This is a genomic window from Lysinibacillus sp. RC79 (assembly GCF_041262405.1).
GTDB lineage: Bacteria > Bacillota > Bacilli > Bacillales_A > Planococcaceae > Lysinibacillus.
On sequence record NZ_JBGCCD010000015.1, the window covers coordinates 1 to 57,671 of the forward strand.

At 38.1% G+C, this 57,671-nt stretch carries 54 protein-coding genes, 1 rRNA gene and 1 other annotated feature (1 of these 56 running past the window's edge); of the genes, 33 read left to right on the plus strand and 22 right to left on the minus strand.

The genetic code is table 11. The features are described from left to right. A 5S ribosomal RNA gene (gene rrf / locus ABH968_RS15085) occupies window positions 1–105 on the plus strand; the annotation flags it as partial. A gap of 407 nt (window positions 106–512) precedes the next feature. On the opposite strand, the gene ABH968_RS15090 is transcribed toward rrf, so the two are convergent. The 4 genes from ABH968_RS15090 to ABH968_RS15105 form a co-directional block, all read right to left on the minus strand. After that, on the minus strand, window positions 513–1,061 hold the full coding sequence (locus tag ABH968_RS15090; RefSeq protein ID WP_370045166.1) for a GNAT family N-acetyltransferase: 549 nt from the start codon (window positions 1,059–1,061) through the stop codon (window positions 513–515). 326 nt (window positions 1,062–1,387) lie between these two features. Then, window positions 1,388–2,140 carry an SDR family NAD(P)-dependent oxidoreductase gene (locus ABH968_RS15095; protein WP_370045168.1) on the minus strand — a complete coding sequence of 251 codons (753 nt, stop codon included), beginning with the start codon at window positions 2,138–2,140 and terminating at the stop codon, window positions 1,388–1,390. Between the two features lie 311 nt (window positions 2,141–2,451). Continuing rightward, complete coding sequence (locus ABH968_RS15100) at window positions 2,452–2,901, minus strand: hypothetical protein (RefSeq protein ID WP_370045170.1); 450 nt, start codon at window positions 2,899–2,901, stop codon at window positions 2,452–2,454. Further along, on the minus strand, window positions 2,891–3,160 hold the full coding sequence (locus tag ABH968_RS15105; RefSeq protein WP_370045172.1) for a hypothetical protein: 270 nt from the start codon (window positions 3,158–3,160) through the stop codon (window positions 2,891–2,893). Before ABH968_RS15105 ends, ABH968_RS15100 begins: the two co-directional genes overlap by 11 nt. A gap of 542 nt (window positions 3,161–3,702) precedes the next feature. On the opposite strand from ABH968_RS15105, the gene ABH968_RS15110 reads away from it, so the two are divergent. Next, window positions 3,703–4,884 carry a PDZ domain-containing protein gene (locus tag ABH968_RS15110; protein WP_370045174.1) on the plus strand — a complete coding sequence of 394 codons (1,182 nt, stop codon included), beginning with the start codon at window positions 3,703–3,705 and terminating at the stop codon, window positions 4,882–4,884. After that, the gene (locus ABH968_RS15115; protein WP_370045343.1) at window positions 4,884–5,123 is read left to right on the plus strand and encodes a DUF2198 family protein; all 240 of its coding nucleotides are present in this window, start codon (window positions 4,884–4,886) and stop codon (window positions 5,121–5,123) included. Before ABH968_RS15110 ends, ABH968_RS15115 begins: the two co-directional genes overlap by 1 nt. A gap of 52 nt (window positions 5,124–5,175) precedes the next feature. On the opposite strand, the gene ABH968_RS15120 is transcribed toward ABH968_RS15115, so the two are convergent. Both ABH968_RS15120 and ABH968_RS15125 read right to left on the minus strand, forming a co-directional pair. Further along, the gene (locus ABH968_RS15120; RefSeq protein ID WP_053483613.1) at window positions 5,176–5,502 is read right to left on the minus strand and encodes an AzlD domain-containing protein; all 327 of its coding nucleotides are present in this window, start codon (window positions 5,500–5,502) and stop codon (window positions 5,176–5,178) included. Beyond that, on the minus strand, window positions 5,499–6,230 hold the full coding sequence (locus ABH968_RS15125) for an AzlC family ABC transporter permease (protein ID WP_370045176.1): 732 nt from the start codon (window positions 6,228–6,230) through the stop codon (window positions 5,499–5,501). Before ABH968_RS15125 ends, ABH968_RS15120 begins: the two co-directional genes overlap by 4 nt. Before the next feature lie 124 nt (window positions 6,231–6,354). Between ABH968_RS15125 and ABH968_RS15130 the strand changes: the two genes are divergently transcribed. From ABH968_RS15130 to ABH968_RS15165, 8 genes are all read left to right on the plus strand, one after another. After that, window positions 6,355–6,906 (plus strand): helix-turn-helix domain-containing protein, encoded by a 552-nt coding sequence (locus ABH968_RS15130; protein ID WP_370045178.1) that lies wholly within the window; start codon window positions 6,355–6,357, stop codon window positions 6,904–6,906. Between the two features lie 11 nt (window positions 6,907–6,917). Beyond that, entirely contained in the window at window positions 6,918–7,547 is a 630-nt protein-coding gene (locus ABH968_RS15135) for a TVP38/TMEM64 family protein (protein WP_370045180.1), read from the plus strand. A 340-nt stretch (window positions 7,548–7,887) separates the two neighbouring features. Next, complete coding sequence (gene addB / locus ABH968_RS15140) at window positions 7,888–11,397, plus strand: helicase-exonuclease AddAB subunit AddB (RefSeq protein WP_370045182.1); 3,510 nt, start codon at window positions 7,888–7,890, stop codon at window positions 11,395–11,397. Window position 11,398: 1 nt separating this feature from the next. Continuing rightward, window positions 11,399–15,115, plus strand: coding sequence for a helicase-exonuclease AddAB subunit AddA (gene addA / locus ABH968_RS15145; RefSeq protein WP_370045184.1), 3,717 nt, complete (start codon window positions 11,399–11,401; stop codon window positions 15,113–15,115). A 99-nt stretch (window positions 15,116–15,214) separates the two neighbouring features. Then, a complete protein-coding gene (locus tag ABH968_RS15150; RefSeq protein WP_370045186.1) occupies window positions 15,215–16,381 on the plus strand; it encodes a DUF418 domain-containing protein in 1,167 nt (388 codons plus the stop codon). A gap of 364 nt (window positions 16,382–16,745) precedes the next feature. Continuing rightward, window positions 16,746–17,648 (plus strand): fumarylacetoacetate hydrolase family protein, encoded by a 903-nt coding sequence (locus ABH968_RS15155; protein ID WP_370045188.1) that lies wholly within the window; start codon window positions 16,746–16,748, stop codon window positions 17,646–17,648. A 366-nt stretch (window positions 17,649–18,014) separates the two neighbouring features. Then, entirely contained in the window at window positions 18,015–18,383 is a 369-nt protein-coding gene (locus tag ABH968_RS15160; protein WP_370045189.1) for a YisL family protein, read from the plus strand. A 248-nt stretch (window positions 18,384–18,631) separates the two neighbouring features. Beyond that, complete coding sequence (locus ABH968_RS15165) at window positions 18,632–20,101, plus strand: alpha-amylase family glycosyl hydrolase (RefSeq protein WP_370045190.1); 1,470 nt, start codon at window positions 18,632–18,634, stop codon at window positions 20,099–20,101. Window positions 20,102–20,194: 93 nt separating this feature from the next. Here the strand turns inward: ABH968_RS15165 and ABH968_RS15170 are convergent, their stop codons facing one another. Beyond that, on the minus strand, window positions 20,195–21,052 hold the full coding sequence (locus ABH968_RS15170; protein WP_370045192.1) for a DegV family protein: 858 nt from the start codon (window positions 21,050–21,052) through the stop codon (window positions 20,195–20,197). A 284-nt stretch (window positions 21,053–21,336) separates the two neighbouring features. Continuing rightward, window positions 21,337–22,146, minus strand: coding sequence for a Cof-type HAD-IIB family hydrolase (locus tag ABH968_RS15175; RefSeq protein ID WP_370045194.1), 810 nt, complete (start codon window positions 22,144–22,146; stop codon window positions 21,337–21,339). A gap of 121 nt (window positions 22,147–22,267) precedes the next feature. Here ABH968_RS15175 and ABH968_RS15180 point away from each other — a divergent pair, with 121 nt between their 5' ends. Next, the gene (locus tag ABH968_RS15180; protein ID WP_370045196.1) at window positions 22,268–23,032 is read left to right on the plus strand and encodes a prolyl oligopeptidase family serine peptidase; all 765 of its coding nucleotides are present in this window, start codon (window positions 22,268–22,270) and stop codon (window positions 23,030–23,032) included. Window positions 23,033–23,085: 53 nt separating this feature from the next. Further along, window positions 23,086–23,394, plus strand: a complete 309-nt coding sequence (locus ABH968_RS15185; RefSeq protein WP_053596309.1) for a metal-sulfur cluster assembly factor — start codon at window positions 23,086–23,088, stop codon at window positions 23,392–23,394. 865 nt (window positions 23,395–24,259) lie between these two features. On the opposite strand, the gene ABH968_RS15190 is transcribed toward ABH968_RS15185, so the two are convergent. Next, window positions 24,260–24,946: a Crp/Fnr family transcriptional regulator gene (locus ABH968_RS15190; RefSeq protein ID WP_370045198.1), complete on the minus strand. Its 687-nt coding sequence runs from the start codon at window positions 24,944–24,946 to the stop codon at window positions 24,260–24,262. 270 nt (window positions 24,947–25,216) lie between these two features. Here ABH968_RS15190 and ABH968_RS15195 point away from each other — a divergent pair, with 270 nt between their 5' ends. Continuing rightward, window positions 25,217–27,343 carry an ATP-dependent Clp protease ATP-binding subunit gene (locus tag ABH968_RS15195; RefSeq protein ID WP_370045200.1) on the plus strand — a complete coding sequence of 709 codons (2,127 nt, stop codon included), beginning with the start codon at window positions 25,217–25,219 and terminating at the stop codon, window positions 27,341–27,343. A 49-nt stretch (window positions 27,344–27,392) separates the two neighbouring features. Here ABH968_RS15195 and ABH968_RS15200 read toward each other — a convergent pair whose 3' ends face one another. Beyond that, window positions 27,393–27,587, minus strand: coding sequence for a YjzD family protein (locus ABH968_RS15200; protein WP_370045201.1), 195 nt, complete (start codon window positions 27,585–27,587; stop codon window positions 27,393–27,395). 1,412 nt (window positions 27,588–28,999) lie between these two features. Here ABH968_RS15200 and ABH968_RS15205 point away from each other — a divergent pair. Together ABH968_RS15205 and fabF are read left to right on the plus strand one after the other, a co-directional pair. Then, complete coding sequence (locus tag ABH968_RS15205; protein WP_370045202.1) at window positions 29,000–29,938, plus strand: beta-ketoacyl-ACP synthase III; 939 nt, start codon at window positions 29,000–29,002, stop codon at window positions 29,936–29,938. Between the two features lie 31 nt (window positions 29,939–29,969). After that, complete coding sequence (fabF, locus tag ABH968_RS15210; RefSeq protein ID WP_370045204.1) at window positions 29,970–31,211, plus strand: beta-ketoacyl-ACP synthase II; 1,242 nt, start codon at window positions 29,970–29,972, stop codon at window positions 31,209–31,211. Window positions 31,212–31,915: 704 nt separating this feature from the next. On the opposite strand, the gene trpS is transcribed toward fabF, so the two are convergent. Continuing rightward, window positions 31,916–32,905, minus strand: coding sequence for a tryptophan--tRNA ligase (gene trpS, locus ABH968_RS15215; protein WP_370045206.1), 990 nt, complete (start codon window positions 32,903–32,905; stop codon window positions 31,916–31,918). A 94-nt stretch (window positions 32,906–32,999) separates the two neighbouring features. After that, window positions 33,000–33,233 (minus strand) — a binding site (T-box leader). 1,038 nt (window positions 33,234–34,271) lie between these two features. Between trpS and spxA the strand changes: the two genes are divergently transcribed. From spxA to pepF, 4 genes are all read left to right on the plus strand, one after another. Beyond that, window positions 34,272–34,667 (plus strand): transcriptional regulator SpxA, encoded by a 396-nt coding sequence (gene spxA, locus ABH968_RS15220; protein ID WP_024362527.1) that lies wholly within the window; start codon window positions 34,272–34,274, stop codon window positions 34,665–34,667. 434 nt (window positions 34,668–35,101) lie between these two features. After that, complete coding sequence (mecA, locus tag ABH968_RS15225; RefSeq protein WP_370045207.1) at window positions 35,102–35,770, plus strand: adaptor protein MecA; 669 nt, start codon at window positions 35,102–35,104, stop codon at window positions 35,768–35,770. Between the two features lie 206 nt (window positions 35,771–35,976). Next, window positions 35,977–37,095, plus strand: a complete 1,119-nt coding sequence (locus tag ABH968_RS15230; protein ID WP_370045209.1) for a competence protein CoiA — start codon at window positions 35,977–35,979, stop codon at window positions 37,093–37,095. A gap of 48 nt (window positions 37,096–37,143) precedes the next feature. Further along, window positions 37,144–38,955, plus strand: a complete 1,812-nt coding sequence (pepF, locus tag ABH968_RS15235; RefSeq protein WP_370045211.1) for an oligoendopeptidase F — start codon at window positions 37,144–37,146, stop codon at window positions 38,953–38,955. A 530-nt stretch (window positions 38,956–39,485) separates the two neighbouring features. Here the strand turns inward: pepF and ABH968_RS15240 are convergent. The 5 genes from ABH968_RS15240 to ABH968_RS15260 all read right to left on the minus strand — a co-directional run bounded on the left by ABH968_RS15240 (window position 39,486) and on the right by ABH968_RS15260 (window position 42,598). Then, window positions 39,486–39,653 carry a hypothetical protein gene (locus ABH968_RS15240; RefSeq protein WP_370045213.1) on the minus strand — a complete coding sequence of 56 codons (168 nt, stop codon included), beginning with the start codon at window positions 39,651–39,653 and terminating at the stop codon, window positions 39,486–39,488. Window positions 39,654–39,756: 103 nt separating this feature from the next. Beyond that, complete coding sequence (locus tag ABH968_RS15245; protein WP_370045215.1) at window positions 39,757–40,566, minus strand: DsbA family protein; 810 nt, start codon at window positions 40,564–40,566, stop codon at window positions 39,757–39,759. Further along, the gene (locus tag ABH968_RS15250) at window positions 40,559–40,966 is read right to left on the minus strand and encodes a globin domain-containing protein (protein WP_370045216.1); all 408 of its coding nucleotides are present in this window, start codon (window positions 40,964–40,966) and stop codon (window positions 40,559–40,561) included. The genes ABH968_RS15245 and ABH968_RS15250 overlap by 8 nt, the downstream gene beginning before the upstream one ends. Before the next feature lie 218 nt (window positions 40,967–41,184). Next, entirely contained in the window at window positions 41,185–41,973 is a 789-nt protein-coding gene (locus ABH968_RS15255; RefSeq protein ID WP_370045218.1) for a lytic transglycosylase domain-containing protein, read from the minus strand. A gap of 34 nt (window positions 41,974–42,007) precedes the next feature. Then, the gene (locus tag ABH968_RS15260; RefSeq protein WP_370045219.1) at window positions 42,008–42,598 is read right to left on the minus strand and encodes a CYTH domain-containing protein; all 591 of its coding nucleotides are present in this window, start codon (window positions 42,596–42,598) and stop codon (window positions 42,008–42,010) included. An 800-nt stretch (window positions 42,599–43,398) separates the two neighbouring features. Here ABH968_RS15260 and ABH968_RS15265 point away from each other — a divergent pair. The 6 genes from ABH968_RS15265 (at window position 43,399) to ABH968_RS15290 (ending at window position 48,634) form a co-directional block, all read left to right on the plus strand. Next, window positions 43,399–43,782 (plus strand): UPF0738 family protein, encoded by a 384-nt coding sequence (locus ABH968_RS15265; protein ID WP_370045221.1) that lies wholly within the window; start codon window positions 43,399–43,401, stop codon window positions 43,780–43,782. A gap of 62 nt (window positions 43,783–43,844) precedes the next feature. Further along, window positions 43,845–44,516, plus strand: coding sequence for a GTP diphosphokinase (gene yjbM, locus ABH968_RS15270; protein WP_370045223.1), 672 nt, complete (start codon window positions 43,845–43,847; stop codon window positions 44,514–44,516). Next, window positions 44,513–45,307, plus strand: coding sequence for an NAD kinase (locus ABH968_RS15275; RefSeq protein ID WP_370045225.1), 795 nt, complete (start codon window positions 44,513–44,515; stop codon window positions 45,305–45,307). Before yjbM ends, ABH968_RS15275 begins: the two co-directional genes overlap by 4 nt. Before the next feature lies 1 nt (window position 45,308). Beyond that, window positions 45,309–46,217, plus strand: coding sequence for an RluA family pseudouridine synthase (locus ABH968_RS15280; RefSeq protein ID WP_370045345.1), 909 nt, complete (start codon window positions 45,309–45,311; stop codon window positions 46,215–46,217). A 586-nt stretch (window positions 46,218–46,803) separates the two neighbouring features. Continuing rightward, window positions 46,804–48,180 carry a magnesium transporter gene (mgtE, locus tag ABH968_RS15285; RefSeq protein WP_370045227.1) on the plus strand — a complete coding sequence of 459 codons (1,377 nt, stop codon included), beginning with the start codon at window positions 46,804–46,806 and terminating at the stop codon, window positions 48,178–48,180. Between the two features lie 43 nt (window positions 48,181–48,223). Further along, window positions 48,224–48,634: a hypothetical protein gene (locus tag ABH968_RS15290; protein WP_370045228.1), complete on the plus strand. Its 411-nt coding sequence runs from the start codon at window positions 48,224–48,226 to the stop codon at window positions 48,632–48,634. 64 nt (window positions 48,635–48,698) lie between these two features. Here ABH968_RS15290 and ABH968_RS15295 read toward each other — a convergent pair whose 3' ends face one another. Continuing rightward, the gene (locus ABH968_RS15295) at window positions 48,699–49,223 is read right to left on the minus strand and encodes a CotY/CotZ family spore coat protein (RefSeq protein ID WP_079559573.1); all 525 of its coding nucleotides are present in this window, start codon (window positions 49,221–49,223) and stop codon (window positions 48,699–48,701) included. Between the two features lie 133 nt (window positions 49,224–49,356). Between ABH968_RS15295 and ABH968_RS15300 the strand changes: the two genes are divergently transcribed. The 6 genes from ABH968_RS15300 to ABH968_RS15325 all read left to right on the plus strand — a co-directional run bounded on the left by ABH968_RS15300 (window position 49,357) and on the right by ABH968_RS15325 (window position 52,273). Further along, window positions 49,357–49,761 (plus strand): YhcN/YlaJ family sporulation lipoprotein, encoded by a 405-nt coding sequence (locus ABH968_RS15300; protein ID WP_370045230.1) that lies wholly within the window; start codon window positions 49,357–49,359, stop codon window positions 49,759–49,761. After that, on the plus strand, window positions 49,761–50,216 hold the full coding sequence (gene spoVAC, locus ABH968_RS15305) for a stage V sporulation protein AC (protein WP_370045232.1): 456 nt from the start codon (window positions 49,761–49,763) through the stop codon (window positions 50,214–50,216). The genes ABH968_RS15300 and spoVAC overlap by 1 nt, the downstream gene beginning before the upstream one ends. Beyond that, window positions 50,210–51,205, plus strand: coding sequence for a stage V sporulation protein AD (locus tag ABH968_RS15310; RefSeq protein ID WP_370045234.1), 996 nt, complete (start codon window positions 50,210–50,212; stop codon window positions 51,203–51,205). Before spoVAC ends, ABH968_RS15310 begins: the two co-directional genes overlap by 7 nt. A 16-nt stretch (window positions 51,206–51,221) precedes the next feature. Further along, window positions 51,222–51,581: a stage V sporulation protein AE gene (gene spoVAE / locus ABH968_RS15315; protein WP_370045346.1), complete on the plus strand. Its 360-nt coding sequence runs from the start codon at window positions 51,222–51,224 to the stop codon at window positions 51,579–51,581. 65 nt (window positions 51,582–51,646) lie between these two features. Next, window positions 51,647–51,874: a YjcZ family sporulation protein gene (locus ABH968_RS15320; protein WP_370045235.1), complete on the plus strand. Its 228-nt coding sequence runs from the start codon at window positions 51,647–51,649 to the stop codon at window positions 51,872–51,874. A gap of 150 nt (window positions 51,875–52,024) precedes the next feature. Then, window positions 52,025–52,273 (plus strand): stage VI sporulation protein F, encoded by a 249-nt coding sequence (locus ABH968_RS15325; protein ID WP_370045237.1) that lies wholly within the window; start codon window positions 52,025–52,027, stop codon window positions 52,271–52,273. A 333-nt stretch (window positions 52,274–52,606) separates the two neighbouring features. Here the strand turns inward: ABH968_RS15325 and ABH968_RS15330 are convergent, their stop codons facing one another. The 3 genes from ABH968_RS15330 to ABH968_RS15340 all read right to left on the minus strand — a co-directional run bounded on the left by ABH968_RS15330 (window position 52,607) and on the right by ABH968_RS15340 (window position 54,355). Continuing rightward, window positions 52,607–53,035, minus strand: coding sequence for a GNAT family N-acetyltransferase (locus tag ABH968_RS15330; RefSeq protein WP_370045238.1), 429 nt, complete (start codon window positions 53,033–53,035; stop codon window positions 52,607–52,609). Window positions 53,036–53,038: 3 nt separating this feature from the next. After that, a complete protein-coding gene (locus tag ABH968_RS15335) occupies window positions 53,039–53,554 on the minus strand; it encodes a YjcG family protein (RefSeq protein ID WP_370045240.1) in 516 nt (171 codons plus the stop codon). Between the two features lie 81 nt (window positions 53,555–53,635). Beyond that, window positions 53,636–54,355, minus strand: a complete 720-nt coding sequence (locus ABH968_RS15340; RefSeq protein WP_370045242.1) for an alpha/beta hydrolase — start codon at window positions 54,353–54,355, stop codon at window positions 53,636–53,638. Window positions 54,356–54,467: 112 nt separating this feature from the next. On the opposite strand from ABH968_RS15340, the gene ABH968_RS15345 reads away from it, so the two are divergent. After that, window positions 54,468–55,049: a phosphatidylglycerophosphatase A family protein gene (locus ABH968_RS15345; protein ID WP_370045244.1), complete on the plus strand. Its 582-nt coding sequence runs from the start codon at window positions 54,468–54,470 to the stop codon at window positions 55,047–55,049. Window positions 55,050–55,605: 556 nt separating this feature from the next. Here the strand turns inward: ABH968_RS15345 and ABH968_RS15350 are convergent. Together ABH968_RS15350 and ABH968_RS15355 are read right to left on the minus strand one after the other, a co-directional pair. Then, complete coding sequence (locus ABH968_RS15350) at window positions 55,606–57,399, minus strand: ABC transporter substrate-binding protein (RefSeq protein ID WP_370045246.1); 1,794 nt, start codon at window positions 57,397–57,399, stop codon at window positions 55,606–55,608. Window positions 57,400–57,415: 16 nt separating this feature from the next. After that, a protein-coding gene (locus tag ABH968_RS15355) for an ABC transporter permease (protein ID WP_370045248.1) crosses the window boundary here: on the minus strand, window positions 57,416–57,671 show its final stretch. It continues 1,241 nt past the right edge of the window; 256 of the gene's 1,497 nt are visible here — the last part of the coding sequence; its start codon lies beyond the right edge, outside the window — the gene reads right to left on this strand; it ends in the stop codon at window positions 57,416–57,418.

Here is a 57,671-nt window from a genome sequence, read left to right on the forward strand (position 1 = left end):
TGGCAAAGAGGTCACACCCGTTCCCATACCGAACACGGAAGTTAAGCTCTTTAGCGCCGATGGTAGTTGGGGGCTTCCCCCTGTGAGAGTAGGACGTCGCTAGGCAAAATAATTTAGGTCGAGGATTTATTTCTCGGCTTTTTTATTTGCGATTTTTTAGTAAGTTAACCCAAATAATACTATAAAAATGGTTATGGTTCCTGCCAACTATCCAGCAGAGGTTGAGAAATGAGGAATCTTATCGTAAAAGCCATAGACGAAGGAGCAAAATATCGAGCGCCAGTTGATGAAGATGCAGGACCCGAAAAATTGTTCGTTTAGAATAAAGTTTGATTAAAAGTAATTCTTAAAGTCATTTTTATAATAAATGAAAAGAACGCACATGAACAAAGATAGATTTTAAATTTCCTAACCATTCGTTGCAATAACTTTTTTATATCAGAAAAATGACTTTTTCTTCTTAAGAGAGTGTGTACCAGAAACATCATCATTCTTGTCTACTTAATAAGAGCTTACTTTGCGTTTATAAAGTATACTAGTTGATCAGTCCATTTGTCGTCCTCGTATATGAATCCTTTCCTCGTGGATTCATAAACCATTCCAACACCTTCTGCTAACTTTATAGATGCTATATTATCAAGGTTTATGTGAGCTTCTATTCGATGATAATTTGATTTTTCAAACGCTAGATCAATGGCTGCTTTTACAGCCTCTTTACCATAACCTTGTCTCCAAAAGTGGTTATGAATTGTATATCCGAACCTGGCCCATTGAAATTCTTCCCTCATAATTGTCGAAAAGTCTATAAAGCCAATATGAGTATTATCTACTTCTCTAAACACTCCAAATACATATACCTTGTCATCCTCAGCCATCTGATGATGTTTAGTAACTAAATCACGAAACCATTCTTTCGTACAGATGCTCATATCTAATTTACCTTCATCGTATTTATGTTGAGAAGGTAAACGATTTTCATATTGGGTAAGCCAAGAAGAATAATCTCCCTCTTCTATTAATCGAATAACTAATCTTTCTGTTTCAGTTCTTATCCTATTCAATCGAACACCTCATCTCGAAATATTTCCTATTCTTATATAGAATATTCGATATAAGGAAATTATCTCCTTCTTATTAAACTAAACTGCAACGTTAGTTCAATAAGAAAAAAAGAGCTACACATGCAACTCATTGTTCTTCAAGTAAATTACCTCGTTAGCCATCCATGAAGCGCAAAAATCAGCTCTTCACCACAGAAAATGAAAGATGATTAAGTTCTTTCATGGGAGTTCAATAAAATGTATTGTACGAAAAACGTAAAGGATAGAAGATGTAATAGACATCTACTTACGAACTAAAAATTGCTAATAAAATTCCTGCTTTTTAATTATCTCCCACCACTAACATTCATAATTTCTCCAAGGATATAATTTGAAGCATCGGAAGAAAGGAAGGCAATTACCTCTGCTATTTCCATAGGGGTTGCAGCCCGTTTAATAGGTACAGATGCAGCCATACGCTCAAGTCGATTATCGCCAGGAGCAAATTTATCGTGAAAAGGTGTTTCTACCATTCCAGGTGCTACCCCATTCACGATAATTCCATATTCAATTAGCTCTCTGGACATTCCAATCGTCATAGTATTTATCGCCCCTTTAGCAGATGCGTAATGAATACTTTCTCCTGCCCCTCCAATACGTGCAGCCGCTGAAGATACATTAATAATTTTTCCGCCTTTTTTCGGAATCATATGTCTTAATACAGCTTGGGAGCATAAGAGAACACTATTTACATTTAATTTAAACGTTTCTTCCCATAGCTCTTCACTCATATCCATAAATGTACTTTGGCGGATGCCACCACCAGCGTTATTAACTAAAACGTCAATTGTGCCAAATGAAGAAATAGCTTGTTCAACCATTGAGTTTACTTCTTCTTTATTAATAACATCAGCTTGAATTGCAATGGCGTCTCCATCTTTTTCTTGAATACGTTGGACGGCTTCCATGGCACCCTTTACATTTGAATTATAATTAATAATTACTTTAGCCCCTTTAGATGCCATCAACTCGGCCGTGGCAAGCCCAATACCTGAGCTTGCGCCTGTGATGAGAATAACCTTCCCTGATAAGTTAGGCATAGCTTCCCTCCAAACAAAATGTTTTTAATAGTAATTCTACATTTTACATCGTTAAACCTTTTGAAGAAGATTTTATATATGAGAAAATGAGGCTTTTGTTAGATTACTAGTTAGCGTAATTCAGTGTTTCTTGTTGAAATAATCTGCCCCGTTAGCCATCCATGAAGCGCAAAAATCAGCTCTTCACCACAGAAAATGAAAGATGATTAAGTTCTTTCATGGGAGTTGAATAAGAAAAGATGGGATCTCTGTGGAATCCCGTCTTGAAGTAAAGCACCCGCTAGTTGAACAACGTAAATAGTTTTATAAAATTAACGGCTTATAAGTGATGAAAAATCATAAAAAACATTTAATACATCATCACCTAATGGATGGGCAATGCCTTGAGTTTTTAAAGGTAATATTCCTTCCTTTTCAAGTTGTTGCAGATATTTTAGAAATTCTGTATAAATAGCTTCGATATACTCTTTCAGCTTAAATTGATATTTAAATATACCATCTGGACAATGGCTTATATGTTCAATAAAAAGGTTTGTACCACCACTGGAAAATATATAGTAATCATAGTTTCCGTGACAATCCAATTTTGCCTCACTGATTTCTCCCTTATATAGAGAGGAAAGAGTTGAGAAAAAGTGTGGGATTGCTACAAAACCTATACCTGATTTAAAACTAAATAACTGTGTGTCACTCGAAACGTCAAATCGAATATCTCCACCACTGAAACAAATATCAATAAAACATTTATAATTAGAATTCATAAAATCTATCTCCATTAACATTTTTTGATACTTTTTTGTGAGTTAAAGGTTTTTCTGGTCGGTTAGGGCAATATTTGCAATTAGGGTCACTACATTTTGATTCAGTCCAACTATTACATTTAGGGCAAAAATAAGTATCAAAATCATCGTAATATACTAAATTAAACTTGCATTTAGAACAATATTTTTCTTGTTCAATTTGACCATAAAATTCAAAGTCGTCGATTATCACTTTTTCATACTTTTCTACTATTTTCATAAATATACTCCTGTAAATTATTCAATCCATATTTATGTAATTAATAACTATATTAACATATATTATTCATTCATTTGTTTTAAATATTTACAATTTCCTAACCTGCATCTTCAGTTAAATAAAAAACTTTAATCTCCAACACGTAAAACGCTGGAGGTTTTCGTATTACAAAATGTTTTTCGATAGACTTAAGAACTTCTTCATTTTCAGGTAATGAAACTGTTTCTATAGCTTCATCAAATGATAAGCATTGATAATCGCTATGTTCAAAACCCGCCCTTATCCTTTGTTTTATGTAATATACTCTATTCTAAAAAATCCTCCTTTTTTACAATGCTACACCCGTAGCGGAAATTAGCGTCTTCTAAGTGTATAAAAATGGTAAATAACACGCCTGCAACGTTAAATTTAATCTGTGACATCCGCTGAATACGATAAAAAAATAAGAATAGAAAGCTTTCTACTAGATTGTACTACGCAAGAGTGTAGACGTTTGATACAATAAAATCATAGTATTCAAGATAGAAACGGCGGGTGTTCGTATGGTTAGTGATATATTAATAGAAATTGTAACAGCGATTGGCCGCTTTTTAATCAACCCATTAATGTATATCGCAATTTTATTTGCGATTTTATTAGGTTATAGTCGTGTAAAGCAGGAGCGTAAATTTTTTAATAGACGTATTATTTGGGGTTGGACAGAGCTAATTGGTCAATGGAAATATGGTTGGCTAAATGCCCTTCTCATTTCACTAATAAGTGTTGGTTTAGGTTTAACAGTGCCTAAAGCTTTTTTAATGATTTTAATCGCTATTTCTGCGTTGGCACTAGTATTGTTCTTCATTAATGCACTTTCACCTATTTATACGATGGGGATTGCGACGTTAGCAATAGGGTTGATGTATCAATACAATTGGACATTTTCTTGGTGGAAAGTCTCTTTAGAAGGTGTAAATTTATTAGATGGTTCCATTATAACGATTACGATTTTAGCAGGTCTATGTGTAATTGCTGAGGGCATGTTAATTCGTCGAACAGCAATGAAGGTAACGACACCGCGAGTTGAAAAGACGAAGCGGGGTATGCAGGCAATTGTCTATCGTTCAAGAAATGTATGGGTATTGCCAATTTTCTTTGTAATACCTGGTAATGTTATTCCGGTTGATTTTCCATATTGGCCACAATTTACATTAGGAGAGAGTTCCTTTGCACTTGTACTATCTCCACTTGTTATAGGCTTTTCAAAGCTTACTAGAAAAGAATTACCGGCATTGAGATTGGCTAAAATCGGCCGATCCGTGCTAATACTAGGACAGTTCATTTTAATTGGTGGACTCGCAGCTGCCTTGGAGCCATTCATCGGCTTTATCACGTTGGCAATTGGTGTAGTGATTCGTATCATTATTTCAATCTACTATGCACTGCAAGATAAAACGGACATTTATGCGGTTGCACCAAGTTCAAAGGGCGCTATTATTGCGGCAGTCTTACCTGATTCACCAGCTGAAAAAATGGGCTTACTGGCAGGGGAATGTATTCGGAAAGTAAACGGTCAAGCCATTTTTACTGAAAATGATTTATACGAGGCTTTGCAATTAAATGCTGCTCATTGTCGTCTAGAAGTAGTAGATCGTAACAATGAAATACGCTTAACACAGCATGTTATATATATCAATGATCATTATCGTATTGGATTATTACTAGCTGAGCCGAGGGATATATGATGGATGTTTTCGGGAAAATGATGTTAGCGTTATTTTTACCAGCATTACTCGTATTATTGTTTACTAGAATTACGTATAATCGGTATGTTGCATTAATATTGGCAATTGCGCTTATTGCGGCCTCTGTCTATGCAGGTCATACTTCGCCACCTACTCTATTCGTAATCGATGCATTTTCGTTAACAGTAGGCTTTTGGCTAGCAAGTAAAATGAAAAAAAACAAAGGTGATTTTAATTAATATAAAAGGTCAGTCCAAAGTGATAGCTTTCTCACTTTTAAGACTGACCTTTTTACATGAAAAATCTTACGGCTGCCATAATGATAACCCCTGCTACAACTGTAATGGATAAGCTTTTGGTAACAAGTGCAATCATAAGCGTTGGCACAAATGTAATAAATACAGGCCAATTGAGTGTAACAATTTTTCCGTTGTCAGTATCCAATAAGTTTTCGATGACAAGAGCACTCAAAATACAAACTGGGATAAAGCTTAGCCATTTTAATACAACCTCTGGTAGCTGCACATTTCGGACGAATATAAAAGGAATAACACGTGGTAGCCAGGTTACAAGTGCACAGCCAATGATGAGCCATACCATAGTAGCAGTTGTCGTCATTTATCTGTCACCACCCCTATAGTTGCTACAATAACTGTTGAAAGAAGAACAGCTACATGCGAAGGTACAATATAAGAAAGACCATACATAATGACAACCATATAGCCGATTAACATAAGATAATGTATGATTTTACCTTTGCCTATACTGCTAAGCTGGAGAACAAGAAGTGCCACAAACATAGCAATCAATGCGAAATCTAAACCCCATTTTTCGGGGTTTGCTACCCATTGACCTAAATATGCGCCAGCTACACAAGAAAGAATCCAAAATGAGTAAGCCGTTATATTCAGCCCATCCATCCATTTGCCATGTAGCTTACCGGTTTGCATTTGCTTTGTAACAGCTACACCAAATGTTTCGTCCGTCAATAGTGTGCCGAAACCAACATTTCTTAGCATGGAATAATGTGTGAAATGAGGAGCTACTGTTAAACTCATTAATAAATGGCGTAGATTTACAACAAAAATGGTTATAATAATAGCAGAAGCAGGGCTATTCGTTAAAAGAAGTGCACAAAAGATAAATTGTGCGGAGCCTGCATAGATGAGTATAGTTAAAAGCGCAATTTCGAGTACAGATAGTCCTGAAGCGGAACCTACAACACCGAAAGCGAGTCCTATACTAATATAACCAAGTAAAGTGGGAACACAATCTTTAACGCCTTGTAAAAAGCTATCGTCTGGCGTGTTTGCTGTTTCATTTTGAAAATCGGTTGTACTTGTCATAAATAAATCGTCCTTTCTTAAAAATTTCCATGTATACTAATGATGGAATAGTCTGATTGTTCTTGGTGTTTATTAAAGTATACATATGTCTGATAAAATAAACAATAGAAATTGGTGAATAAAAATGGAGCAAATGAGTCGAAATTTAGCATTTCAATTAAAAAAGATCCGGCAACAACGTCATTTAAGCTTAGACGATGTTGCCAAAGCTACAGGGGTAAGTAAAGCGCAACTTGCACAAATTGAAAAAGGGGAGGCAAATCCTACAGTATCAACGATTTGGAAAATTGCTGCGGGAATGCGTACTTCATTTTCTTCGTTATTACAATCACCAACAGCACACTTCATGAAATATAGTAGTAAGGATGCGCCACGTGTAGATGAAGATGAGGGGCGATATCGTGTGTATTCCATTATTCCTTATAATCCAGATCGTGGCTGGGAACTTTATAGGGTTGAAATGGAGCCCGGTGCTTTCAGTAGAAGTGAAGCCCACACAGAAGGGGTAGAGGAAACTGTGACTGTAATCCAAGGGCAGGCCATTATTTCTGCTGGGGAGATGCATGAATTACTAGAAGAAGGGGATACACTAGTATTCTCAGGACATCAGCCGCATGAGTATAAAAATACTTCGGAAAAGTTAACGGTTTTACATTTAATTTTGCAATATAAATAGAGGTGTCGATTTTGAGTGAATGGTTTACTGTAGACAATATTGAGCATATTGCGGCACAATATCGAACGCTTGGCCCGGTCATTGGTTTATTATTAACGTTTATAGAGGCGTTTTTTCCATTTTTACCTTTGGTCGTTTTCGTTGTCGCCAATGCGACCGCATTTGGTTTATGGTTAGGTTTTTTATTATCCTGGCTAGGATCTGTAGCTGGTTCATATGCAGTATTTTTACTTGTCCGACATTTTGGCAAGCATCGAAAGCTTCGATTTGTAACAGGCAGTAAAAAAGTAGAGAAGCTAATTAAATGGGTAGATATGAATGGTATTAGTCCTCTATTCGTGTTACTTTGTTTTCCTTTTACACCCTCAATCATTGTAAACATTGTAGCGGGGCTATCCCATATTCATAAAAAGTATTATTTTGTGGTGTTATTGGCTGGGAAGTTCGTTATGATTTTAGGAATGAGCGTACTTGGTTACGATTTGAAGTCGCTCCTAACAAGCCCTGTAAGACTGATTATTGCGGCTGTTGCGATTGTCTTGCTTTGGTGGATCGGCAAGTTTATAGAGAAACGATTAAACGCACGTGTAGAAAGAGACTTAAAACATGCGCGAAAATTAACGAAAAATCATCAACGTTGAAAGTTGAATATGCACATCTTACCCCTTTTATCATGTAAAATGAGAGAAGGGATTTTTTTATCTTCATTCATAAAGGTAAGGCAATGCAATGCTCGAGTAACGTGGAGCAGCGCTTAGATAAAACATTAAAATGCACAGTTAGAGTAGCGAGACGCTCGGGTCAATGAGAAAATCGCTCAGGTGGGGTCGCAAAGTGATCGGGTCAATGAGAAAACTGCTCAGGTAGACCAGCAAAGTGATCAGATCTAAGAAATAGCCGCCCATGCTGAGTAGCAAAGCCCAAGATATTTATACGACTAACATTTTTTTAAATAGATTATTAACAGGAGGAGAAAAGTACATGACATTGCGTATTGTATCAGGACGTTCAGGAACGGGTAAATCAACGTTTATTCATCAAGAGATTGTCGAGCAACTAAAATCAGATCCGTTAGGTCATCCAATTTTTGTGATTGTGCCTGACCAAATGTCTTATTCAACGGAGTATGAGCTTACGAATAAGCATGGCTTGCATGGCTTAATCCGTGCGCAGGTCATGACATTTAAACGATTAGCATGGCTAGTATTACAGGAAACGGGTGGTATTGCTCGAAAAGAAGTAAATGGCTATGGCTATCGAATGCTTATCCGCAAACTTTTAGAGGAACAAAAAAGTGAGTTTTCATTATTTCGACAAGCAGCTGGGAAAAGAGGCTTTACGGAGGAAATTGAAACGCTATTACGAGAGTTTAGTCGTTATAGTGTAAATAGTTCGGTGCTAGCTGAAGTGTCAGCGTCTTTGCAGGCCATTGATGCGCCTAATACATTGCAAGCAAAGACGAATGATTTACAAGTAGTTTTACAAGTTTTGGAGGAACGCCTTGGCACAACGTATGTCGATAGTGAGGGGTATTATCCGATTTTAACCGAGCAACTAAAATACTCTGAGACGATGAAGCAGGCGTCGATTTATATAGATGGTTTTACAGCATTTACTGTAAGAGAATTAGAGCTTGTAAAAGAGTTATTGAAGGTGACAAAACAGGTAACGGTAGTTCTTCCCTTTGATCATATCGAAGAAGTTTATGATGAGCAGTCTTTATTTCATGAAGCCGCTTCAACGAACCAACGTTTACACGATATTGCATATGAAGAAGGCATTGAAGTAGCAGCACCATTGCACTTCTACAATACGCATCGTTTTCAATCTGGTGATTTACAGCATATGGAAAATCACTTTGCTGATATGGTGCCTCAAACGGAAGAAACATCAGGTGATGTAAAGGTACTTGAAGCATCAAATCGACGTGCAGAGATACATGCCATTGCCCGGGAAATAACAAGGCTGACAAGAGAGAAGGGGTATCGTTATCAAGATATAGTACTTCTTTATAGACAAGCAGAAGTCTATGACCCGCTTATTTCAACAATTTTCCAGCAATATGAAATTCCTATTTTTGCAAATACGAAAAAGACGATGCTACATCATCCTTTAATTGAACTTAGTCGATCTGCTTTAGAGGTTATTACTTCTAATTGGAAATACGAACCAGTTTTTCGTAGTGTAAAAACAGATCTATTTTTCCCGTTACATGCTGAGCTAAATGTTTGGCGAGAGCGTGCGGATCGTTTAGAAAACTACTGTTTAGCCCAAGGCGTCTTTGGCGAGCGTTGGTTTGAGGAAGCTCGATGGTTTTTCAAAAAGTATCGTGGACTTGAATTTCATTCACGCGTGCAAACAGACGAAGAACGTGCCATGCAGGCAGAAATCGAGGCCATTCGTGACGAAATTCGTCAGCCGCTTAAATCATTACAGGACAAGCTGGAAGTGGCGACAACAGGTAGAGATGTAGCGACAGCTTTATTTGAGTTGATTGAGCGTTTAAATGTTTATGAAAAGCTTCAAGCAATGAAAGACCGTGAACTTGATCGAGGAGATGCATTAGCTGCAAGTGAACATGACCAGGCTTGGAAAGAATGGATTGCAGTGCTCGATCAATTTGTTTATATGTTTGGTGAGCAAGAGATGACCGTGGAAGAAGCGGCGAAAATTTTAGATGAGGGCTTTGATACATTAGAATTTTCGCGTATCCCGCCTACATTAGATGAGGTCATGGTAGCGACAGTTGATTTAGCTCGTTTATCGAATATAAAAGTCGCATTTGTTTTAGGGATGAATGATGGAGTCTATCCAACTCGTATGGATTATGAGGGATTGCTGTCAGATACCGAACGTGAATGGTTTGGTCAAATTGGTTATGAGCTTGCTCCAACATCTAAAAATCGTTTACTGCAGGAAAATTTCTTGCTATATCGTGCTTTAACGACGCCATCCGATAAATTATATATGTCCTATCCAACGGCAGATGAAGAGGGCAAGGCGCTACTGTCTTCACTCTATATAAAGAAAATTATCGGCAATGATAAAACGGCTGGCCTTTTGAGTGGTGTCAAGGTCGAGCGAGTTGTCATTGATCCAATTGAACTACTGGATGAAAGTGCTTTACCGTATTTACGCCATCCACGTACAGCTTTAGCGCATTTAATGGTGCAAAAACGCCAAGCTGAACACAGCCGCGAGCTTGCGCCAGAGTGGCTCGCTTTACAAAAATTTTATAAACAGGACCCTTATTGGGCACTTATTTATGAACGAGTTTTATATCCAATTACGCATAAAAATGAGGCAGAGCCATTAGAAAACTACATCACTCAGGAATTATATGGCCAAAAGCTAACATCTAGTGTGTCTCGTATTGAGAAATATTTCCGTTGCCCGTTTTCGCATTTTACAACGTATGGGCTTCATCTTGAAGAGCGGGCAGAGTACAGACTAGAAACATTTGCAATGGGCGATTTATTCCATGAGGCATTGAAATGGATTACTGAGGAGACACACCGTCTGCAACTATCATGGATACGTTTAACAAAGCAGCAAATTAAACAATTAGCACGACAAGCCGTTGAGCAAATCGTGCCGGTATTTTCACATCAAATCTTACTGTCAAGCGCACGTTATCGCTACATTCAACGCAAGCTTATTCGTATTGTCGAGCGAACAATGACGGCACTTACGCAGCATGCGAATGTATCTCACTTTAAACCAATTGCCATTGAGGCATCATTTGGACCGGGACAAAATGAACAGTTACCACCACTTGAAATTGATTTAACAGATGGTAAGAAAATGTTTATGCGAGGTCGTATTGATAGGGTGGATAGTGCGTCTATTGATGACCGCTCTTATTTACGGATCGTCGATTATAAATCATCAGCTCGTGATTTAGATTTGAATGAGGTTTACCACGGATTGTCTCTGCAGGTACTAACGTATTTAGATGTGGCTATGGAAAATTCTTCTTATTGGCTACCGGGTGAGGCGGAGCCAGCCGGGGTTCTTTATGTACATGTCCACAATCCAATGCTAAAGCTTGATAAGGATTTAAGCGACAGCGAAATTGAGGAAGACCGTTTAAAACAATACAAAATGAAAGGTCTCTTGTCCGAAAATGCAGAGTCGATTTTATCGATGGACGAGCAATTAGAGGAATCGAGCGGGCATTCAAAAATTATTCCTGTCTATATGAAGAAAGACGGGACACCATCAGAATCTCAGTCACGTATTGTACCTGTTAATGATATGAAAAATCTACAGCATTTTGTGCGGCGCAAGCATCAAGAGGCTGGTAATGGAATTTTAGCAGGGGATACCTCCATTAGTCCTTATAAACTTAAAACAAAAACAGCATGTGACTACTGTCAATTTACAGCTGTTTGTCAATTTGATCCATCTGATGGCAAGCAAGGTTATCGTCAGTTACAGCAAGCAAAACCGAATGATATCGTTGAGAAAATTCGGAAGGAGATGAAGTAAGTTGGTACAAAAAATACCCGAAAAGCCAGCGCAAGTGACGTGGACTGACGACCAGTGGAAGGCCATCTATGCAAGCGGTCAGGATACACTTGTATCGGCTGCGGCAGGCTCTGGTAAAACGGCAGTGCTTATTAATCGCATGATTGAAAAGGTAGTTGCGATAGAGAATCCCATCAATGTGGACGAGTTACTTGTCGTAACATTTACCAATGCATCCGCTGCTGAGATGCGTCACCGTATGGCGGAGGCACTTGAAAAGGCTATTGCAGAAAATCCAACTTCCAACCATTTGCGACGCCAGCTAAGCCTAGTCAATAAAGCACAAATTTCAACGCTGCATTCCTTCTGTTTAGCCATTGTTAAGCAGTATGCCTATATGTTAGATATTGACCCAGGCTTTCGTATAGCGAATGAGGCAGAGGTTGCGTTGTTAAGGGACGATATATTAGCAGAAGTATTAGAAGATGCTTACGATTCTGAGGATGAGGCTCAGGTTCAAGCAATCTACCGTCTTGTTGATAGCTTTACGTCGGATCGTGATGATCAGGCTATCGAAACATTAATAAGCAAGCTTTATGATACGTCTCGTGTTCATGCAGAGCCTCAAAAATGGCTTCGTAGTCTACCAGAGACATATGACTTAGCAGCGGACGTAACCATTGATGATTTAGAGCTGTCGAAATATGTGAAGTTAACAGTCAAGCATAGTCTTGAGGAGGCATTCGTATTAATTTCTGAAATGCGTGCCATTACGCTACAGCCCGAGGGACCTGCACCATATGCTGAAACCGCAGAAATGGATTTTGCCATGATTCAGGAAGGCATTCGCATTAGTCGTGAAGGAACGTGGCAGGAACTCTTTGATTATTTTGGTATGGTGAAATGGTCAACGTTAAAGCGTGTATCAAAGGATGCTTTAGTGGATGTGGAGCTACAAGAGCTTGCCAAGAAAAAACGTGAAGCAGCTAAAAAAATTGTGAACAAGCTGAAAGAGACTTTTTTCATTCGGACTCCTGCACGCTTGCTTGAAGAGATACGATTAATGGGTCCGACGATAGGAACATTAGTCGAATTGACAAATGTTTTTAGTGAACAGTTCCGCATGGCAAAATTAGAACGAGGAATTATTGATTTCTCGGATTTAGAGCATTTCGCATTGCAAATTTTAACAGTAGAAGTCGAAGGCGAGCTACAATCTTCACCTGTTGCTCTAGATTTGAAACAACGTTTTAAAGAAGTACTTGTTGACGAATACCAAGATACAAATATGCTACAAGAAACAATATTGCAGCTTGTGAAAACAGGTAGTGAGCAAGAGGGAAATCTTTTTATGGTTGGGGATGTAAAACAAAGCATCTACCGTTTCCGTTTAGCAGAACCGAAGCTTTTTATGCGAAAGTATAGTGAGTTTCTAGAGGACCCAGATTTAACGGGAATGCGTATAGATTTAAACGCTAACTTCCGTAGTCGAAAAGAAGTGTTGAACGCTACAAACTATGTATTTGCACAAATTATGGGTGAGCGGGTCGGAGAAATTCTTTATGATGAAAATGCTTCACTAAAGCCAGCAGCACCATACGATGATAAAGAAGTTCCGGTAGAGCTAGTCATCATGCATCCTCCTCAAGAAGAGGCGCTGGACGAAGAGACAGAAGATAGTGCAAGCGACGCCTCGGAATTAGAGGAATTAAAAAAATCACAGTATGAGGCACGTTTTATCATTGAACGTATTCGGCAGATGATGGAGGATGGGACAACCGTATTCGATACAAAAACGAAGACAGAACGTCCATTAAAATATAGTGATATTGTGATTTTAATGCGTTCAATGACATGGTCAACAGATTTAGTAGAGGAATTTAAGCTTGCGGGAATCCCTCTCTATGCGGAGTCCTCCAAAGGGTATTTTGATGCGATTGAAGTCATGATTATGCTGAATGTATTAAAGGTTGTCGATAATCCATATCAGGATATTCCTTTAGCCTCGGTGCTACGCGCTCCATTTGTTGGCTTAACAGAAAATGAGCTAGCAAAAATACGGCTAGCAGATACAAAAGCGCCATTCTATGATGCATTAAGGCAATTTATTCGAAGTGATGGACATGGTGTGCAATCTGACACTTTTGTGAAGCTTCAACGATTTATGCTAGCATTTGAAAACTGGCGAGATTTAGCACGACGAGGTTCACTGTCAGATTTAATTTGGAAAATTTATTTAGACACGCATTATTATGAGATGGTAGGGGCGATGCCAAATGGTAAGCAGCGTCAGGCCAACTTACGTATTTTACATGACCGTGCTTTAATGTATGAGAAAACAGCCTTTCGAGGACTATTTCGTTTTTTACGTTTTATTGATCGCATGCGTACGCGTGGAGATGATTTAGGAACAGCAAAATCGATTGGAGAAAAGGATGATGTTGTCCGACTTGTAACTATCCACTCTTCAAAAGGCTTGGAATACCCTGTTGTCTTTGCTGCAGGGATGGGGAGACCGTTTAATAAAATGGATTTCCACAATTCGTATTTATTCGATCAAGATTTTGGCCTTGCAGTGAAGGCAATTGATCCCGAAAACCGTATTACGTATACATCCCTACCATTTTTAGCTCTGAAGGAGAAAAAGGAGCTTGAAATGCGTGCTGAGGAAATGCGTGTATTATACGTAGCAATGACACGTGCGAAGGAGCGACTTATTTTAGTAGGCTCCGTGAAAAATTGGAGTAAAACGCTTGATAACTGGCAGGATGCACAAAATTTGCCGGTGGATGTTCCACTACAGGAGTATTTACGCGCGAGAGCTAATAGCTACTTTGATTGGCTTGGACCTGCAGTTGCTAGACATGCAGATTTTGCTTCAATTGCTAACTCCTCCTATAAGGCACCTGAAGATGTATCGCATTGGTGGGTACGTGCAATTGAAACAAGTCATTATGCGTATGACATACAGGCGTTGGAGGATGAGGTACAGCAATTGCTAGAAACGCCAGAGGATGAATCTTTACTGTCGGAAATTACGATGCGCTTTCAAGCACAGTATGCATTTCAAAAATCAACACAAAAACGCTCCAAAACATCTGTTAGTGAAATTAAGCGTTTAGAAAATCTACAGCGGCAGGAGGAGCCTGAATATTACTTTTCAGCACCTTCAAAGCAAAAAACAACAACCATTGCGCCCCGTCCAACCTTTTTACAGGACAAACAGCTGACAGGTGCAGAAATAGGAACAGCTGTCCACACAGTTATGCAGCATGTACCTCAAAACGGCTTTACGAATGTACAGGAGGTTAAGGAGTTTGTCGCTAATTTAGTGGCAAGGCAGCTTCTGACCGAGTCTGAGGGGAAGGTTGTTCCATGGAAAAAAATATATAACTTCTTTACGACAGACATTGGACAACGCTTTAAAAATGCAAAAACAATTCGGAGAGAGCTGCCATTTACGATTAGTAGAGTAGATGAAGATGGTGACGCTCAAATTGTTCAAGGTATTATTGATTGCTTATTTGAGGATGAAAATGGTGAATGGATCTTGCTTGATTATAAGACAGATCGTATCCAATCACATTTTGCTGAGGAGCCAGCGCTAACGAAGGAACTCTTAAATCGATATGGTGTCCAGCTCAGAGTTTATAGTGAGGCGATTGAATCTATCCTTCAAATTAAAGTGAGTGATAAGGTTCTATATTTATTTGATATTGAACGGGCTTTACAAGCATAAGTGAACGCGGTGAAAACAGGGCTATCTGATATAGTTTTCAGATAAGGGAATGAATGTTAGAGAGTCCTGTTTTCCCATATACATAGAGGAGGCTATTTTGTGGAGTTAAAACCGACAATGTTGCAGGAACGCATCGCAACATTAGATATTTTACGTGGTATTAGCTTACTAGGCATTTTACTCGTTAATATGTTTGCCTTTTATTTGCCAATGCCCTATATTGATTTGGCATCATGGTTTACAACACCGTCAGATATGGTGTGGCATCAAAATTTAGATATTTATGTACAAAGTAGCTTTTATCCACTGTTTGCCATGTTATTTGGCTATGGACTCGCTATGCAATGGCAGAAAGCACAAAGTCGTGAACAAAATTTTTATGCGATAGGGCTGCGAAGACTTTCTGTATTATTTGTATTTGGTTTGCTACATGCTGTGCTCATTTGGTGGGGCGACATTTTGATGATGTATGCATTTTGCGGCATTTTTTTAGTGCTATTACTACGTCTACATCCATTTTGGTTATTGTCAATCGGCATTATGATTAGCGGTGCCATGCAAGCTTTTATGTTATTTATAGTAGGATATATTAATTTTAATACGAAAATTGATGAGTATTTAGATATTACTTCGGTAGAGCAGGCAATCACTGCTTATGGAACAGGGAGTTGGATTGATGCATTTATGCAACGCTTAACCGATTTATCTGTTCAGGCAGGGATTGGCATGTGGTTTGTGGCATTATTTACAATTCTACCATTTATGTTAATCGGTGCCGCAGCGTCTAAATGGCGTTTAGTAGAACGAGCGAAGGAACTCAAATGGCTATGGCTGGCACTAGCAATAACTGGGTTAGCAATTGGTATTTTTATTAAAAGCTCACCGATCATGTTTACGCGTACGTATTTATTAGACTACTTAAAAGTATACATAGGTGGTCCAATTTTAGCAGTAGGCTATACTGGGCTTATTGTTTTACTTTGTTTACTTCCAGTTGTACCAAAATTGCTTAGTCCTTTTGCGAAAATAGGGCGTATGTCGCTAACGATGTACATCCTTCAATCGATTATTGGAACATGTCTATTTTATCAATTTGGATTTGGCTGGTATGGCAAAGTAAGCGTCGCAACAGGCGTGCTAATTGCCGTCAGCATTATTATTGTACAAATGGTTGTGGCAGAAATTTGGCTAGCGAAATGGCAACAAGGTCCGTTAGAGGCTTTATGGCGCAAGTTAACTTATAAGGCGAAAACGAAAGCAATTTAATTGTTTTCAGCGTGCCGGCAACATATAGTTAATGAATACGTCTTGTATTATAAGAATAATTAATCGTGATTTGGCTCATTATCAAAAGTTGGGATAGCATTTGTTAAAACGTATGTTAGTTGATTGTAGTGGAGGATGGGCGACTTCTTGGGGATCAGCGTCACAGATGAGACCCTGGAGCGAGCAACGCGAGTGAAGCGGCTCATCGGACGCCCCTAGGAAAGCGCCCATCCGGAACGAAAATCAACCCACGTTATGGTGATGAGCCCACGACTTAATAGGAATAAAAATAGTTTTCGTAAAAGTAAGGCAATTTCTATAATTTTGTTGTATTATGTAAAAAAAAGAAGGAGCTCTGAAAATCATGAAAATTTTATCGTTTAAATTAGGTGGACATGTAAGCTTTGGACCAAAAGTAAAAAAAGAAGAAGCGGTATGGGATGTACTCGCTATTCAAAATGAACTTCAAGTTCTCCCTTCTTTTTCAAGTTCAATTGTAGATGGCATTGCTCTAGGCTTTGATTTTGTTGAACAGATTCGTAAATTAGTAGAAGCCGCTGAAAAATCAGATCGCGCTAATAGCTTCAAACGTGAATTTACAGCGATCGAGTGGTTATCACCGATTCCACGTACACCAAAAAACATTATGTGTATTGGGAAAAACTATGATGAACATGCTAAAGAAATGGGTGCAGAGGCAGCTCCAACAGATTTAATGGTATTTACAAAATCTCCGACTGCTATTGCTGCTGATGGCCAAACAATATCTATCCATGCCGATCTTTCATCTAAAATGGATTATGAAGGCGAATTAGCTGTTGTCATTGGTAAACGCGGTAAAAATATTCCGAAAAACTTAGCATACGATTATGTATTTGGCTACACGATTGCCAATGATCTAACAGCTCGTGATTTACAAGAAAAACATAAGCAATTCTTCTTAGGAAAAAGCTTGGAAGGAACTTGTCCACTTGGACCTTACCTTGTAACAAAAGATGAAATTCCGAATCCACAAGATTTAACAGTGGTAACAAAAGTGAATGATGAAGTACGTCAAAACGGCTCAACAAAAGATATGATGTTCACTGTAGAATCATTAGTATCGATTTTATCTCAGCATGTAACATTAGAGCCAGGTGATGTTATTTTAACGGGTACTCCAGCGGGTGTTGGTAAAGGCTTGAATCCGCCACAATTCTTAAAAGCTGGTGATACAGTGAAAGTGTCCATTCAAGGCATCGGTACTTTAGTGAATCATTTTGAATAATTTTTTCAAATCCGCGTGAGTTTACCTCCGCGGATTTTTAACTTCTTTCAGCGGGTGTCCAAAGTCTAAGAACGCCACGTCCTGTGGCATTACCGAAATGACCCCATCATGTCGGCCCTCATGCAGGTCTAAGCACAAAGCCGATTCCGGACGCATTGTTTATCTGCGCGACAGCGGCAAATGTTTTCTGCGCGAAAGCAAAGCGTCAGCGGCAAATGTTTTCTGCGCGAAAGCAAAGCGTCAGCGGCAATTATACCGTGGCGTAATTGATGTATATTATATGAACACTATTGTAATGTTTGAAACCCTTTCCAACACATGGTAGGATAGAGTTTGATAGAAAAAAGAATATGAGGTGGGACAATAATGAGTTTCTTAACTAGCCAAACGCATTTGCATATTACTACTTGGGTAGTTGCAATCGTAATCTTTTTAATTGCAGCATTAATGGGCAAGCAGTCAAAAGGCTTACATATGACATTACGTTTATTCTACATTTTAATTATCATTACTGGTGGGGCACTATTCATTAAAGGTATGGATTTTAATATGGGTATGCTCTACGGCTTTAAATTCCTAGGCGGTATTTTAGTTATTGGTATGATGGAAATGGTATTAGTCCGTAAAAAGAAAAATAAACCAACTGGCATGTTTTGGATTTTATTTGCAGTATTCTTATTGATTACATTGTTCCTAGGCTTCAAATTACCAATGGGGCAAGATTTCTTAGCATAATTATTTGGAAAGGTCGTGAAGTTTTCGCTTCACGGCTTTTTATTTGGGGGGGAAGATGCAATCGCTTAGGTTGCTTGAAAAACTGATCGGCTCCCCTGATCAAGCAGCCGAATGTATTTAAAGGAGAAGTTGACACCTTTTTGCCGTAATTAATTTTGCATTTTCGGAAAATATTTTGAAATGATAGCGACGTGACTATTTTATTTGGTAAAATGACGATGGATTGGTTTGAAAGAGAGGGAATAAAAGTGAAATTTAAGAAGTGGATGAGTGCGACAGCTGCATCGCTCTTACTAGCAACTTCATTAGTGAGTGCAACACCAGTTGCACATGCTGATGAAGCGTCGACAAGAACGATTGCAGAAGAAAGCATCTATGATTTACTCGTTGACCGTTTCTTTAATGGTTCGGGCACTAACGATTTTGATACAAATACGAAAGACCCTACTAAGTTTGCAGGAGGCGATTTTGCAGGTTTACAGGATAAACTAAAATTTATCGGAGAGATGGGCTTTACAATCGTTTCTATTGGTCCGATTTTTGCCACTGAAAAATATGATGGATCGATGCCGACGAGCTACTCTACAATTGAGCGTCATTTTGGGACATCTGAGGAGTTTCAAAGTGTCATTGAGGCCTATAAAGCTAAAAATGTATCGATCATGGTTGATTTCCCACTAAACAACGTAAGTCCGAATCATGAGTGGGCACAAGATCCAGCGAAAAAGGATTGGATTGCCTCAACAAATAATGGACAAGTACAGTGGGACTTAACAAACAAAGATGTACAAGAAGCACTTATTAAATCAGCAACAGATTTTGTTTCTACATATGATGTTGGTGCGGTGCGTTTAACAAATATTGCTGGTGCCGATACAGAATTTATTAATGCAGTGATTAAGGCATTAAAAGATACGAAAAAATCGCTCTATGTGATTTCTAATGAAGAAAGTGACGCAAATTTCGATGCAAGCATTTCACCGGCTACGGCTGATATTTACCGTAATATCTTTAAAAATGTTGATATGGATTCTTCTAAGTTGATGGAACCTTTTACAGGTGAGAAACCAACTCAGATTATGGTTGATTCGCTAGAAACGCGTCGTTTTACATTTGATTCTGCAGCAGAAAATATGTTCCCACCAACGCGTTTGAAAATGGCGATGGGTGCTTTATTTATGATGCCGGGAATTCCAGTTGTGCAATATGGTACAGAAATTGCGATGAACGGGGAAACAAAGCCAGATACGCACCAAATTTTCAACTTTAAAACAGATGAAGAATTGATCGATTATATTAAAAATGTTCAATCTTTACGTAATAAATCTGAGACATTACGCAACGGTGATTTTGAAGTTATTACAAATGAAAATGGCCTACTTGTATTTACACGTACATCCGATAAAGAGAAATGGGTCATCATGGTTAACAATACTAGTAAAACACAACGCGTTGATTTAACACCTGCTCAGCTTGGTGAAGGTAAAATGCTTAATGGTATTTTACATCAAGAAAAAGTTCGTATTAATGAAAAAGACGTTTATCCGGTTATTTTAGATCGTGAAATGGTAGAGATTTATCAAGTTAGAAATGATGAAGGTTTAAATGTATCTTATATGGTAGCACTAGGATTAGTATGGGTAATATTCATAGGATTTGTAGTTGCTATTATTAGACGAGGTAAAGTAAGACGTAATGAACAAGATGCTCTAAAATAGAGGGAGTTTTTCATCCCTCATTGATTTTACGGGCAGTTCATAAGGTTAAAATGCTAAACCCCCTCAACACTTTTAAGTGCGGAGGGGGTTTTGTTAAGCTTGATAGCTTTTATTCGTAAAGAAGATGGCAATTGTACCTGGGCCTACGTGTGAGCCGACAGCTGAACCGATCATTGTTACTTGAATGGCTCTTGGTGAAAATTTTTCTTGGATAGAAGCCTTTACTTCGTTGGCAAAGTTCGCATCATCACTATGGCTAATACCAACAATTTTATCAGAAAAATTATCACCGCGCTCCTGCATTAAATCTAACATGCGAGCGATGGCTTTTTTGCGTCCGCGAGATTTTTCAATCGGCACAAGCTTACCATCCTCTACATTTAAAATAGGTTTAATGCTTAGGAGCCCTCCAAGAAATGCGCTTGCCTTTGATACACGCCCACCTTTAGCGAGGTAATCTAAATCCTCTACCGTAAATAAGTGCTCCATTTGTGGGGTAAGTGCTGTAATTTTTGCTTCGATTTCCTCTAATGAAGCACCTGCATTTCGGAGTCGAACGGCTTCTACTACTACTAGACCAAAACCTAGCGAAGCACATTTTGAATCGATGATAGCTAATTTAAGGGATGGATATTGCTCCTGTACTTGATTGCGAATCATGACCGCAGTATTATAGGTGCCTGATAATTCTGAAGAAAAGGCAATGTAGATTCCTTCTTCTTCATTTTTCGCTAAATCTTCGAAATGCTTGAGAAAAAGCTCTGGTGATACTTGGGATGTCTTTGGGCGAGCACCTTGGCGAATAGCATCGTAAATTTCTTTGGAATCAATCGAAATGACATCATCATATTCATTATTGTTCAAATGCACTCGAAGTGGAAGAAGTTCAATATTGTTTTCTTCGTAGTAAGACTTTGGTAAATCACATCCACTATCAGTAAAAATTTTCATCATTTGTCCCCCTAATTTAACGTTCTTTTAACTCTATATGAGAAGTTTTCAAATACCTATACTACATAATAGGTGAACAAGTGTCGAGCTTTCACTTTCCACTCTATATTTCTAAATAAATGTTATATAGATATATTATCATATCGAGTTTCATTATAATTGCAACCCAGGAATAGTGATGTATTTTTAATTTTATTCAAAAAGTACCCATTGAAGGATAAAGGGTATACCTGAATAAAGTTAAACTGAAAAAATGGGATATTTATTTTGAAATCACTACTTAACTAGGATAATTTCAAGCGATCGATGAGTATTTTAGCGATTCCATCGTCATTATTGGTTGTCGTAATTTCATTGGCAATATTTTTTAACGAAGGAATGCCATTGCCCATAGCTACACCAATGCCGGCATAATCAATCATTTCTAAATCGTTATCTTCATCACCGAATGCAATAATACGCTCGCGAGGGATACCTAAATCTTTTGCTACATGAGCGATTCCCACTGCTTTATTTAAGCCGCGGCGAACAATTTCAATAATGTGAAGTGGCGCACCCCAGCGACGATGTTCAATGACCTCTGCATGAACAGCCTGTAAATGATCGCGAATAATCATTGAATTTATTTCGTTAGCTTGAATTAGTAAACTAGTAGGGTTATCAAGTAAATGGGTATAGAGATCCCCAAGAGTAATTTTTGGATTCCCCATATTAAAAATATTTAATATCCGTTCATCCTCTGTATGCACATAAATATCGTCTTTAACCTCCGCAATAATATTTTCATATTCATAGCTATTGATGGATTCGACGACATTATGCACAACGCCTAAATCAATAGGAGTATGCATAGTCTGCCAAGCAGCATTTTTTGGGTTGTGGACGTAGGCACCATTAAAATTCACGATGGGCGTTGTAAGGCCAAGCTCGTGATAGTATATATCACTCGCACGATAAGGACGACCTGTAGCAATCATAACTTGATGACCTTGTTCCTTTGCCTGCAATAATGTTTTTTTAGTGTTGGCTGAAATTTGTTGTTGGTCCGTTAATAACGTACCATCTAAATCTAAAACGATTAAATGCGGTTTCATAGCTTATTGCCCCTTTCCTATAATTTGAATAGTATCGCTTTGTAAACCATTCGTCAAAATTTTGTCACATGGAGAAAAGTTTGCTAACATAAGGATTAGACAAAAGTTGGGAGTGACAAAGATGATTGTTGAGAAAGAAACGTGGGTAAATATTCCATTATTACATATACATACAGAAAATATGAATGAAAAAACCCCAGTAGTGATTTTTTTACATGGCTTTATGAGTGCAAAAGAACATAACTTACATTATGCATATCAATTAGTAGGCAACGGGGTGCGTGTCCTATTACCAGATGCAAAATTACATGGTGACCGTAGTGAAGGCCTATCTGAGATGAAAATGAGCTTACATTTTTGGGATATTGTTTTAAATTCTATTCATGAAGTTGAACAATTATATAATGAATTAAAGAATAAAAAATTATTAGTGAATGATAACATTGGCATTGCTGGTACATCGATGGGTGGAATTGTAACATCAGGTTGTTTAAAGCGTTATGATTGGATTAAAACAGCAGCATTATGCATGGGTGCACCAGGGTTTCTTAAATTAGCAGAGTATCAATTACAGCAATTCGCTAAAAGCGGTGTGAATTGGCCAATGTCCGAAGAAGAAGTACAACAAACGAATGAGCTTCTAGCTAAATATGATGTAAGTCTAACACCAGAAAAATTCGCAGGACGACCTGTGTTATTTTGGCATGGGGAATTAGATAAAACCGTTCCTTTTAATGAAACGTATAATTTTTATTTAACTTTACGCAAATATTATGAAACAAATCCAGAAGACTTAAAATTTTTAGCTAATAAAAGAGCGGGCCATGCTGTGTCACGAGACGGTATGTTAGCAGCAACTGAATGGCTTGCACAGCATTTGGCATAATAAGATGCATCTGCTATGATTAGGTTAACACTGTGACGGAAGGAGAAATACAAATGGATCAAGATATGAAAGACAGCATGTTCGGTGCATTAGAAAATGTAATTGACCCTGAGCTTGGTATTGATATCGTCAACTTAGGTTTAGTATATGATGTAGAGTTAGATGAAGAAGGTGTAGCAACCGTTACAATGACACTAACGTCTATGGGCTGCCCAATGGGACCTGTGATTGTTGATCAAGTGAACACAGCATTAGGTGAGCTTCCAGAGGTAAAAAGTACAAATGTCAACATTGTATGGAATCCACCGTGGTCAAAAGATAAAATGTCACGCTATGCAAAAATGGCATTAGGTGTACGCTAAGTCCACTTAATGCACAATAAAAATCCTCGCTTGCAACAGTAAGCGGGGATTTTTGCGTCGAAAAACTATTGTGCCAATCAAATTAAGGTGTCATATAAAAATATGGCTCTTCGGCAAAACGAGGGGTTGATTTCCGTTCCGGCTGGGCACTTTGTTGTTGCTGTCGCTACGCTTTCGCACAGATAAAACAATTGCTGACGCTTCGCTTTCGCACAGATAAAACAATTGCTGACGCTTCGCTTTCGCACAGAGCAAAGCTTCCTGGGGGCGTCCGATGAGCCGCTTCGCTTTGCTCCAGGGTCTCATCTGTGACGCTGATCCCCAAGGAGTCGCCCAGCCTCCACTCCAATCAACCACTTCTCTTAGAATGTATCTTCTGGCATGTTACTTTAATTTATAGCGATAAAACGAAACTTCAGCAAGAAGTGTTTTGTACGGAAGTGAAGTGTCAGCAACAAGAAGTATTTTGTGCGAAAGTGAAGCGTCAGCAAGATCAGGTGTACAATAGCATTACTGTTATAAGTTTCTTCTGTTTGATTATGGTGAGTAGCCATAGCGTTCACTTTTGAAAACAAATAAAATTTATAAAAGTTCTACGCTAACGCTGATTGGAGTGGAAGGCTACTCGACTCCCGTGGGAAAGCGAGACAGGCGAGACCCTGCACGGAGCGGATGTTTTCTGTGCGAAAGCGGAGCGACAGCAACAACAGCGGAGGAAGCAGCTCGACGCTCGCCCACAGGAAAGCGAGTAGCCTGGAACGGAAATCCCCCTCATTTAAAGATTATAATATTCATAATGATTTCCTTGACCATTATATGAAATCCCCGCTTATAGCTCATAAGCGGGGATTTTGCGTGTAGCGTATTAATCGATACGACATATTTGTAACGGACAATTCTCACAGGCGATTTCATTCTTTAAAAATTGTAGATCGTGAATGGTAATATAACCTTTTTCGAACGATATGATATTGTGCTTCTTTAAGTCATTAAGCATGCGATTAATCATCTCTCTACTCGTCGCACATAAATTAGCGATTTCTGTATTTGTTAACGGTAAGTCAATATAAATAGTGTCATTTTCTAAAGGATTACCATAAGTATTCGAAAGACGGATGAGTGTTGAAAATAAAGCGCCCTTTTTACCATTTAAAACTAAATCGCGCAAACGACTTTGATGCTTTAAATTTTCTGTTTGTAACCACTTCATATATTCCACCATTAAATCGGGTTGTTCCACTAGTAAAAGTTCCAATGATTCACGGCTTAGAACATATAAACTGGAGGGCTCTAATACTTTAGCAGTCATGGAATTATACGTAAGGTTACAAAATAATGAGCCTTCTCCAATAATACTATCTGGACCACAAATACGAATGGTTAGTTCCTTCCCATTCTCCGTTTCCTGACTAATCGAGATAGCTCCTGTTTTTATATAATAAATTTCTTTCGCACGTTCGCCCTCTAAAAAAATTTTACTATCCTTATTTACTTTAATAAAAACACCGTGCTTTTGAAAAAGATTGTGAAATTTCTCTTGCATATTGTTCATTATAACCATATCTCCAACACATCGCTTTCTTTTTGTAAAGATATCTAATTATTACAAAAGGATGGTGAACATTTCGATACTAAATCTAAGAAACATAGTTTTATTATAACGTAATTTTCCAGTTATAAGGGGAGAAATTTTAGGGCTAATTCTTTGCTAAGGTTTGTCGTATGTTGTAAAATAAAGTTAGTCAAAAAAGGTCAAACATTTTTCGTGAAACAGAATGGCAAACGGGATTCCGCTTAACATTATTGAAAAGGAGCGCTAAATATGCAATTTCAACAATCAAATGACAAAAAACCATTAGAACAATTTGGGCGTAATTTAATAGATGAAGTAAAAAACGGTAAAATGGATCCGGTAATCGGCCGTGATGAAGAAATTCGTAATGTCATTCGTATTTTAACACGCAAAACGAAAAATAACCCTGTCTTAATAGGTGAGCCGGGGGTTGGTAAAACAGCTATTGTAGAAGGGTTAGCCCAACGTATAGTAAAGGGCGATGTTCCTGAGGGGTTAAAGGACTGTGTACTGTATGAGTTGGATATGAGTGCCTTAATAGCAGGTGCTAGTTATCGTGGCCAATTTGAAGAGCGCTTAAAAGGTGTTTTAAAAGAAGTAAAAGAATCAGAGGGGCGCATTATTTTATTTATCGATGAAATTCATACAATTGTTGGTGCAGGTAAAACGGATGGTTCAATGGACGCTGGGAATATGCTAAAGCCAATGCTTGCACGAGGTGAGCTACATTGTATCGGGGCTACAACATTAGATGAATACCGTATGTATATTGAAAAAGATCCTGCTTTAGAGCGCCGTTTCCAACAAGTGCTTGTACGTGAGCCATCTATTGAAGATACAGTTTCCATTTTACGAGGCTTGAAAGAGCGCTTTGAATTACATCATGCAGTACGTATTCATGACCGTGCGATCGTAGCAGCAGCAGAGCTTTCAAATCGCTATATTACAGAGCGTTTCCTGCCAGATAAGGCCATCGATTTAATCGATGAAGCATGTGCGATGATTCGAACAGAAATTGATTCCATGCCACAGGAATTGGATGCAGTAACGCGCCGTATTATGCAGCTCGAGATTGAGGAGCAAGCGTTACGTAAGGAAAAGGACGAGGCAAGTAAAAAGCGTCTAGAGCAACTCAGTGAGGAATTAACGAAGCTGAAAGAATCCTCTGGGGATATGCGTAAACAATGGGAAACGGAAAAAGAAGCGTTACACGGCATTCAGAAAAAACGTGAAAAACTTGATAAATACCGTCGTGACTTAGATGAAGCAGAAAGTAAATATGATTTAAATAAAGCAGCCGAACTACGTCATGGGAAAATTCCTACACTTGAAAAGGAAATTCAAGAGATGGAAAAACAATTAGAGAATGGTACGGAATCACGTATTTTACGTGAAGAGGTAACAGCTGATGAAATCGCATCTATTGTTTCACGCTGGACAGGCATACCAGTGATGAAATTAGTAGAAGGTGAGCGTGAAAAATTATTGCGCTTAAAAGATACATTGCATGAGCGTGTAGTCGGACAAGATAATGCTGTACAACTTGTCACAGAAGCGGTATGGCGTGCTCGAGCTGGTATCAAAGACCCGCAACGACCAATTGGTAGCTTTTTATTCCTAGGGCCAACAGGTGTTGGTAAAACAGAGCTTGCGAAGGCACTAGCGGCACAGCTGTTTGATTCTGAGGATCATTTTATTCGCATTGATATGAGTGAATATATGGAGAAACATAGTGTATCACGTCTTGTAGGGGCACCTCCAGGCTATATTGGCTATGAAGAAGGTGGACAATTAACAGAAGCAGTTCGCCGAAATCCATATTCAGTTGTATTATTAGATGAAATTGAAAAGGCCCACCCTGATGTTGCGAATATTTTACTGCAAATTCTGGATGATGGACGCATTACGGATAGCCAAGGTCGTATGGTCAACTTTACGAACACAGTGGTCATTTTAACTTCTAACATTGGCTCAAGCTATTTAATGGAAGCAAAAGAAGACGATGTTGCAGTTGAGGATTTAGTGATGGCTGCACTGCGTCAACACTTTAAACCAGAGCTGTTAAATCGTATGGATGATATTATTATGTTCCATGCATTATCAGATGAACACTTTACTGCGATTGCTTGGAAATATGTCGAACAGCTTGTCAAACGAGTTGCAGAGCAAGACATTACTTTACAAGTAGAACAAAATGTAATTGATTGGGTTGTAGAACAAGGAGCAGATGCTCAGTTTGGCGCAAGACCACTAAAACGCTTCGTGCAACGTTATATTGAAACGGCGGTTGCAAAAGAATTGCTTCGAGGTGAAGTATTACCAGGAGAAACATTGCACATTAGAATGCATGATGGCCAATGTGTTGTTGAAAAATAACAAAAAAAACCTGTTCCGCATTGAGCGAAACAGGTTTTTTCTAGTTGAATTAATGATTGTCTGCAGCTTCTGGAGTTGACTCGTTTGGAATAACTGCACCGATGATGAAAACAAGAATTGTAAATACAACTGATGTGACAACAGCAGTTTGGAAATCAAACGTTGTACCAAGTACAGAGCTTACTACGTAGTTTAACATTGAAACTAGTAGGAATGACCATATGAATGTTACGATATATTGCATTAATTTCACCTCAACCGAACTTTTTTATATCATTATCATATCATAACATAAATCGAAAAAAAAAGAACCTTTTCTGTGAAACATGGCGAATTTGTCACATCGATAACCTTACTTTTGTACTTTCATGCAATTTCAGTAGGATCGGTGAAATTCGAAGACGTCGCAAATGCTGATTGCTAGGGAGTGTCCATGGTCGTTTAAATCTAAGGAGAAGTCGTTCTATTCGTAGTCGAGTCGATTAAGGCAAAAAGCATTATTTTAATTCATCTTGTCCCTGTTCTTCATTATGAGTTTGATTATTCTTGAGCGGTAGTTTTAAAATCTTCAACGAAACTTCTCACTTCTATTTCCACAGAAATAATTGGGGATATAATAAGAATTATGGGTGGAAAGAGAATGAGAATGAGAGATTTTTTAAAAGAAATTATTAAAGAAGTTAAAAGGCAACTAACAAACGAACAACCATCAATTGAGAACATTTTAGATGGCAAAATATTCTAAGTTATCTCATACCGAGGTGGTTTATTGGGGTCATCTGTGTGTTGGTCATTTTTAATTTGAAACTTTTTTACGTACCATTCGTATTATAACTAGACCATTCGAATTGATAGAACTGAAAAAAGGGAGAAATGAATTTTTGAACCATTGAATGAAACAATTACTTTTTGTGATTTACTTGATTACCATTGCGGATGCGTATTACTCTACGTTGTTTATTGAACCAAAAACACCACCGCAACACCAGACGATTAAAGCGTCAGCCATTACGTTGACACAACTACGGTAGCAAACCTAACAAAAAGAAACGTACAACATGTCGTTTGAAACCTTCTGTGCTGCAACCCATCAAGCGATTTTTTCAGATCACTAAGTGTTCCAAAGAGAACGTGATCCTTAACGACCTATTAGAGAATAGATTGGACGTACGCAGATTCATGCGAGAGCCACCTTTCATCTTTTTACGATATCGACTTTTACGTTGTTGATAATATATGTTAGCAATTGTTAGGCTAAAGCTGCAGATCTATTTGCAGCTTTTTTTCATTAACCGCCATTATTAAATTTTTCAGCCTCAATTATCCCCCAAAATACGCTTTTTCTTGCATCAGCTCTAAAAGTTGGAGATGACATTTGTTAAATCGTATACCATGTATATAAGTTGATTGGAGGAGGCTGGGCGATTCCTTAGGGCTTATCGGACGCCCCTAGTCGGAACGGAAATCAACCCCACGTTATGGTGATGAGCTCATTATCTTTCATTATTTTTTAAAAATTGTACATATCAAGAAACCCCTTGATACTACTAGTTTTAAGACGTTAAATTTAATTCATCTTGCACCTCTCCTTCATTATGAGTTATAATTATGACCAGTTACTAATAATTGATAGTAAGAAAGCAGAGGGGTTGCTAAATGAACGCTGGTATTATAGGAATTGGCAAATACGTTCCGGAGAAAGTCGTAACAAATTTTGATTTAGAAAAAATTATGGACACTTCGGATGAATGGATTCGAACTCGCACAGGGATTGAAGAACGCCATTTTGCCGCAGAGGACCAAGAAACTTCAGATTTAGCAGTAGCTGCAGCAAAAGAGGCTATTGCAAAAGCAGGTATTACACCAGAGGAAATAGGCTTAATACTTGTAGCAACAGTAACACAAAATCAAACGTTTCCAAGTGTAGCATGTATGGTTCAGGAGCAAATTGGAGCAGTCAATGCAGCTGCGATGGACCAAGCGGCTGCATGTGCAGGATTTATATATAGTTTAGTGACAGCAAAGCAATTTGTAGAATCAAATACTTATAAATATGTCTTAGTAGTAGGTGTTGAAAAGCTGTCGAAAGTACTTGATTGGGAAGATCGTAATACCGCTGTGTTATTCGGTGACGGTGCAAGTGCAGCAGTTGTTGGTCCAGTATCAGAAGGTAGAGGTATTTTATCATTTGAGCTTGGAGCTGACGGTACAGGTGGAAAGAATTTGTATTTAACACAGCAGGACACAATCGCTATGAATGGCCGTGAAGTATTTAAGTTTGCAGTTCGTCAAATGGGTGAATCTGCAGTAAATGTATTAGAAAAAGCAGGTTTAACAAAAGAAGACGTAGATTTTTTAGTGCCGCATCAGGCGAATATTCGAATTATGGAATCTGCTCGTGAGCGTCTAGAACTACCACCGGAAAAAATGTCGAAAACGATTCACAAATATGGTAATACGTCGGCAGCGTCTATTGGTATTTCCTTGGTAGATGAGCTTGAGGCAGGTAAGATTAAAGATGATGATTTATTAGTACTTGTTGGATTTGGCGGTGGCTTAACATGGGGTGCCGTTACAATTAGATGGGGAAAATAAAAAACGAAAAATGCTTGAGGGGAGTAAGACAATGAGTAAACGACGAGTAGTAATTACAGGAATTGGCGCAGTTACACCACTAGGAAATAGCATCGAAGAAACATGGACTAACATTAAAGCAGGAAAATCTGGCGTTGGCGAGTTAACACGTTTAAATAAAGATCTTTTCGCAGCAAAAATTGCCGCTGAAGTGAAAGACTTCAATATTGAAAAGTATATTGAACGTAAAGAAGCTCGTAAAATGGATCGCTTTACACAGTATGCCTTAGCAGCATCCATCATGGCGATGGAAGATGCACAATTAACAATCGATGAAGAACTAGCACCACGAGCAGGTGTCTGGATTGGCTCTGGAATCGGTGGTATGGAAACATACGAACAACAATTTTTAACATTCCAAGAGCGCGGAGCAAGACGTGTAAGTCCATTCTTTATTCCAATGATGATTCCAGATATGGCTTCAGGCCAAGTGTCGATTCACTTTGGGGCAAAGGGTATTAACTCTTGTTCAGTAACTGCTTGTGCTTCAGGCACAAACTCCATTGGGGATGCTTTTAAAGTAATTGAGCGTGGCGATGCAGATGTTATGATTTCTGGTGGTGCAGAGTCGCCAATCGTTACGATGGCAGTCGCAGGCTTCTGCGCAAATACTGCATTATCTTTAAATACAGATCCAGAAACAGCTTGCCGTCCATTCGATAAGAATCGCGATGGTTTCATCATCGGTGAAGGTGCGGGTATTGTTATTTTGGAAGAGTATGAGCACGCAAAAGCACGCGGTGCAAAAATCTACGCAGAAGTTCTTGGCTATGGTGCAACAGGGGATGCACATCATATTACAGCTCCAGCTCCAGAAGGAGAAGGTGCTTCTCGTGCAATGATGCAAGCTTTAACTGATGGTGGCGTAGAAGCTTCTCAAGTAGACTATATTAACGCACATGGAACAAGTACACCTTATAATGATTTATTTGAAACACAGGCAGTAAAAACAGTCTTTGGTGAACATGCCTATAAGCTTGCAATGAGTTCTACAAAATCAATGACAGGTCACTTATTAGGTGCAGCTGGTGGTGTTGAAGCTATTTTCACAGCGCTAGCACTGAAAGAAGGCATTTTACCACCGACAATTAATTTAACAGATCCAGATCCAGAATGTGATTTAGATTATGTGCCGCATGAAGCTCGAACAGTAGATATTAAATATGCTATGAGTAATTCACTTGGGTTTGGTGGACACAACGCTAGTCTACTATTCAAAAAAATCGAGGAATAATAAAGTAAAACTTTAATCAGTGGGGGTTTCCTCTCCCACTGATTATTTGTCTTCACTGTTGCTAATGTTTAGTTTTATCACTATAAATTAGAGCGATATGCAAGTAGATACATGCTATGTGAAGTGGTTGATTGGAGTGGAGACTGGGCGACTCCTCGGGGATTAGCGTCACAGATGAGACCCTGGAGCGCAGCGAAGCGGCTCATCGGACGCCCCCAGGAAAGCGCCCAGTCGGAACGGAAATCAACCCCTCGTTTTGCCACAGAGCCTCGCTTTATTTAATTTTAATAATTTTCAATAACATAAAAAAACGTCAGCCTAATTTACGTGGCTGACGTCTTTTTTTATAGTTTTGTGAATAGATGATAATTAAGAAGAAACAGAAAGGATGCTTTATCTTGTTCCGACTCTTTTTATTTTTAATGAGCTACGGCTTATTGATTCTCTCCGTTGGGAATCTCATATTGTATTTGAATTATCGGACACTTGGATATTCCTGGATAGTTGTTTTTAAATTCATGGCACATACATCAGCATTTTATATGGCAATTGGATCAGCCATTGTGCTATGCGCTGTTGTGCTTGATCTTGGTTATGATAAAACTTTAAACGAAAAAGATAAGATGTAACTCTTAAATTACCCTCTTTTTGGCCAAGCTTCATTCACATAGGGACATCAATCCCAAGATGATGAAGTTTTCTTTTTAGCGAAGTGCACGACCAAGGCCCATTGCTTTTTCCATGCGTTTTAATGTAGCACTTGCAATAGCATTTGCCTTTTCAGCACCTTCATCTAAAATAATATCAAACTCTGAGGATTCTACCAAATTATAGAACTTTTCTTGAATTGGTGTCAGGTGATCAATAACCGTTGCTGCAACACCTTGTTTGAAACCACCATAGCCAACGCCTTCGTATTTTTTCACAAGATCGTCAATAGATACGCCTGAAATGGCAGATTCGATTGTTAGTAAATTTGAAACACCAGGTTTATTTTCCACATCAAAGGCCACAATACCATCAGAATCAGTAACAGCAGACTTAATTTTTTTCTCAATATCTTTCGCTGAATCTAAAAGCTTGATGGTCGCTTTTGTATTTGGATCAGATTTACTCATTTTCTTTGTAGGTTCTTGTAGTGATTTGATACGAGCTCCTGCTTTAGGTAATTGAATTTCAGGAATCGTTAAAACATCGCCATAACGTTTGTTAAAGCGCTCTGCAAGATCACGAGTAAGCTCAATATGCTGCTTCTGATCATCACCGACAGGAACAATGTTTGTGTTATACAAAAGGATGTCTGCTGCCATCAATGGTGGATATGTTAAAAGAGCGGCAGATACGCTTTCCTTACCGTGAGACTTATCCTTAAATTGTGTCATACGTTCAAGCTCACCAATCGATGCAACACATTGTAACATCCAGCCTGCCTGTGCGTGAGCTGGTACTTCTGATTGAATAAATAATGTAGATTTTTTAGGGTCGATGCCAGTAGCAATATACGTAGCTGCTAGGTTGCGGATATTTTGACGTAATTCTTTTGGATCTTGTGCCACTGTTATTGCATGCTGATCGACGATACAATAAACAGCATCTCCTTCATCTTGTAATGCAGGGAATTGCTTAAATGCACCTAAATAGTTCCCTAAAGTTACAATACCTGTTGGCTGTACGCCTGAAAAAATAGTTGTCATTGTCATTTCCTCCTTGAATTTTGTTACCTCAGCTAGTCTTTACATAAGACCTATCCAAAATAAAAAACATCATGCGTCCTCATTAATTCTCTAATGAAGGGACGAATGATGTTTGAATCCGCGGTACCACCCAGCTTGCCTAAATAGGCCACTTTACTTCGTAACGTGAAGGGACGAGCTCTGCTAATAGACTTCAGTAAGGAAACTAAGCCGTTCACAAAGCTAACTCGGAAGTCCATTCCAAATGCTTACACGATCTGTTTGCAGCAACCACAGACTCTCTAAACGTGTAAAGTGCAAATGTACTACTCTTCGTCAGCGTTTTTTATTTAGTTCAATAACCGTCTTCCATCTGTATAGATGAGGTGAACTCACCAAAGACATAATTGATTGATTGCAAAAAATTATATTATAAAGGCTCGGTGAAATGCAAGTGTTTGAGACTCCACCCCTAAAGGGACAAGCTGACTAATTTCAGTGGGATTCCTGAGTAACTAAGCGTTCGCAGTCCATTTCTGTTTTGAACAGCTCTCAAGGTTGGGGTATCCCATTACCCCTCCCTATCTAGTGCATATAGCAGATAGGGCTACGCTACTGTTACCATAGCGTATAGTTGGTATCGTTCGATGTGTTTTAGCGTCTTTTTCTTGACGACACATATTGTTTTACCGATAGCATGAATTAGGCTATCGAACCTTATACAATATCCAATTTTCAATGAACGAGCGTGTTTTAAAGACTTATACTTGTCTATACATGGAGTATAACACCCTTTCAGACAATTGAGATAGCGAAAGCTAGCTCTTGTCTGACCTCACTTTCATCCCCGGGCTACACCCTGCATGGGCTTTCTCGTTCGGAAAATCTGTAAAGTCAGACTTTTGGCGGTGTTCTTTCTCGAAAAAAAATTATATGCTATTTGTGCTGCTTTTTTTTATCTATTCAGCATCCCAGGAAAGCGCCCAGTCGGAACGGAAATCAACCAAACGTTATGGTGATCAGCTATTTATTTGAAAATGCAACCAATATTAGTAAATATACGTCTATATTGTACGCACTGAACTGACAATATTCTCGTTTAAATTTTTTAAATGAGAACAAAAACAATCAGAAATGAGTGTTTAAAATGCGCTACGAATGGGAATATTATTAGTAGTTCATTAGATATGCTAAGAAGTAAATGCTGCTTTGAAAAGTTATATAAATAAACAGAAAATTTCGTGTGATAAGGTTATTCTTTTTTTATTGGAACTATATTCAAACATCACAGAGTACTGTATAATGGTATGTAGATTACATTACATTAATTCTAATTTAACACACTGGTTTATAGATAATGATTAAATGGAAAGGATGTGTCAGTATGATAGTAACTTTATTTACATCACCAAGTTGTACGTCTTGCCGAAAAGCTAAAGCATGGTTAGAGGAGCATGAAATCCCATATACAGAACGTAATATATTTTCCGAACCATTAAGCATTAGTGAAATTAAAGAAATTTTGCGTATGACAGAGGATGGTACGGATGAAATTATTTCAACTCGATCAAAGATTTTCCAGAAATTGAATGTTGATGTTGAAAGCTTACCATTACAACGTTTATATGAGTTAATTCAAGAGTATCCAGGTTTATTACGTCGTCCAATCATTTTAGATGAGAAACGTTTACAGGTTGGCTACAACGAGGATGAAATTCGTCGTTTCCTTCCTCGTAAGGTTCGTGCTTATCAATTACAAGAAGCACAGCGCATGGTGAACTAATATCTCCATATTCTGCATAGAATAAGTATTAGATGTTACATATGCAACAAGCATATTGTGACATCTATTTTTTTGTGTTTTACTTAAGTAAAACCTTCTATATAAAGTATAATAAATAATAGGGAAAAGTCATATATTTCCGTAAAGTATGTTAAACTTGATTTTAACTTAATAGTTTACTACAATTTCAATATTCAAATATCTTCTGTGAAACGGTGTATATCCTTTTCATTTTATGACAGAACAGCATACAATATAATTAGAGACAACTGTGGACAATTTAATTTTTGATTCGGTTGCTCGACGGTTTTTCTGTAGTGTGGTCAAAGGTTGAAAAACAAAAACTGAGTATGAGGTTAAAAACAATGAATAAAAGCATACTAATGAAACAAAACTGTTTTTCGACAAATGACAGTGAAGGGAGATGAGGTCTAGTGGACATCGAACGTGTAAACGAAAATACACTCAAGCTCTTTATTACGTACAATGATATAGAGGATCGCGGCTATAGTCGTGAAGAAATTTGGTACAATCGAGCAAAGGGTGAACAACTTTTTTGGGATATGATTGATGAAGTAAACACGGAGGATTACTTTGATGTAGAAGGTCCAATTTGGATTCATATCAATGCGTCTGAAGTTGGCTTAGAAATCATTGTCACACGTGCACATATTTTAAAAGACGGTGAAACCTTAGATGGTTCTTCGCATTTTGATGAACACAAAGAAATGTTTGCCCCATTCGAGGACGTTGGAGAGGATCTTCTCAGTCAACTAACTCAATTTGGTGACTTAGATGAGTCAGAGTTATTTATGGATACAGACATTTATGTTTATAAATTTAAAGATATTGATGAGTTAATCCCTGTAGCGAAACGCATAACAGATGAATTAGTGGATTCCTCATTATTTAAATATGAAAATTGGTACTATTTAGTAGTTGACTTCGCGAACGCAGATGAAGAACTAAATCATCACGATAGAAATGCCGTTATCAAAGAATTTTTAATACCATCGAATTTTACAATCCATCGCTTAGAGGAATATGGCGAAAAAATTATGGAATTTAATTGCTTTGAAACAGTACGAAAATATTTTATTTAAAGTAATAAGTACTTGATTCAGTGACTTAGACTGTAAACAAACTTGGTGATTATCAAGTTTATTTACAGTCTTTTTATTTAAAAGGATCTAGATTGAGGGAAAGTGAAATTTAAAAGATAGCAATTTTTAAATTTCAGGAAAAAGCCGTTCTTTATTTGTTGCTATAAAAACACTCCTTTACAATTAGTCAAAAAGGAGATGATTTTATGCTTACCGCTTATAACGAGCAGCAACAGATTTTTCTCCCATACCAATATTCAAGGGAAGCTTTACAACGACATAGACGGCAGATGAAATTTTATTGTCCTCAATGCCAACAGCCTGTCCAATTAAAGATAGGTAAATATAATATCCCTCATTTCGCTCATATTGCTAATAATAGCTGTGTACAGTTATTTGCAGAGGGTGAATCAAAACTTCATTTACAAGGAAAAGTCCAATTATTTGAATGGCTGAGAAAACTCGGGCATACAGTAAAGCTGGAGCCTTATTTACGGAAGCTTTCACAACGGCCAGATATGCTTCTGATAAAGGAGCGAAAGCAAATTGCCATTGAATTTCAATGTAGTACAATTTCTCATGAAAAGTGGCTAATGCGTACAGCTGGATATGAGAAAAATTCTATACAGTCGTTGTGGCTTTTTCAAACACCTCAAAGACAATCTACACAAGGTATTCAAAAAATTTCTATTTCCCCAATTATGCAAAAGGTGATAATAGCTACAGCACAAGGCTTGGCTTATTTAGTGACCTATGATGCAAACACATCGAGATTTATTTATTGGACGAATCTTCTTCATGTTCATGGGCATACTTTCATAGGTAAAGTACAAGAACTAACTATTCACAAGCAACATTTTCCCTTTTATGAGCCTAGATTAATTTCGAAAGAGGAATTTCATCTTTATTGGCAGCTTTATAAAAAGCATTGTAAGCAATTCGTATACCAACGATTATTCCATAGTAGAGATGGGGTACAAGATTCATTTTTACGAAGTTGTTATGAATTACGCTTTGCTTTAACTGCTATGCCTGATTACGTAGGTGTTCCGGTAAAAGATGCGGAAGCGATACCGATGTTTTCTATTGAATGGCAAACGAACTTACATCATTTTTGCCGTCGTTTACAATTATCACCTCATGAACTAGACGAGAGAACTATTCGATCGTTTTTAATCCAACAAAATGTAGAGGTTACAAACCAAGCGGTACAAGCTATCAAAAATTATGGAATGGTGCTGGCGAAAAGTTATCAGAATGATTGTTTTCTGGATATTTGTGAGCAAGTATACGCACATTTATTTGCAATTGACGCAATATACTGAGAAAATATGAGAGTAAAGGAAAAACTCACATATAAAGGGGGCTGGCACATGGCTAGTAATCAAGTTTTAGTAAGAAATGAAGTTCCAGAAGAGTTAACTTGGCGTTTGGAGGATATATTTGCAACTGACGCCCTATGGGAAGAAGAGTATAAAGAAGTTGCAGAAATTGCAAAAAAGGCGTCTAGCTATGCAGGTACTTTAACAAATGGTGCGGATGCGTTATTAGCAGTTCTAATTTATCACGACGATATTTATGAACGTACAATGAAGCTTTACACGTATGCTCATATGCGTTATGACCAAGATACGACAAATAGCTTCTACCAGGATATGAATAGTCGTATTCAAACATTAGCGACTAGTATCTCAGCTGCCCTATCGTTTTTAACACCAGAGATTTTATCATTGAGTGAAGAAATAATAGAACGTTACTTAGCTGAAAACAAAGACTTACAACTGTATAAGCAATCTTTAAAAGAAATAACGATGGCACGTCCGCACGTATTACCAGCAGAACAGGAAGCATTACTTGCACAAATGTCTGAGGTTACAGGTACTGCTTCAAATACATTTAGTATGTTAAACAACGCTGATATGGTCTTCCCTAAAGTGAAAAATGAAGACGGAGAAGAAGTGCAGCTAACTCACGGTAACTATAGTAAGTTTTTAGAAAGTAAAGATCGCACTGTTCGTGAAAATGCATTTAAAGTAATGTACGAAACTTATGGTAACTTTAAAAATACGTTTTCCGCTACATTAACTGGCAATGTTAAAAAGCATAATGTCAGCGCACGTATCCGTAATTATGATACTGCACGCCATGCAGCAATGTCTAACAACTTCATTCCAGAAAGTGTTTATGATCAATTAGTAGAAACAATCCATAAGCATTTACCAGCTATGCAGCGCTATATTTCGTTACGTAAGAAGCTTTTAGGTGTAGACGAACTGCATATGTGGGATTTATTTGCCCCACTCGTTAAGGAAGTCGATATGAAAATCACTTACGACGACGCGAAGGATATTTTAGTAAAGGCTTTGGCGCCACTAGGTGAGGAATATCAAGGTATTGTTCAAAGTGGACTTGATAACCGTTGGGTGGATGTCTTAGAAAACAAAGGGAAACGCAGTGGAGCATACTCTTCAGGCGCTTATGGAACAAATCCATACATTTTAATGAACTGGCAAGACAATGTTAATAATCTGTTTACACTAGCTCATGAATTTGGTCATAGTGTACACAGTTATTATTCACGTAAAAGTCAGCCATTTGTTTATGGCGACTATTCTATTTTTGTGGCTGAAGTAGCTTCGACATGTAATGAAGAACTGTTAAATGATTATTTACTGAAAACAATTGAAGACCCACAACAGAAAATTTATTTATTAAATCATTGGCTAGACGGCTTCAGAAGTACTGTTTTCAGACAAACCATGTTTGCTGAATTTGAGCACCTAATCCACCAAATGGATAAGAATGGTGAATCTTTAACGGCAGATCGTTTAACAGAGGTTTACTATAATTTAAATAAACAATACTTCGGCGAGGATATTGTTGTAGATGAGGAAATCGGCTTAGAGTGGGCTCGTATTCCACACTTCTACTATAATTACTATGTGTATCAATATGCTACAGGTAAATCTGCTGCAACAGCATTAAGTAAACAGATTTTAGAAGAGGGTACACCAGCTGTAGAACGTTATATTAATAACTTCTTAAAAGCAGGTTGCTCTGATTTCCCAATTGAGGTATTAAAGTCAGCAGGTGTTGATATGAACGTTACAAAACCGATTGATGATGCATGTAAAGTATTTGAAGAACGTTTAAATGAGTTAGAAAAATTATTGTTGAATAATTAATTTGGAAGGCTGTAGGAATGTCACTACAGCCTTTTTTCTATGATTATTTGAACGATAAAAATTTAAAGAATAATGATTTTTTTTGATTTCTAAATGTTTAAAAGTGCGTATCTTGAAAAAATACTGTTTGTAATCGCTTTCTATTTGACAAATTTGTGAATCTACCATCGGATTTATTGCTATATTTACTATTCCATGATAAAGTGATTCATGTGAAATAAATCACAAAACAAACATACACCCCTTTGTTTGAACGTGAACATTTCTCCCATCCCCTTTGTGAAAGAGAGGCGTCACTATCTGTCGAGGATAGTGGCGCTTCTTTTATTTTGTTATAAATCTCGATCAAACAGCGAAGTATTCCGATAAAACTCAAAAATGTTCCGATAAATCGCTGAAACGTTCCGACAAATTCCTAATATGTTCCGATAAATCACTAGAACATTCCGATAAATATATAGAGCCTAATAGTAGCGACAGGTACAGAAGTCTCCCACCTCTATAGGTGGTGAGATGATTGCGGTTTTAAGTCACTTTTCAGTGGGTGTCCAAACATCCGCTGAAATAAAGGAACTCAGTCTAAGAACGCCACGTCCTGTGGCAACGACTGAGTGACCAACATCATGTTGTTGCTGTCGCTGTCGCTTCGCTTTCGCACAGACAAAACACGTTGTTGCTGCCGCTACGTTTTCGCGCAAAAAACATCTGCAGGCCTAAGCCCAATAAAAGACAAATAAAAGCAAGTGAAGAAAACTTCACTTGCTTTTATTCTTAGGAGCTTAGAATAATAGTATAATTGCATTATTTAATACGCCACAGTGTATCGTGATTTGTCTGAATTCGTTCAATCTTTTGTTGTAGCATACGCTTCTTTAATTCGCGTTCAGCTGTTTGTTCTGTTAATGAGTAGATAAAAGCTACTTCATTTGTTGAAAGTGTATGGAATTTTGTAAATAACGCTTCTATTGTTGGTAATGGTTGGCGCACAAGCTGCTCATCCATCATCTCTTGTAAAATATGTTCATAAACTTCATAGGAATAGCTACCACTAACTTTAAGACCCTCATCTTCAATACATTCATTGAAAAATACAATACTTGGTACTTCTTCAACTTCCATTTCACGTTTAATATATAAATCGCTTTGGAAGGCGCGTGCTGCTTCCTTTGAACCAAAGTCTGCAGAGAATTCATTCATGTCTAATTGAACATCTTCTGCAATTTTTAACAGCGTAGCATAAGAATTGACATCTTGCTTGTTTAGTAATACATATTCTTGTAGTTTCGACAAATAGCGTGCTCCTGCACGTTTGCCCTGTAACTCTGCTGCTTTAATAGCGATAGAGGGTAAAACAGGGTGATTAATGTCGAGCTCAATACCTGATACACAACCCTTTACACGCTTACTTAAACAATTTAAAGAGGCAAGCTCCGTGCTTAGTACAAGGCGCCATGTAAAGTAATGGTTGTACTCTAGCTGTAGTCTACGAAGGATGGCTTGCATATTAAAAGCTTCTGGACAAAGTGGATCTACGAAAATATACAATTCAATAGGCTTATTAACAGTAGAAAACTCAGGAGTTGGCTCTTGCAACAGTTGAATATTATTCACGTAACAATTCCCCCTCAGCGTCATTTGGTGTATTAATCATGTGATGAGCTGTTAATACTAAACGTTGATAATAAGTTTCGCGGAACTTCCCTTCTAACCCAACTTCATCCATTGCTTCGGACATACATTCAAGCCAAGCTTGAGCACGATCAGGTGTAATCGGAAAATTCATATGGCGTGCACGCATCATTGGATGTCCATGCTCCTCAGTAAAAAGATTTGGTCCACCTAAATACTGTGTTTGAAATTGAATTTGCTTGCGGGCTGTCTCTGTCAAATCTTTCGGAAAGATTGGAATAAGATCAGGATGCTGAGCAACTCTTTTATAGAATGCATGGATTAGCTCTGAAAGCTTTTCAGCCCCCAGCTCCTCATAAGGAACAGTGTATTTTCGACTCATAAGTTAAATGCCCCTTTAATTCTTTATATCGTAAAGTATATTTTTATACTTGGTCATCTTTACAAATGTGAATTTCTTGTGACTACCTTTATTCTATCAACGTCTTTTCGTTAACACAAACAAAGAGCTCTCCCGAAATGTTTTTCGCTAGAAAAGCACAAATTTCACCACGTGGGTGAAATTTGTCGGAAAAGACTGTATTAACAATGTTTATGCGATTAAACTGTGTAGTAATTCATCACTTTTTTGACATAATTCTGTGTTTCTTTAAAAGGAGGAATGCCACCATACTTTGTAACACGTGAAGATCCTGCGTTATAAGCAGCTAACGCTAGTGTAGGTTCATTATCAAATTTATCTAGCAATTGGCGCAAATACTTTGCCCCTGCCATAATATTTTGCTCAGGATCAAAGGCGTTTGTAACCCCTAAATATTGCGCTGTCTTTGGCATTAATTGCATTAATCCTTGTGCTCCAGCATGACTAACCACATTTGAATTAAAATTAGACTCTTGCTTAATCACTGCAGCGATGAGTTTCTCAGGTACATTATATGTAGATGCTGCCTTTTGAATAATCGAAGCGTATTGGTTCGCACCTGCTAATGAATTGGCATACGCTGTTGAACCAATTACATTATCGGAAACATAGGAGTCGAGTTTTGTACTAGATTGTGTGTTGGCTAATGCTGCCTGTACAGCAGTAGGTATGTATACGGCATTAGAACCATTATAAAGTAATGATTGATACGCACTATTTTGCATGTTTTCAGATAACCCATTTAAATTACTAAACTGGTTCATCAATGACGAAGCGCTCGATACACCCCCGAGCAAACTAGATAATTTTGCACTGTTAGCAGTAGTTGAGTCGCCGAGCAGTTCGCTAATCATGTCTGAAAACATAGAATTGCTGTCTGTAAGATTGTTTGACGATGAATTTTCTGAAGATCCTAGTGTTTGTAATGCTTGAATGTCAAGTAAAGTTCTGAGTGATTGGATATCCAAGGAGTTGTCACCCTTTCTTGTTATACTAGTTAAACTACTGTTTTTTATTCATTTGTAATGCTTTCATAAATCGTGCAATTTTTTTATCTGTAGCCCGTTTTTCGATACCATATAGCTGTAGAAATTCGTCGAAGATTGCATTTCCTTTTATTGCATCTTTTGATTCATATTCTACCTCATAATCATCGCACTGCAAATAGAAAGAATGATCGAATACTAGAAGACCATCCTTATAAGGAATTTCGACACGATCAGTTGTCAGTGAACCAAATACTTCTAATTCTTCTAAAGGAATATTGAAGAAAGCAAGTCTTTTTGCTACTTCTTGGGCATAGAATCCTTCTCCAACAAGCATTTTCTTAGCTTGCTCTGCATTTAATTCGTCAGTTGTTTCTAAATGTGCATGCTCTGCATTTTTTTCTTTTAAAGTACATTCAAAATATTTGTCGATTTGTCTAATACGAAGCCCACTTTGTCGTTTCCGAATAGCTTGAGAAGGTGTGTCGAAATAATGATTTGTTTGACGATGAATAGCATTTTCGGGAATATTGAATTCTTGCAATAAGTGTTCGTATTGTTGTTTTGTTAAGAGATTTTTAAATTCTATTTCAAGTTGTTGTGCCATTATTCTCACCTTTTTATTTTATTTTTTTATGGGTGTTGATTAGGGGAAAGGTTCATCAGCATAGCGTGTGGTTGATTTCCGTTCCAGCTGGGCGCTTTCCTGGGGGCGTCCGATGAGCCGCTTCGCTGCGCTGCAGGGTCTCATCTGTGACGCTGATCCCCAAGGAGTCGCCCAGCTTCCACTCCAATCAACTAATATGCATGGCATACATTTTGACGAAATGTCATTCCTAATTTCCGATTATGGACAAAAATTTATTAGAAATCATTTGTATGACGTATCATCATAACTTGGTGTTGATTTCCGTTCCGACTGGGCGCTTTCCAGGGGGCGTCCGATGAGCCGCTTCACTCGCGTTGCTCGCTGCAGGGTCTCGGACCAACACTATGTTGGTCACGACGGCGTTATCACAGGACGTGATGGTTTTAGCCTTCGTTCCCCTATCGCTGATCCCAAGGAGTCGCCCAGTCTCCACTCCAATCAACTAATATGCATGGCATACATTTTGACGAAATGTCATCCCTAATTTCCGATGAAGGACAAATGTTTTCTGTGCGAAAGCGAAGCGTCAGCAACAGCATGATGTTAGTCACTAAGGCGTTATTATAGAAAGTGATGGTTTTAGCCTTCGTTCCTCTATTGCTGATCCCCAAGGAGTCGCCCAGTCGGAACGGAAATCAACCACACGCTATGATAAAAAGTTTCGTTCGTTATTTCATTGATTTAGTATTTACACACTGCAACTAATTACCCTCTATGCTAAAATAAGAAGAAGAGTAAGACGAAAAGGGGAACCGCATGTGCGTAAAATTTATACAATAGAAACATTGAATTTTGAAAACGAGCAACTTCATTTTAGTTTAAACGACATTGAAGTAAATTTACAGTTAAAACCTGCTGCACAATTAATTGCAGATTCTGATGACTTTGCGTTTATTTATTTACTTGATGCAGGAGAGAATTATCATTACTTGCGTTTTCCACCGAGTAGTTGGGAGCAACTTGTACATATTTTACAAAAAAAGCAAAATCCAAAGCTACAACTAGGTGAAGAAGTTATTGAGCTTACAAATTTTTACGATGAACTGGAAATGCTCGTGTATAATATTGAAGGAAATTACAATTATGGGGCGGAATTTGTCCGAACGGTGGAACAACACTTCAAGGCAATTCTTGCTGAATAAAGAGACAAAGCGAACAGACGGTGTTGGTTTTGTTCGATACCGAATGTCGGGAGGTTTTTGCGATGGGACAATGGGAAATATTTTTAAGTCCTTATAAACAAGCAGTAGATGAGTTAAAAGTAAAATTAAAAGGTATGCGTTCACAGTTTGGTATTGTTAATGCAAATTCGCCAATTGAATTTGTGACGGGACGTGTAAAGCCTTTAGCAAGTATATACGATAAATCATTAGAAAAAGGGCTTGCCTTTGAGCCTTCTAAACGACTAGGTGATGAGCTAGGGGATATCGCAGGCTTACGTATTATGTGTCAATTTGTAGATGATATTTCCGCAGTTACGGAGCTAATACGTCAACGTAAAGATATGCGTGTAGTGGAAGAGCGTGACTATATTACACATAATAAGCCAAGTGGCTACCGCTCATATCATATGATTGTCGAATATCCTGTAGAAACGATACAGGGGAAAAAAGTGGTATTAGCTGAAATTCAAATAAGAACACTAGCTATGAATTTCTGGGCATCTATTGAGCATTCTTTAAATTATAAATATAAAGGCATGTTCCCCGAGGAAATTAAAAATCGCCTTCAAAGTGCAGCAGAGGCCGCCTTCCGATTGGATGAGGAAATGTCGTCCATTCGTAGTGAGATTCAAGAAGCACAGGCCTATTTTAGTGAATACAAAGAAGCATCGAATCCTAATTTACTATCGGAGAAGGAGCGTGACACAAAATGAAATTTTCCATTCAATCACGTAGAGATGCACAGTCGAACGAATTAATGGAGCTGGCCAGAACGTATTTGCAGGATTTTGGGTTAACTTATGATGAAGAGGCTCCTGAAATCGTAATCTCTATTGGAGGAGATGGCACTTTACTACATGCCTTTCATCGATATTCTCATTTGCTAGATCAGGTTGCCTTCGTAGGTATCCATACGGGACATTTAGGATTTTATGCGGATTGGAAACCATCTGAATTAGAAAAGCTTGTTTTGTCCATTGCTAAAAAGGATTTTAACGTTGTGGAGTATCCACTACTAGCGGTAAAGGTGGAGCATCATAATGCGGAATCCAATACGTATTTAGCGTTAAATGAAGCAACTGTGAAATCACCAGATGTCACACTTGTTATGGATGTAGAGTTAAATGGTAATCAGTTTGAACGTTTCCGTGGAGACGGTCTTTGTGTGTCAACTCCTTCTGGTAGTACAGCTTATAATAAAGCCCTCGGTGGAGCAATTATTCACCCGACTTTAGCAGCACTCCAAATCACTGAGATAGCATCTATCAATAACCGTGTCTTCCGTACAGTTGGTTCACCACTCATTTTACCAGCACACCATCACTGTGTTTTACGTCCAGTAAATGATCAAAACTTTAATATGACAGTTGATCATTTACAAGTCACGCAAGGCGATGTGAAGTCGATTGCTTTTAATGTAGCAACTGAAAGAGTCCGTTTTGCACGTTTCCGTCCATTCCCATTCTGGGAACGAGTACATGAATCATTCGTGGCAAATGAGTAAAATGGATACAAGGTTTACACTGCATTTTATAGCGGAAAAGGAAGGCCAACTACTAAGGGAGGCCTTAACTGAATGGCGCATCTCCAAGCGAGCTTTAACGGCTATTAAATTTGATGGAGGATTACTGACAGTGAATGATGTTGAACGCAATGTTCGACATCCTCTTCACGTTGGGGATCGAGTTGAAGTTAAATTCCCTCCTGAAGAAAAAAGTGAAGGACTCACAATTGAACATGGTGAACTTTCTATTATTTATGAAGATGAAGCTATTTTAGTGCTTAATAAGCCTGCACATCAGAGTACGATTCCTTCGCGTGAGCATCCAACACATAGCGTAGCTAATCTAGTGTGTGGTCATTTTCAGCAGCAAGGACTAGCATCAACTGCTCATATCGTAACGAGACTTGACCGTGATACTTCTGGTTTGTTATGCATTGCTAAACATGCTCATATTCATCATTTAACGGGACTTGCACAGCGCAGTGGAGAGATTTCTCGACAATATGAAGCAATTGTACATGGACATGTGGCACAAGAAGTACAATCAATCATTGCTCCTATTGGACGCAAGGAGACGAGTATCATTGAGCGAGAGGTGCGTGAGGATGGTCAATTTGCGCATACAGATGTGACAATTTTAAGGCGCTTTTATTTACATGATGAACCGATGACACATATACAACTAAAGTTGCACACAGGGCGTACACATCAAATCCGTGTGCATATGGCCTATGTGGGACATCCACTTGTCGGAGATGAACTTTATGGTGGAAGTCGCGAGCATATAAATAGACAAGCCTTACACTGTGTGTCCTTAAAGATGCTTCATCCTTTGACAGGTGAGAGTTTACAATTCACAAGTAACTTAAACATAGATATGCAACGATTATTGAATGACTCCTTAGTTTGAAGTTCGGCCATTATTTTTTCAAAGCCTATCAATAGCCGAGACTATCTAAACAGTCATTAGTTCACTAAGAGTGAAAACTATTACTGAATCATGTTATAAATTTAAGGAGATGTTCGCAAAAACGGGCATCTCTTTATCATTTTCCTTAATAACACACGTTAACAGAACAAAAAGTGATTGTAGGATATAGTAAGAGTAGAGGTTTTTTAGGCTCAGTACCATAAGTTGAGAATGACATTTTTTTGAATGTATGTTATGTATATAAGTTGATTAGAGTGGAGACTGAGTGACTCCTTGGGAATCAGCAATAGAGGAACGAAGGCTAAAACCATCACGTCCTGTGATTTTGCCCCGACGCCCCAGGAAAGCGCCCAATCGGAACGGAAATCAACCCCACGTTATGGTAATAGGTAAAAAATAGAAACGTTTACCCGCAGATTTATCCAATTAGATTGCAGCGATGTCGTAAGTGCTAAGTAGTAAAAAAAGGGTTTGCAGAAAAGGCACAATACACTCTATTATATATAAGGTGGATTTACGGCATTGTCCGTATCAACGATTTAATGCTCGGAAGGAGGGGACAAGCATGATAGAGGAAAGAAATGAAAAGAATGATGTGCAATTCGACGAAGCACGTTTGCGAGAAATGCTCGAAGCACATGATATTAACGCATTCCGCGATGAGTTTTTAGAGCTTCATCCATATGATCAGGCAACGTTTTATGAGAAGGTGGAGCCTGATATAAGGAAGATCATCTATTCGTTCTTGTCTCCGACGGAAATGGCTGATATTTTTGAGGCAATCGAAATAGATGATGATGAATACACAGCGTATCTAGCTGAGATGGATCCGTCATATGGTGCAGAAATGCTTTCTCATATGTATGCAGATGATGCAGCAGACGTTTTAAATGAGTTGGATACAAAACAACGTGAAAGCTATTTAGGCATGATGGATGAGGAAGCAGCTGAAGAGATTAATGAGTTATTAAGATATGACGAAGGTACAGCTGGTTCTATCATGACGCCTGAATATGTAGCGATACCAGAAAATTCTACTGTGCGTTCAGCAATGGCAATTTTACGGAAAGAAGCGCCAGAAGCCGAAACCATTTATTATATTTTTGTCGTTGATGAAGCACATCGATTAACAGGCGTTATTACGCTTCGTGATTTAATTATTGCTGATGAAGATACCCTTATCCGTTCGATTATGAATGAACGTGTTGTGATGGTGCACGCAGGGGATGACCAAGAAGAGGTTGCTCAAATTATGAAGGACTATAACTTCTTAGCGACACCAGTTATTGACGATAAGGGAGAATTACTAGGGATTATTACAGTCGACGATATTATCGACGTTATTGATGAGGAAGCCTCGGAGGATTACTCTAAATTAGCGGGTATTTCCGATATGGATAAATTTGATACAACTTCATTCCAAGCGGCTAAAAAGCGTTTGCCATGGCTTGTCATATTATTATTTTTAGGGATGTTGACAGCAAATTTGATGGGACAGTTTGAGGCAACGTTAGAACAGGTTGCGTTACTCGCAGTGTTTATTCCTCTCATTTCAGGTACTTCTGGGAATAGTGGAACACAGGCACTAGCGGTAGCTATTCGAGGAATTGCAACAGGAGATGTCGAAGAACATAGCAAGCTAAAATTACTACTACGTGAAGCTGGTACAGGCTTAATGTCTGGAGTTGTTTGTGGGCTGATTGTGATCGGCATCATCTATGTTTGGAAACAAGAGTTGATTCTTGGAATGCTGGTGGGAGCAGCGCTTTGTGGTTCTATTTTAGTAGCAACACTTGCAGGATCTTTTATTCCACTGCTTATGCATCGCATGAAAATTGATCCAGCTGTCGCATCAGGTCCATTTATTACAACATTAAATGATATTACAAGTATTTTAATTTACTTAGGTTTGGCGACAGTGTTCTTAAGTCAAATAGCGTGAGAACCAAATTTCTTTCTTTTGCATATTGTATGAAAAAAGGGAAGTGAGTAATTTGGGTCAAGAGCCACGCTTGTTTATAAAGTCACCATCATATTTTTTAAATATTTCCAAGGTGCTACATGAACTTGATTTGGATGAAAGTACGTCAGTGTATAGTAAGGACGGCTATTTCAATGAACAAACTATTGAAGAACACGACGAAGTGGTTGAAGAAGTACAAATAGATCCGTATTTACTAAAGCAGCTTCAATTTTTAGAAAAGCCGTTTCGGCAAAAAGCCTATCAACCATTAGTTATATGTTTGAAGGATGGTAGAAAATTACGCGGTAGTGCATCTGATGTACAGACCGATTCGTTGATGCTTACTTCTTTCGAATTGAAGACACAAGAGATTATATATTTTGAAGACATAGAACAAGTATTATGGCGAGGTAAACAATTACCTACCTTATGAAAAAAGTGTACAGCAGAGGATGCTGTACACTTTTTTTATGTGTAGTGTGTCAAAGGAGAAAAGATTATTCACAAATCCCTAAGTCAACATCAGCAATACATTGTACAGCGCAGAAGCATGATAAATCTACAGTGATACAGCTCTCAGTTGAATTCCAATCATCTACTTTACATATTTTTTTCATGTTGACACAGCAGCCATCTCGACTTAATAGATCTACTGTACTTTCGCTGGAGTCAAATGAACATAGAGGCTCTAAAACACGCAAAGTAGCGCAGCACTCATCGAACATATCTTCTACACGGAAAAATACTGATGTACATATACATGGATCTGCTGTTGGTGAACTGAAAAATGCTTTAAAAGGAGTACCGTCTTTTGTAATTAACATGAATACACGTGTATCTGCATGAGAGCGTGCAGGACTTACAATGCCTCCAAGTGGTTCTAAGAAACAGTTAGCTGTACATGGTTGACATTCTTCTCTCACCGCTTGATTCTGAATGTCTAAGATGGCGCGTACTACGTCACAAACGCAGCCTGCTGAATGGATTGGTCCAATAGGATTTGTTGGCTTGCCACAACCCATATTGTCACCTCCTTTCCTTGTTACTACTTCTACAATATGTGCTTATGAAAAATGGACTCGGGCTTTCGTATATATAGTTAAATGAATAGTTTTTTTATGTATGGAGAAACTTTAAAGAAAAGGAGGGTAAAACTTGAAGCTATTAGGAATGATGTTACCTCTATTAGTCAGTTTATCGCTTTTAAGTGGTTGCGGTGAAAAAGAAAAATTTATTGTCTACGGTTCACCGGAAAATGAAAAAGAAGTTGAAGCCATTTTAAAAGAACAGGACTTTGTAGACAAAACAACGGTTATCCAATATGACAATAGTATGCTTGTAGCAGTGCAAATTAAACCATGGGATAAGTGGAAAAAGAAAAAATTGGAGAAAAAGTTGCAAAAGAAATTTGATGAAAAATATCCAAACAAAGATGTTTTTGTCTCAACCGATTATAAAATTTTTTATGAAGCCAATAAAATAAAAAAGGATCAAGTTGAAGATAATAAACTGAAAGATAAAATTAAGAAATTGAAAAAGCTAGCAAAGGAGGAAACATAGTGGAAAAAGATCAATACCAGCAATTAGAACAAAATGTCACGCCAAAACCGCCCTATTTTAAGAATGTTTCTAAGGCGTTTCTAGTAGGTGGCCTTATTTGTACAATTGGGCAGGCAGTGTCACTTTTTTATATGATTTTCTTTGATTTTACCGAAGCGACAGTCGGAAATCCAACAGTTGCAACAATGATATTTTTCGCCATGATTTTAACTGGTTTTGGCTTATATAAAAAAATTGGTCAATTTGCTGGAGCTGGATCAGCTGTTCCTGTTACAGGGTTTGGTAATGCTGTTATTTCTGCTGCCATTGAGCATAGATCTGAAGGATTAGTACTCGGTGTTGGAGGGAATTTATTTAAATTAGCTGGGTCAGTTGTATTATTTGGTGTTGTCTCCGCCTTTTTTATTGCACTTATTAAATTCATTCTTGTGACGATAGGAGTGGTTTCATGGTAATTGTCTTTCAATCGAAGCCGTCCTTAATAGCAGGTGGTGTGGTTGCAGGTCCATTAGAGAAACGTAGTATATTTAGTCAACATTTTGATGCGACCTACGATGATGAACGTTGGCAAATGAAAACAAATGAACAGGGTCATCGAAAAATGGTTGAAGAGGCCTGTGAATTTGCCATGAAAAAAGCGGGCGTGAAAAATACAGACATTGATTACTTTATGGGCGGCGATTTGGTTAACCAAATGACACCAACCAATTTTGCGGCCAGAGACTTAGACATTCCTTTTATTGGATTATTCTCAGCGTGTGCCACCTCTATATCTTCCGTAATTGTTGCAAGCCTGTTAACTGAAATAGGTGCCTCCAATTTATCGCTAGCTGGTGCATCTAGTCAACACAATGCGGTTGAACGACAATTCCGCTATCCAATCAATTATGGCTCACAAAAGCCCCAAACTGCTCAATGGACGGTAACGGCTGCTGGTTATGCTCTTGTTGGTAAACATCATGAGGAATACCCTTCTATTGAAGCAGCAACTATTGGGAAATCGGTTGATTATGGTATGGATGACCCTTTTCACATGGGTGCAGCGATGGCACCTGCCGCTTTTCAAACAATTCAATCACATTTAGAGCAACGAAATCAAAAAATTTACCATTATGATTTAATTTTAACAGGTGATTTAGGTCAACTTGGCATAAAACTTCTAAAAGGAATGTTTGTTGAGAGTGGCATAAAGAGCGAAGAGTTAAAACCCTTACGTGATGCAGGTGCTGAGTTTTATGGACAGGATGAAACGTTCCAATCCGGTGCAAGTGGTGCAGGCTGTTCGGCAGCTGTTTTTTTTAGTTATGTGATCCAACAGATGCGAGCAGGTACCTATAAACGAGTACTTCTTGTGGCGACAGGAGCATTACTGTCTCCGCTTTCATTTCAACAGGGCGAGACAATTCCATGTACGGCACATGCGATTGAAATTACAATGAAATGAGGCAAAAGCGATGGTTATGACATTTGTGTTTGCATTTTTTGTAGGAGGCATTATTTGCGCCATAGGTCAATTATTAATGGATGTTGGTAAATTAACACCTGGACATACATTGAGTACTCTAGTCGTAGCGGGAGCAATTCTTGCCGGAATGGGTTTGTATGACCCACTTATTAATTTTGCTGGTGCTGGTGCCACTGTCCCTATTACATCTTTTGGAAACTCCTTAACGCAAGGTGCAATTGTTGAAGCGGAAAAACATGGGCTAGTAGGTGTGCTAACTGGGATGTTTGAGGTGACAAGCTCAGGAATCAGTGCTGCCGTTGTTTTTGGCTTTATCGGAGCATTAATATTTAAACCTAAAGGAAATGTTGATTAGACGAATACCCCACCCATTTTTACAACGCTAACATATTATAGGTTGTAGAAGGGAGGGGTATTTTTATGGGATATCAAGGCTGGGGTGCGCATCCGTATGGAGGGCATGCTGATGGTTGTTACGGAGGAGATTATGGCGGTTACTATGGTGGTTCCCATGGAGGCTACTATGGTGGTCACCATGACGGAGGCCATGGAGGTTACTATGGCTACGGACATGGGCATAGTTCAACTTTTATCTTAATTGTTGTCCTTTTCATTCTTCTGATCATTGTTGGTGCTGCTTGCATATAATTTGATTAATGTGACAGAGATAGAGGCTTTAGCTTTTCTTCAGAGTGCTCCATTTTCTGAGTAAAGTTTAAAGCCTTCACTAGTTGTCATAGGATTAGTAGATGAAATGAAAGTGGAGAAAATTAAATTTTAACTGATAGGAGGGGGAACATGAATCGCTCGTTGTTTAATTCAATTGAACAAAAAACTGGGGTATCAATGGATGAAATTTTCGCATTAGCAAATGCAATTCAACATGCTGATTTTAAAAATGAAAAACAAGTAAGAAAAATCGTACGGCGCGTAAGTAAGATGTCCAATAGACAAATTACACAAGAGCTTGAAGATAAATTAGTACAATCTATTATTCAAGATGGAGCTTCACTAGATTTAGATAAAATTACTAAAATGATGAAATAACATGATATATCTACTATGCAAAGCAATATATCTAAAAGGTTGGTTAAATGGATTTTCATTTATAAATCAACCTTTAAAGCATTGTAGAGAAATAAAAAGGGTGTTACGATATGCATCAGCATTTTCGTAACACCTTTTTGATCAATTATGCCTCGGCATAATTGCGTCCGGAATCGGCTTTGTGCTTAGGCCTGCAGGATGCAGGTCAGTTAGCCGTTATCGCATGGATGCGATGATTTTAGGCTAACATCCTTTAAGAACTCCTTTCCGATTTCCGTGACATCCGCCGGAGGCAACTTATTTCAGCGGATGTTTGACACCCGCTGAAATAAGTTAGATCTTTTTTTCCATAGCACGATGTGGGATACCAGCATCCATAAATTCAGGAGATGTTACCGTATAGCCAAGCTTTTCATAAAACGGAATAGCATAGCTTTGTGCATGGAGTTTTAGTTTTTTCTTATTAATTGAAATGGCGTGCTTCTCCATTTCCTTCATAATTAAAGCACCTAGTTTTTTGCCACGTTGATCTTGTAAAATACAAACACGTTCAATTTTTGCAGCATCGTCCTCGATACTTCGTAAACGTGCAGCACCTACAGGGTCATTGTCTTCGTACATAATAAAATGCGTTGCAGCTGTATCCTCAGCATCACATTCAAGATGAAGCGGCACACCTTGCTCTTCAACAAAAACTTGCTTGCGGACTGCAAACGCATCCTCATGTTCTTTTGCTGTTTCAACAATCTTAACGTTAAACAAGGATTACTCAGCTCCTGACAAACGGAAAGTTTCATATGTTGTCCACGAGCCATCTTCCAATTGGTATAAAAGATGAATGCGATCAATTGTATCTTTTTCGTCAACACCTGTCATACGTAATTGCCCAAAGATGTCATCATGCTCAGAATCTGTCATTTTTTGAGCAATTGTAATATGTGGTACAAATACGTGTTTTGACTCACCAAAAGGTACTTTTTCTTCTAAAGCTTGGCGGATTGCTGTTAATTGTTCAGTTGGTTCAATGCGGAAATAAATCGCATTTGTTGTTGGGAAAAATGAACTTATGCGTGATGCATGAATGTTTAAAGGTGCATATTTGGCAGCAAGTTCATCTAATTGTTTTACGACAGATTGAATATCTTCATCCGTTGCATCGAAGCTGTCCTTTAATGTTATATGCGGAGTAATTTTCGCATAATGAGAATCGTAACGTTTGCGATAAGTATTCGCTAAATCTTGCAATTTTTTTGATGGAAATGCCACAATACCGTACTTCATAGGCCATTACCTCCCGAAAATAAACAATTTTTTATTTAAGTATAACAGAAATTTCCGATTTCGTAATTTGAATCGTCCATATTAATTGAAATTTTCAATTAATGCGCGACGTAAATCGGGTTTCCAATATTTCCATGTATGATTACCATCGAATTCTTCATAAAATGTAGAAAATCCTTTGTTTAACATGAGATTATGCAGTTGACGATTTGGCGTTAAAAAATCTTTAATGGTTTTATCCATCGTGACAACTTTATCTTCCTCTTTGCCGACAATATGGTAAATGGAAATTGCGCCTGGATCTTTAAAATTCTCTACAGCTTGCAGAACATTTTCATCAACATACGGTGATTGTAAAATGACCTTGCCAAAAATACTTGGGTATTTTAATGCGGCCATTAAGGAAGCGGTTGCAGCCATTGAGTCACCAATAACCCCACGACTCATTCCCATTTGGTAAGTTGCGTATTCAGCGTCTAAATATGGCACAAGCTCATGGGCTAAAAAACGAAGGTATGCTTCATGTTGCTCTCCACTTGGAATATATTTATGACGTCGATCCTTAATGTCCTTATAAGGAACGAATGCAATGATTAAATTTTCGATTTCATAGTCATCGATAAGTTCATCAGCAAGTTTTGTAATACCTCCAAGCTGGAAATAATCTTTGCCGTCTGATGCAATTAAAATATTATATTTATAAAGTGGAGAATAATTTGCAGGAACATAAATATAGAGCTGTAATTCCTCCTGCAATGCTTCACTATAGAACTTTAAATCCTGTACAGTTCCCTTATCCAATGATGACACTCCTTCTCATGTTTGTAACAAAATTGTACCATATAGCCAAAGTAAAGGTATAATAGGTTGGGCTAGCACTATTCTAGTAATAAAATCGAAGTGAGGGATAGTTATGCATGATAAAAGTACTCGCATACACTCTGATGAAGTAGCGAAGGCAGCCCAAGCTGCACTTATTCGTCGCGGTGTATCGCTAGAGGATATTGCTAAAATTGTTTATGAAATGCAAAAATCCTATAATGAAGGTTTAACATTAGACCACTGTGTTCATTCTGTCGAGCGTGTATTACGTAAGCGTGAAGTTCAACATGCTTTATTAGTAGGGATTGAACTAGATGAACTTGCTGAGAAAAAGTTATTATCGGCACCATTACAGCAAATAGTAGAATCCGATGAGGGTTTATTTGGTGTGGATGAAACGATCGCACTTGGAGCTGTCTTTACATATGGTAGCATAGCAGTAACAACTTTCGGACACTTAGACAAGCAAAAAATCGGTATTATTAAGAAGCTAGATACAGAACCTGGTCATCATGTAAATACGTTTTTAGATGATTTAGTTGGCAGTATCGCAGCCTCTGCCGCATCACGTATTGCCCATCGTATGCGTGACTTGGAAGAAGAGGGCGAGACCTTCGCAGATATTGAGCCCGAAGATCTAGGACCAAAACCAAAATCACATAATGAGATTTAACATCTTTCAGCACCCCTAAAATAGAGGAACTCAGGCTAAGAACTTCGCATTTTGTGATAACGCCTGGGTTACTAGCATCTTCTAAAATAGACAACAGAGCCTTCCATAAGTATGTGAGGGCTCTTTTTTAGTGTTGAAAAACATATTGGTCAAGGGATTATAATGGGGGGATATCTGCTCAATGCACTTCTTTCTAATGGGCGAGTTGTTGCTGTCGCTCCGCTGTCACTTTAAATTAAAGTTACATACCTGAAAACACAAACTGTGTAAAATCGGTTGATTGGAGTGGAGGCTGGGCGACTCCACGGGGATCAGCGTCACAGATGAGACCCTGCAGCGAAGCGAAGCGGCTCATCGGACGCCCCCAGGAAAGCGCCCAGCCGGAACGGAAATCAACCTCACGCTTTGCCGTAGAACCATAATATATATTTATTTGGACACCTTAATTTCATAGACATAATAGTTATTCAACACTATGAACAAAGCCTCCTCAATAATATGAGGAGGCTCGTTTTTTAGTATGCTTTATGAATTTTTTTGTATACTCATATATTTATTAATCGTTATAGGCTTTTAAATATTCTTTTACTTTTTCACTGTCTGCCTCAAGCTTTAATCCTGTATTAACTAGTGGTGAAACAGTGGAGACAGCAGGTTTTTTATTGCCTTGATAGTAGCTAATAAATTCATCTTGATTAATAGAGTAAAGAATTGCTTTACGTAGGTCTACTGAATCTGATACAGCGCGACCAGATGTATTCATTTGTAGATAGGATACTGCATTACTATCAGCAGTGTGTAACGTTAGTTTAGTATCAGATTTTACAATGTCTAGCTTTGTTTCTGGTACTGACTGGAGAACATGGATTTCACCATTACGTAATGCGGATACAGCACTATCGTTATCAGCGATAAAACGAACATTAATTTTTGCGATCTTCGGTTCATATTCACTACCTACACGGTAAGCCGGATTTTTCACAAATTGTGCTTCATAATCATTTTTCTTCACAAGGATGTAAGGGCCACTTGCATAAAGATGGTTGTTGTATGTTGCTGTGCCTTCTGTCACTGTAGCTTGATCACCATAGGCGATATCCTTATCTGGATCATAGCTTGCTACATCATATGTGTTAATGCTTGTTACTTGTTTTTCAGATACGATACCACCAGATTGGTGTGCTAAATAATTTAACACTTGTGGGAATGGTGTTGGTGTTGTAATTTTAACAACTTGGTATGCTCCAGCTGCATTATTAACAGTCCCTTTATCTTTTGCTAATTGCGTTACGGAAGCAGGGAGGTGTTGAGATAATGCATCTAACACAGACTGATCAGAGCCCGCAACCTTTTTCTTTTGTAATTCAGCTAAGTCAGAAACGATTTCGACTGTTTCAATATTTTCGTGAAGACTATATGTGCGATGGTCTGGAACTGATTTTGGATTTTTTGCACGATTTAATGAGAATACAACGTCTTCTGCTGAAACTAATTCACCTGTATCAACAGCGGCACCGTCTTTTACAGCAGCGAAGTTAATATCATCACGTAAAATGAAATAATATTCTTGGTTACCTTCAGCAATAGCATGATTATAAGATAATGATCCATCAGAAACGACGTCATCTGTATCTGTTAAGTTTACAAGTCGTACATACATATTTGTATTTAATGTATTAATAGAACCATCATTTCCTTTAATAGGATCAAGCGATGTTAACGAACTAATTGTTTGATGTAAAATCAATGGTTCAGTTGCATTTTTGGATGAGTCATTGAATTCAATACTTTCCCACACTTGCGCACGGGATTTCGGTAGATGTACTGTTTTTGGGTTTACTAATTCAGAGTAAATTCCTTGATATTTATTTGAAATATATAGCGGTGCAATATAAGCTTGATCGAATACTAAGAGCTGTTCTAATTCTTTATATTTTGCAGCAGCTTCATCACCTGTTAATGTACTTGCTTCCTCGATGAGAGCATCTAATTTTGAATCAGATACAATACTATAATCACCGCCCGTTTTAAATAAACCACGAACAGCATAATCAGGGTTTCCTGTTACTGTTGTCCAGCTCGAAAGCGCTAAATCATAATTGCCAGCATCTTTTTGTGCTGAAAATGAACCATAATCAGGTTGAATATTTAGTTTAACATCAAAGCCATTTTTAACTAGTTGATCACGAACAATATTCATGTCTTCCTCAGAAGCAGCCATGCCTAATACCTCAATTGTTTTTTTACCTTTACCTTTTGAATCTTTACTACCTTCTACTTCAGTTTTTGTTTGTACACAGCCTGCTAATGCTAATACTGCTATGAATAAGAATACAAGTAATCTTTTCATTAAAAAACCTCCATTATTAATTTGATTTTGGATCTAAAGCATCTCGTAACCCATCACCTAAGAAGTTAAAGGAGAGAACGAGAAGCATAATACAAAGACCTGGGAAAATAGCGACATAGGAATGTGTTTCCAGGTACGTACTGCCAACCTTTAGAATATTGCCCCATTCAGGAATGTGTGGCTCAATACCGAGCCCTAAAAAACTTAAACTACTTGTTGAAATCACAGCACCACCAATAGTTAATGTTGCTTTGACAATCATCGGTGCTAAC

Coding starts and splice junctions, on each gene's coding strand:
- ABH968_RS15095 (WP_370045168.1), bottom strand. CDS start 2,140: ATGCCTAACTTATCAGGGAAGGTTATTCTCATCACAGGCGCAAGCTCA.
- ABH968_RS15100 (WP_370045170.1), bottom strand. CDS start 2,901: ATGAATTCTAATTATAAATGTTTTATTGATATTTGTTTCAGTGGTGGA.
- ABH968_RS15105 (WP_370045172.1), bottom strand. CDS start 3,160: ATGAAAATAGTAGAAAAGTATGAAAAAGTGATAATCGACGACTTTGAA.
- ABH968_RS15110 (WP_370045174.1), top strand. CDS start 3,703: ATGGTTAGTGATATATTAATAGAAATTGTAACAGCGATTGGCCGCTTT.
- ABH968_RS15115 (WP_370045343.1), top strand. CDS start 4,884: ATGGATGTTTTCGGGAAAATGATGTTAGCGTTATTTTTACCAGCATTA.
- ABH968_RS15120 (WP_053483613.1), bottom strand. CDS start 5,502: ATGACGACAACTGCTACTATGGTATGGCTCATCATTGGCTGTGCACTT.
- ABH968_RS15125 (WP_370045176.1), bottom strand. CDS start 6,230: ATGACAAGTACAACCGATTTTCAAAATGAAACAGCAAACACGCCAGAC.
- ABH968_RS15130 (WP_370045178.1), top strand. CDS start 6,355: ATGGAGCAAATGAGTCGAAATTTAGCATTTCAATTAAAAAAGATCCGG.
- addB (WP_370045182.1), top strand. CDS start 7,888: ATGACATTGCGTATTGTATCAGGACGTTCAGGAACGGGTAAATCAACG.
- ABH968_RS15155 (WP_370045188.1), top strand. CDS start 16,746: ATGAAAATTTTATCGTTTAAATTAGGTGGACATGTAAGCTTTGGACCA.
- ABH968_RS15160 (WP_370045189.1), top strand. CDS start 18,015: ATGAGTTTCTTAACTAGCCAAACGCATTTGCATATTACTACTTGGGTA.
- ABH968_RS15170 (WP_370045192.1), bottom strand. CDS start 21,052: ATGAAAATTTTTACTGATAGTGGATGTGATTTACCAAAGTCTTACTAC.
- ABH968_RS15175 (WP_370045194.1), bottom strand. CDS start 22,146: ATGAAACCGCATTTAATCGTTTTAGATTTAGATGGTACGTTATTAACG.
- ABH968_RS15180 (WP_370045196.1), top strand. CDS start 22,268: ATGATTGTTGAGAAAGAAACGTGGGTAAATATTCCATTATTACATATA.
- ABH968_RS15185 (WP_053596309.1), top strand. CDS start 23,086: ATGGATCAAGATATGAAAGACAGCATGTTCGGTGCATTAGAAAATGTA.
- ABH968_RS15190 (WP_370045198.1), bottom strand. CDS start 24,946: ATGAACAATATGCAAGAGAAATTTCACAATCTTTTTCAAAAGCACGGT.
- ABH968_RS15195 (WP_370045200.1), top strand. CDS start 25,217: ATGCAATTTCAACAATCAAATGACAAAAAACCATTAGAACAATTTGGG.
- ABH968_RS15200 (WP_370045201.1), bottom strand. CDS start 27,587: ATGCAATATATCGTAACATTCATATGGTCATTCCTACTAGTTTCAATG.
- ABH968_RS15205 (WP_370045202.1), top strand. CDS start 29,000: ATGAACGCTGGTATTATAGGAATTGGCAAATACGTTCCGGAGAAAGTC.
- fabF (WP_370045204.1), top strand. CDS start 29,970: ATGAGTAAACGACGAGTAGTAATTACAGGAATTGGCGCAGTTACACCA.
- trpS (WP_370045206.1), bottom strand. CDS start 32,905: ATGACAACTATTTTTTCAGGCGTACAGCCAACAGGTATTGTAACTTTA.
- ABH968_RS15230 (WP_370045209.1), top strand. CDS start 35,977: ATGCTTACCGCTTATAACGAGCAGCAACAGATTTTTCTCCCATACCAA.
- pepF (WP_370045211.1), top strand. CDS start 37,144: ATGGCTAGTAATCAAGTTTTAGTAAGAAATGAAGTTCCAGAAGAGTTA.
- ABH968_RS15250 (WP_370045216.1), bottom strand. CDS start 40,966: ATGAGTCGAAAATACACTGTTCCTTATGAGGAGCTGGGGGCTGAAAAG.
- ABH968_RS15260 (WP_370045219.1), bottom strand. CDS start 42,598: ATGGCACAACAACTTGAAATAGAATTTAAAAATCTCTTAACAAAACAA.
- yjbM (WP_370045223.1), top strand. CDS start 43,845: ATGGGACAATGGGAAATATTTTTAAGTCCTTATAAACAAGCAGTAGAT.
- ABH968_RS15275 (WP_370045225.1), top strand. CDS start 44,513: ATGAAATTTTCCATTCAATCACGTAGAGATGCACAGTCGAACGAATTA.
- ABH968_RS15280 (WP_370045345.1), top strand. CDS start 45,309: ATGGATACAAGGTTTACACTGCATTTTATAGCGGAAAAGGAAGGCCAA.
- mgtE (WP_370045227.1), top strand. CDS start 46,804: ATGATAGAGGAAAGAAATGAAAAGAATGATGTGCAATTCGACGAAGCA.
- ABH968_RS15295 (WP_079559573.1), bottom strand. CDS start 49,223: ATGGGTTGTGGCAAGCCAACAAATCCTATTGGACCAATCCATTCAGCA.
- ABH968_RS15310 (WP_370045234.1), top strand. CDS start 50,210: ATGGTAATTGTCTTTCAATCGAAGCCGTCCTTAATAGCAGGTGGTGTG.
- spoVAE (WP_370045346.1), top strand. CDS start 51,222: ATGACATTTGTGTTTGCATTTTTTGTAGGAGGCATTATTTGCGCCATA.
- ABH968_RS15320 (WP_370045235.1), top strand. CDS start 51,647: ATGGGATATCAAGGCTGGGGTGCGCATCCGTATGGAGGGCATGCTGAT.
- ABH968_RS15325 (WP_370045237.1), top strand. CDS start 52,025: ATGAATCGCTCGTTGTTTAATTCAATTGAACAAAAAACTGGGGTATCA.
- ABH968_RS15335 (WP_370045240.1), bottom strand. CDS start 53,554: ATGAAGTACGGTATTGTGGCATTTCCATCAAAAAAATTGCAAGATTTA.
- ABH968_RS15345 (WP_370045244.1), top strand. CDS start 54,468: ATGCATGATAAAAGTACTCGCATACACTCTGATGAAGTAGCGAAGGCA.
- ABH968_RS15350 (WP_370045246.1), bottom strand. CDS start 57,399: ATGAAAAGATTACTTGTATTCTTATTCATAGCAGTATTAGCATTAGCA.